This is a genomic window from Pseudomonas sp. RGB (genome assembly GCF_007713445.1).
In the GTDB taxonomy this organism is placed as follows: Bacteria; Pseudomonadota; Gammaproteobacteria; order Pseudomonadales; family Pseudomonadaceae; genus Aquipseudomonas.
The window spans coordinates 1-57,671 of sequence record NZ_VMSH01000011.1; the positions used below are offsets into that span (position 1 = coordinate 1).

Below are 57,671 nucleotides of genomic sequence, written 5' to 3' on the forward strand. Positions count from 1 at the left end.
GCATTCGCGGGCAAGCCCGCTCCCACATTGACCGTGTTCATCCAACGTAGCTTGCGGTGTAAACCCAATCTCTGTGGGAGCGGGCTTGCCCGCGATGGCGTTGGGTCAGTGCCGCATGTGCAATCCGACACACTGCATTCGCGGGCAAGCCCGCTCCCACATTTGGATCACCGACACATTCAAGTCAGCGCAAGGCCCGGCGCAGCACTTTGCCGACGGTGGTCTTGGGCAGCTCGGCAGTGCGGAACTCCACATACCGCGGCACTTTGTACCCCGTCAGGTATTCGCGGCAATGGGCGAGGATCTGCTCCTGCGTGAGGTTCGGGTCCTTGCGCACCACGATGATCTTCACCCTTTCTCCGGTGACGCCATCTTCCACGCCGACCGCCGCCACCTCACCCACGCCCGGGTGCATGGCCACCACGTCTTCGATTTCATTCGGGTACACATTGAAGCCCGATACCAGAATCATGTCTTTCTTGCGGTCCACCAGGCGGATGTAGCCGCGCTCGTCCATCACGCCGATATCACCGGTCGACAGCCAGCCCTCGGCATCCAGCACCTCGGCGGTTTCCTTGGGGCGCTTCCAGTAACCCTGCATCACCTGCGGCCCGCGCACTTGCAGTTCGCCTTGCTCACCGGTGTCGGCCAGTTCACCGTCCTCGCGGATAAAACGCACCCAGGTCGAGGGCAGCGGCACGCCAATGCTGCCGGTGAACTCCATCTCGCGCATGCGGGCGATATTGATCGGGCTGATGCTCACCACCGGCGAGCACTCGGTAAGGCCATAGCCCTCGATGATCGGCAGCCCGGTGACTTCTTTCCAACGCTTGGCCACCGCCGTGTGCGTGGCCATGCCGCCGGCGATCACCAGGCGCAGGGCGGAAAAGTCGCGCGCGCAGAACGCTTTGTTTTCGAGCAAGCCATTAAACAGCGTGTTGACCCCGGCAATGCCGTTGAAGCGCTCCTTGCGCAGGATCATCTGCACGCGTTTCACATCACGCGGGTTGGCGATCAGGATGTTGCGCCCGCCCAGGCACATGAACATCAGACAGTTCACCGTCAGCGAAAAGATGTGGTACAGCGGCAGCAAGGTGACGTTGGTTTCCTGCTGGTCCTGGTCCAGCTGGTCGCCGACCCAGGCCTTGGCCTGCAACAGGTTGGCGATGATATTGCGGTGGCTGAGCATCACACCCTTGGCGTCCCCGGTGGTGCCGCCGGTGTATTGCAAAAAGGCCAGGTCGTCGAGGTTCATGGCCACCGGGAAGTGATTCAGCGCCCGCCCCTGTTTCAGCACCCGATTGAAGCGCACCGCGCCGGGCAGGTTAAAAGCGGGCACCTGCTTTTGCACACGGCGCAGGATGAAATTCATCGCCGCGCCCTTGAAGGTGCCCAGCAAGTCGCCAATGGCCGCCACCACCACGCGCTTGACGCTGCTGCCGGCCACGACCTTTTCCAGGGTGTGGGCGAAGTTTTCGAAAATCACCACGGTTTCGGCGCCGCTGTCCTTGAGCAGATGCTTGAGCTCATGGGAGGTGTACAGCGGGTTGACGTTGACCACCACCGCGCCGGCCAGGATGGTGCCCAACAGGCAGATCGGGTACTGCAAGCAGTTGGGCATCATCAAGGCCACGCGGTCGCCCTTCTTTACGCCCTGACCCTGCAGCCACGCGGCAAACGCGATGCCTTGCACCCGCCAGTCGGCATAGGTCATTTCGGTGCCGATGCTGACGTAGGCGACGCGCTCGCGAAACTTCTCCAGGTGCTCAAGGAACACCTCGCGCAGCGACGGGTACTCCTCGATACCGGCCTCGATGTCCGCCGGCACGCCGGGCAGGTAAGCGTTCAACCAGATCCGTTCGGTACGTTCCAGGCTTACAGCGTTCATGGCAGTCTCCTTGTTGTTGTTTTTATCGCACTACTTTTCGACGATGGCCGTAACACCCAGCCCGCCCGCCGCGCAGATCGAAATCAAGCCGCGCCCGCCACCATTGTCATGGATGGTTTTGGCCAGTGCCGCCAACTGCCGGCCACCGGTCGCGGCGAACGGGTGGCCACAGCCAAGCGAACCACCGTTGACGTTCATTTTGCTGCGGTCGATGGCGCCCAGCGGTGCGTCCAGGCCCAGGCGCTCACGGCAGTAATCGGCGTCTTCCCAGGCCTTGAGCGTGCACAGCACCTGAGCGGCAAACGCTTCGTGGATCTCGAAGAAGTCAAAGTCGGCAAAGCTCAGGCCTTCACGCTTGAGCATGCGTGGAACGGCATAGGCCGGGGCCATCAACAGGCCTTCGGTGCCATCGACAAAATTCACCGCCGCTGTTTCGCCGGTACGCAGGTAGGCCAGCACCGGCAAGCCGTGTTCGGCAGCCCAGGCCTCACTGGCCAACAGCACCACCGAAGCGCCATCGGTCAGCGGCGTGGAGTTGCCCGCCGTGAGCGTACCGTTCTGACGGTCGTAGGCGGGGGATAGCCCGGCGAGTTTCGCAAGGCTGGTGTCAGCCCGCAGGTTGTTGTCGCGCGCAAGGCCGCGATAAGGGCTGATCAGATCGTCGAAAAAACCACGGGCGTAAGCGGCGTCCAGGCGCTGGTGGCTGGTCAGGGTCAACTCATCCTGGGCCAGCCGCTTGATCTGCCAGCGCTTGGCCATTTCTTCACAGTGCTCACCCATCGACAGGCCGGTGCGTGGCTCGCCATTGCGCGGCAGCAACGGCTTGAACAACATCGAGGGGCGCACCTTCAGCAACGCCTTGAGTTTATCGCCCACGCCCTTGGCGCGGTTGGCCGCGAGCAGGGTGTGGCGCAGGGATTCGTTGATGCCGATGGGCGCGTCCGAGGTGGTGTCGCTACCGCCGGCAATGCCGACGTCGATCTGGCCCAGGGCGATTTTATTCGCCACCAGCAACGCCGCTTCAAGGCCCGTGCCGCAGGCTTGTTGCACGTCGTACGCAGGGGTTTCGGGCGACAATGTGGTCGACAGCAGCGACTCGCGCGCCAGGTTGAAATCCCGCGAATGCTTGATCACCGCCCCTGCAGCAAACTCGCCCAGGCGCTGGCCGTGCAGGTTGTAGCGGTCAACCAGGCCTTGCAGGGCGGCAACCAGCAAGTCCTGATTGCTGTCGTGGGCATACACGCTGTTGGAGCGGGCAAACGGGATACGGTTGCCGCCGATAATCGCCACGCGGCGAGTCGGGGCCGGATTGAAGCTGTAGTCACTCATTGACGGTTCTCATTCCAGACAAAAAGCCCACGCATATGCGGTTTATCGCCCGCCGCATTGCGCACTTCGAACTCACGGCGCGGGCCGGTCACGGGGCGATTCCACAGGGTGACCTGGCCGGGCAGGAAGATCGGCAGTTTGAAGTCGCAATGCGCCTGGGCGTGTTCCAGGCCGCCCGGCGGTTGCTGAGCGGCGAGCGCGCGGCCCAGGGTCCACATGCCGTGGGCGATGGCGCGGCGAAAGCCAAAGATCCTGGCGCCGATCACCGAGGTGTGAATCGGGTTGAAGTCCCCCGACACCTTGGCAAAACGCCGGCCCAGGTCGGCCGGCACTGCCCAGCGCTGGCTGCGCAACAGCCCGTCTTCCTGCAACGTCAGCACGTCTTCCCACGGTTCGCCGACCGGGTCTTTCACGTCACGGCGCAGGTACAGGCTGTCGCTCTGCCACACCAGCGCGTCGGCGCCGTAGGCCCGCGTGGCGATAATCAGCGCCTGGCCTTTGGGGTGCGCCACCCAGCGCTCGCAACCTACTTCCAGGCGTAACGCCTGGCCTTCGTGCAAACGCTGGTGCTGATGAATCCGATTGGCCAGGTGCACCATGCCGCTGGCCGGATACGGAAAGCTCGGCCGTGTCAGCAGCATCAGGTGCAACGGGAACGCCAGCACGTGCGGATAGGACAGCGGCACGCCCTGCTCGCGCCGGAAACCACAGGCGTGGCCATACGCGGCGATAGCGCTGGCCGACAGCGCCGCCGCCGAACGCACCAGGCATTCCCTGGGCAGCAACGGCGCACCCTCAAGCTTGGGTTTGCGCAGCGCGCGCACGCCATCGAGCAACAACTGGGTGCGCGACGGTGGCGGGTCGATGATTTGCGTCACGTAGTCCATGGCTCAGGCTCCCAGCAGGCTTTGGCCGCACACGCGTACGACTTGGCCGTTGACCCCGCCGGATGCCGGGTGCGCCAGCCAGGCAATGGTCTCGGCCACATCAATTGGTTGCCCGCCTTGGGACATCGAGTTCATGCGCCGCCCCGCCTCGCGGATCATCAGTGGAATCCTGGCGGTCATCTGTGTCTCGATAAAACCGGGCGCAACGGCGTTGACCGTGACCTGCTGCGCTGCCGCCAACGGTGCCAGGCCGTGCACCAAGCCAATCACACCGGCCTTGGAGGTGGCGTAATTGCTCTGCCCCAGGTTGCCGGCAATGCCGGAGATCGACGACACGCACACAATCCGCCCGCCCGGGTTCAACCCCTGGTGGTGCAGCAACGCATTGCTCAACTGCAACGGTGCTTCCAGGTTGACTGCCAGCACACTGCGCCAGGCCGCCTCGGTCATTTTGGCAATGGTCTTGTCACGGGTGATCCCGGCGTTGTGCACCACCACATCAAAAGCACCGTACTGTTCGACATGTGCCTGCAACAACGCGGCCGAGTCGGCTGCGGTGATGTCCAGCGGCAAGGCCGAACCGTTGACACTGGCGGCGGCCTGCTGCAGCGCTGCATGGGCTTGGGGCACGTCCACACACACCACGTGGGCGCCGTCGCGGGCCAGCACTTGGGCGATGGCCAGACCAATCCCACGCGACGCGCCGGTGACCAATGCGCGGCGCCCAACAAACGGCTTATCCCAGTTGACGGCAACCTCGCCATCCACCGGTTTTTGCAGGCGCACGACCTGCCCGGACACATAGGCCGAACGGCGCGACAGAAAAAACCGCAGGCTGCTGTCCAGGGCGTCTTCGGCGCCCGGCGCGACGTAGATCAATTGCACGGTGATCGCCCGGCGCAGCTCCTTGGCCAGTGAGCGCACCAGGCCTTCGAGGGCGCGTTGGGCGATGGCCTGGGGCAAGTCCCGGCAATGCTCGGGCGCAGTGCCGAGCACCACCACGCGGCCATGCTGACTGAGGCGCTTGGCGTTGGCGTGGAAGAAGACATAGAGCTCGTCGAGCTGCTGCAAATCGAGCACCGCCGTGGCATCGAACACCGCGCCTTGCACCTTGACCGTGGACGGCGCCCGGAGCGTCGCCGGCGTAGCCGCGACGGTGTCGGTGGCGGCAAAAATCTGTTGTACCTGCGTGGATAACCGCCCTGCCCCGGCGACGATGACCGGGTTGACCAGGCCCTGCTGGCCGCTGCGATGGCGCTGCAACGGCAACGGCTGCGGCAGGCCGATGGCCCGGGCGAGGCGCCGGCCCCAGGCGGAGTTGACGAAGGAAAGGTAGCTGTCACTCATAGTAAGCATTCACTCACAACACACACTGGCTTTATAAACCCGATGCCGGTGGGAGCGGGCTTGCCTGGGCTGCAGACGACTCGGTCGTTCACAGGCACCGAGGCGCTGCCATCGCAGGCAAGCCCGCTCCCACCTTGATCGTGTTTCTCCTAGTTGACCGAGGCGTTTTCGCTTTGGGGTGTGCGACGTTTGGCGCTCGGCTCCAAGGCTTGTTTGCGCTGCTGCAACGCCTCGAGCAAACCAAAGTCCTGCGGGAAATCATCGACCTGGATGCCGTGGTCGGCGTATTCCACATAGCGGCCGAGCAAGGTGTCTTCCTCGTCGCTGATCAGGTCCAGCGCCCGCGCCTTGACGCGCCAGCCGCTGAACGCGGTGGCGGAAATCGGCATCGGTTCGATCAGGCCTTGCTTGACGGCCGACTTGAGGCGAGCGTCGATCAGCTCCACCTGCGGCAACAGGCGCAAGCCCAATTCGCCGTAGGCCAGCTTGTCGATTTCCGGGCGCGGGATGTAGGAATTGGCCAACAGGCGGTCGCGGGTTTCACCTGGCGTCTGCACCACCTCGGCGACTTGGGCCAGCAAGCGATCCGACGGTTTGCGCAGGGGAATACCGAACGGAAAACTCAAGCCACGCACCACTGCCGCAGCGGCGTTCGAGGGGTAGTTATCGAGCACTTCGGCCAGCGCTTCATGCGCACGTAACAGCGCATCCTGGGCGGCCCAGTGCACCAGCGGCAGGTCGGCCTGGGGCCGGCCGTCGTCCTCAAAGCGCTTGAGCACGCAGGACAGGATGTACAACTGCGACAGAATATCGCCCAGACGCCCGGTGATACTTTCCTTGCGCTTGAGTGCACCCCCGAGCACACCCATGGACACATCCGAGATCAACGCCAGCACCACCGACAGCCGATTGGCCTGGCGGTAGTAGGACGCCAGCGCAGGCTCGGTCTTGGCCGGTGCAGAAAGCAGCCACCCACCCGTCAGCGCATGCACCCCGGCGCGTACGGCATTGGCGACAACAAAGCTCACATGGCCGAACATCGCGCGGTCGAAGGCTTCCAGTGCCTGGCGCCGGTCCGGGTTACGCGCGGCTTCCATTTCGCGGAATACGTACGGATGGCAGCGAATCAGCCCCTGGCCAAAGATGATCAGGCAGCGGGTCATGATGTTCGCCCCCTCCACGGTGATCGCAATCGGGCTTTGCTGGTAAGCACGGGCCAGGAAATTGTTGGGGCCCATGCAGATGCCTTTGCCGGCGACGATGTCCATGCCGTCGTTGACGATGATCCGCGCGCGCTCGGTGACGTGGTACTTGGCAATGGCCGAGATCACCGAAGGTTTTTCGCCGGCATCCAGCGACGCCACCGAGACCTTGCGCACCGCGTCGCAGGCATACAAATGCCCGGCCATGCGCGCCAGCGGCGCCTGCACGCCTTCGAACTTGCCGATGGGCAGGCCGAACTGCTTGCGCATCGCCGCGTAGGCGCTGGTGCCGCGTACCGCGACTTTGCCCAGGCCGACGTTGGCCGAGGGCAGGGAAATCGCCCGCCCGGCTGCCAGGCATTCCATCAGCATGCGCCAGCCGTTACCGACCTGTTCGCGGCCGCCGATCACCCATTCCAGGGGAATGAACACATCCTTGCCGGTGGTGGGACCGTTCTGGAATACCGCGTTCAGAGGCCAGTGACGACGACCGCTGTTGACGCCTGGGTGAGACGTTGGGATCAACGCGCAGGTGATGCCCAGCGAGCCCGCCTTGCCCAGCAAACCCTCCGGGTCTTCGGCGCGAAACGCCAGGCCCAGCACCGTCGCGATGGGGCCAAGGGTGATGTAGCGCTTGTCCCAGGTCACTTTGAAACCCAGCACTTGCTCGCCCTCGTGCAGGCCTTTGCAGACGACGCCCACGTCCGGAATTGCGCCGGCATCAGAGCCCGCATACGGGCTGGTCAGGGCAAAGCACGGGATGTCTTCGCCCCGCGCCAGGCGCGGCAAGTAGTAATTGCGTTGGGCATCGGTGCCGTAATGCAGCAGCAATTCAGCCGGGCCCAGGGAATTGGGGACCATCACCGAAATCGCCGCCGCCGAGCAGCGTGTCGACAGCTTCATCACCACCTGGGAATGCGCGTAGTGGGAGAAGCCTTTGCCGCCATATTGCTTGGGAATAATCATGCCCAGGAACCCGGCGTCCTTGGTGTACTGCCAGCCTTCGGGGGACATGTCCTGCCAGATCTGGGTGGTTTCCCAGTCGTTGGCGATGTCGCAGAGGGTTTCGACCTCGTTGTCGAGGAAGGCTTGTTCTTCGGCGCTGAGGCTGGCCGGCGCAGCCTTGAGCAGGCGATCCCAGTTGGGTTTGCCGCTGAACAGCTCGGCGTCCCACCACACGGTGCCGGATTCGATGGCGGCGCGTTCGGTTTCGGACATGGCCGGCATGATCGTACGAAACAGACTCAAGGCCTTGCTGGTCAACAGCGTGCGACGCAAGGGTTTGATCGTCAGCAGCAACGCGGGCACCACCACCAGCAGCGCCGCAACGCTGGTGCCCACACCAGCGACCACGTTGAACAGGTAACCAAACGCCAGCCAGATCAAGCCAACGCCCAGCCACAGCGCAGCGGCGGCTTGTCGATACGCCAGGGCAATCGCTGCTGCGACACCCACTAATAACCAGATAACCATGGGGATACCTCTACCTAATCAGGGCATGGGCGATAAGCAGGCCGCTCGAAATGAGCGACGGCGTAAAGCCACACTACAAACTTAAAAAGACAAATTCAAATTTTGTTTTGAAATTTTTATTTAATGCCTTGGCAAAAAAAACCAGGCTGAGCACGTCAGCCTGTTGAATCAGAAAATGCGGTGCTGCACACGTCGCGAGGGCGAACCCCCGCTCTAGAGCCTTTGAACAAGGGCGCCAAGATGCGCTTGCCGCCCTTATCCTCAGTGCTGCGTGACGGACTTAAAAGGCATAGGTTGCCGAAACAGCCACTACGTCACCGGACGATTCGGCCTTACCGTCCAGGCTCGCGGCGCCCAATCGGTCCACGTTCTTGGTCTTGAGATTGACCTCCTGCACGAACTGATGGGAATACGCCAGATCCAGCGTCAAGCCTGGAATCGCCTTGACGTCGTAACCTGCGCCCAGCGACAGGAAGTACCGGTCACCGTCCGGAATCCGCGGGTCGCGTGTAGAGTTGCGGGTCGGCGTCTGGTCGGACGCCACACCGGCACGCAATGTCAGCTCATCGGTCGCTTTGAAATCGCCACCAATGGAGTACATCCAGGAGTCGCGGTAGTTGTAGGGGATGGAAACGATCGTGTTGCCGTCGGACTTGAGGGTCAGGTCCTTGAAGGATGACCATTGGGTCCACACCGCACTCACACCCATGGTCAGGCGGTCATTGAACTGGTGCACCCAGTCCAGGCCCGCCGTTGCCGGGATGTCCAGTTGAGTACTGGCATTGGCGCCGTCGGGCATCAATTTCAGCCCCGGATAGGCCACTTCCGGGATAGTCCCGGTACCGCCGAACGGGCTCGGGGCCGTCATCAGCTGATAGGAGAAGGCGTCGGCGCGAATATTGTACTTGCCCTCCATCTTGTTCTTGATTTTGGCGTGGTAATTGAGGCCGAGGCTGTCTTGCTCGGTGGGTTTCCAGACCACCCCCGTGAACCAACCCACCGACGTATTATCGACTTTGACCCGAATCAGCGACGTACCCAGGCCAGCCGGGAACGGAATGCCGCCCAATTCAGACTTGGAGTTGGCAGCGGCGGCGAGCAAATCGATATTCTGGCTGACGAAGCCTTTACTGTGCTGAACGATCATCCCGGCACCAATGGAAAGGTCATCGCGCACCTTGAACGACAAGGACCCGGTCAACCCTACGGTCTCAATCTTGGTGTCCACTGCAAAGTCACGAAACTTTGAGCCTTCATCCCAGGTGGTGCGCATGCCCTGCGGCACGACTTGGGCCAGACCGAATGAAAACCGATCACCCAGCGGCATCACCATAAACCCGGTGGGGAGCCATGCAGTGAACCCGCCCTGGCCGCCGTCATTGTTATTCAACACGGCCTGCGCGGGGTCGAAAGTACCATCGGGGTTAAACGGTGTATTGGATACCGGGTTGCCCTGGTAGTCATTGGCCTGGCCTTTGTACTTGATCTTGATCCGCGCGTAATCGACGGTCATTTGCGCAACGTTATGGTCAACAAAAGCCATTGCCGCCGGGTTGTTGAACGCCGAACTCGGGTCGTTCTTGAACAAGGAACCCCCGCCGAACGCTCGCCCCCAGCCCGGTGCGCCATACGTCGGCGTGGAAAAACCGCCGGCTTGCACAGGCACGGCTACCATCAGCCCGCCCATCAACGCCAACCCCAGTAAAGCCTGCACCTGTTGTTTTTTATTATTCATGAGGCACTCCTTATTGTTATCACTCTGAGCCGGCCCAGCCGTCTCGTCTTTCTGTTCGTTCGATCAGGGATCGTGTTCACGTTGTGCGCGCCCACGCGCTAAAGCGTTGATGTTTTCAAGGATTAATCGTGAGGGCAGGTGAAGGTTTGAAGTTGAAGGCCGTGACCCTGCAGGTGGCGTTCACCGTGTGTGGGCCGGCAATGCTGAACGTGCCGTCGGCGGCACTCCATTGTGTGGTCAGCACACTTGGCGTCAGGCAGCTGTCATACGGAAACTTTTCGGTAAAGCCAGAAAGCGTTGCGGTGGTGGCATTGGTCGGCACCAGTGTCCACGGCAAGTTCAACGGGCCGGAAATACCACACAGCGCATTACCGGTGAACGTGGCACCGGTGATCGATGCGCTTGAGCCGTCCGCCGCGACTTGGCCACTGAGTGTCATCGTGCATGGAACCGGGGTAAACACCAGCAGCTTTACCGCGGTGGCGATTGAGCCCGAGGCGGTAAATGCAGCACCCGCCGGGGCAAAGGTGGCTGCGCCTGCAGTGGACGAGACAGCGCCCAGGGTGAATAACATCGAACCCAGGAGGGCCGTTTTCTTAAGGCTTTGCATTGTCATGTTCCCCAGACAATAAGTACCGTACCCAACCGGCTCCGCCGGTGGTTTTCCCGCAGCCGGCGCCTCACGCGAGGCACCGGCCTTTCAACGGGTGATCAGCCCTTTACGCAGGTGCGCGCTTACGGGTTAACCGTCAGCGTTGGCGCCACAACACTCAGGGACACCACGGTGCAGTTGCCACTCAGCGATTGATTGCTGGCCGACAGGGTTTTGCTGGCCGCAGTCCACGCCACAGCGATAGGGGTAGGACCGCAGTTGGTGGAAGGCAGCGAGGTGATCTTGTAGCCAACGTTGGTCACGGTACCGGTGGTGCCGGTTGCCGCGGTCAGCACCCAAGGCAGGTTGGTCAGCGTCGGCAAGGCGCAGAGACCGCCGCCGGTCAGCGAAGCACCGTTGATGGACGCCACGCCACCGCTGACGTTGCCGGTAAAGGTGATGCCGCAGGTTACGGCCGCACCGAACGACGAGGGCGACTTCACAACGATGGTGCCGGGGTTGGTCGTGAACGGACCATCCGGGGTGATGGACGCCGCACTGGCCATCGAAGCGGCGCCAAAGCACAGAGCAAAAGAAGTTGCACAAACGAGGGTTTTCAAGCTTTTCATTGTTTTTCCTCACATGTTATGGCGAGTCATTTCGCCAGGGGTAATGGCCATGATCGAGAGGTCACGGTGAAACTGCAGAACTTCCCTTTCCAGCCAAATCTCAATTCAATTACCGCTGCATCTTTTTAATCGGTTTATTCGACCACTTTGAAGGTCGGCGGCATCGTGATCGACACCGTTTTGATCTTGCAGTCTTCGCCAATCGGAACATTGGTGGCTTCCAACTTTCGGGTGGCGTTGTCCCACGTGCCATCGGCCGTAGAAGGCCCGCACTTGCCGCCCAGGCCGAAGGCGTGAACATCGACGCTGATCTTCGACATGGAGCCGCTTTTGGTGTCTTTGGCAACTAACACCCAGGGCAAGTTGATTGCCTCGACGCGGCTGCATTTAAGCCCGCCGTCGAATTCAACTTTATCGACATTCACCGATGAACCATCGGCCGCGACCTTGCCGGCCACCTTGATGGTGCAATCGGCGCTGATCAGCGCACCCTTGGAAAAGCTGATCGGGCCCTGGGCAGTAAAGGCGCTGCCGGCCGGCTCGATGCGTGCGGCCTGGGCCTGGTGGTAAACAATCAGGCCCAGTGCGGCCAGTATGATATGTGCGGTGAACGTGGCAGGGCTGTGCATTATGTACGTCCTTCCCTTGAAGTTATTGTTGTAGGGTCAAACAACTTTCTTGCCATCAAACTGATAAACCTTGGGCGATAAAAACCTGCGCGATACACAGATCCCGAGTTCACCCACGGCTGTTTTACTTCACCTCAAAACGGCTTGGCGCTGTTGCTGTACTTCTCCAGGTACTTCAAACGTTGTGACGGTTGAAGATTGGTCAAGGTGATATCGCCGGCGTAATGATTCAACACGCGATGGTCCATGCGACGTCGCCACAAGTACGGCACATAGGCCCAGACAATCATGCTCGCGTAACCATAAGGAAGTTGCGGCGACTCATCAAAGTGGCGCAATGACTGATAACTACGGGTGGGGTTGGCATGGTGATCGGAATGCCGTTGCAGTTGAAACAAAAAGATATTGGTGACAATACGGTTACTGTTCCACGAGTGCCGCGGCGAGCAACGTTCATAGCGACCGTTGGGCAACTTCTGGCGTTTAAGCCCGTAGTGTTCGACGTAGTTCACCACTTCCAGCAACGAGAACCCGTAGATGCCCTGAATGATCAGGAAGGGAATCACGGCCGCGCCGAGCCAGGCAATCATCGCGCCCCACAACACCACGCTGTACATCCACGCGCCGAGTACGGCGTTCTTCCAGTGCAGTGCCGGCAGGCCGAGTTTGCGCAGACGTTCGCGTTCCAGGTTCCAGGCCGACACCGCGCTGAACCACACCGAGCGCGGCAGGAACGCCCAGAAACTCTCACCCAGACGTGAGCTGGCCGGGTCTTCCGGTGTGGCCACGCGTACGTGATGGCCACGGTTGTGTTCGGTGTAGAAGTGCCCGTAGAAGGTCGGCGCCAGGGTGACCTTGGCCAGGAACACTTCCAGCGGCTTGGGCTTGTGCCCCAGCTCATGCGCGGTGTTGATTGCAATGCCGGTGGCGGCGCCGGTGGACAGCGCCATGCCCAGGTAGGTGAACCAGGTGATCTCACCGTGCAACTCGGTGCGCGCGGTAATAAACGCTGCGGTCTTCGCCAGCCAGCTCGACGGATCAAGGCTTGCAGTGGCATTGAGCAGGCCGCCGTTGATGATCCAGTCGATGCCACCGGCGGCCAGCCAGCCGGTCACTACCACTGAGGTGATCACGAACAGCACGCCGGTGTAGACGATCCAGCGGTAGTAGCTTTGCGATTCAAGGTTGCTGACGGCGGATTCTGGCGGGTTGCTGACGTCTTCGCCGAGCAGGCCGTCGATCAGTGGGATCAAGCCGAAGATCACCAGCACGCCGACCCACCACAATTGCTGTACGCCTGTGGTGATGGCCAGGGCGCCGGAGAGCAATGGGGTCGCCAGGGGCATGATGCCCAGCCACCACAAATGACGTTTGCCGTCGGTCCAGACGGTGGAAGTGACCAGAGTCTGGTTCATGGCAGCCTCCGGACGAGACAGCTTGGAGATGCGATAAAAGGCGTTTTTTTCATTATTTTATTCGCTCTTAGGCACTTCAAAAATTGTTTCAAATTAGACATTGAAATAATTTTTTTAAATAAATAGCGCGGAATCGTTAGGTCGTCAACTAGTTTCTCGAAGGCTTTTTGACGTGACCGGCCAGTCTCTTTTTCAGCCGTTTGGTCAGGTGTCTAAAGCAGGCATCGACGCCGTTGTGCCGCGAGTCGGGTGACACCATTATTTGCTCGCCAAGGCAAATGGGGGGTGCAGCACAGCAGCGCTTTGCGGCGGGCGAACGCGCTTGGCCACCTGCTCCACCAGCGCAGCCACGCGCTCTGTGGCGGTAATTGGCAGCATATGGCCACGCCCCTCCACCACCTGCATCTTCAGCCCGGGCACTTTGCTTGCCAGGGCCTGGCCGTGCTTGTGAAAGTCCAGCACGTTGTCGCGCGCGCCATAGATCAGGCCGATTGGCAGGGTCAGTTGCGGGTAGCGCTTGACCATGTCGGGCAAATGGTCGTTAACCGTATTGATCTCGGTGGAGGCGGCGTAGAAGTTGTCCGGACGCATACCCAGCAGCCCGCCGCCACGCGTGGCGAAGTCTGACGGCGCGGCATCGGGGGCGAACACGCCCTTCACCACCGCGCCTCTGGTCAGCAGGCCGACGGGCACGGTCAGTGTGTGTGACATCCACCGTCGCAACCAGGCCGGGCGCACCGCCAGGGACAGGAACACCGGCGGCAACATACGCTGGGGATGCGTCAGCGGCGCCACCAGGATCAGCCCGGACACCGCGTGGGGATGGTCAAGCGCCAGCGCCAGCGAAATCGCCCCGCCGAGGGAATGCCCCAGCACCAGCGGTTTATCCAGGTCCAGGGTTTTGATGAAGGCCGCGATTTGCCGAGCCTGGGCCGGCAGGTCTGCCGCAGTACCCGTTTGCCGGGTGGAATAGCCCGAACCCGGACGGTCCAGCGTGATCACGCGAAAACGCTCACGCAGCTGGGCGGACAAGGCATAGGTCAGGTTGCGACTGCTGCCCATCAGCCCGTGAATCATCACCAGCGGCGGGCCTGCGCCTTCCTCGACATAATGAAAGCGCTCGCCATCGACCTCGACGAAGCGCCCGTTGATCGGAACAGTGGCTTCTATACGCCGCGTCATCCAGGCACTGAAGCCCCACAACAGCGCACTCGCCACTCCTAACACGCCCGCAGCGACAACCCATTCAACAGCCATAGCTCGGTCCTCTGCTTCCCTGCCGCTGGCGACCTGACCGGTATTGATCAAGGCCTCAGCCATCGTCCACACCCTGGACCTAAACTTCATGCATACCGTGCTCGTCCGTCGGACAAGTCGCACATGCGGAACAAGGTCCTAGCGTAGGCGAAATTTTCAGGTAGATTATTTAAAATCTTTTTTAAAATAATTAATTCAATTTTTCTTTGCAATGGTGTTCTATCTAAAAGACACAACAAAAACAGGAGCACATCGATGCCCACGAGGGACAAGCCATGAATGCCCACAGCGATTCAATCGACATCGCCATCATCGGTTCCGGTTTTGCCGGCCTGTGCATGGCGATCAAACTCAAGGAAGCCGGGATCACCGACTTCTTTATCGCCGAACAGGCCGAGACGCTCGGCGGCACCTGGCGCGACAACCATTACCCAGGCTGCGCCTGCGATGTGCAGTCGCATGTGTACTCGTTTTCGTTTGCGCCCAACCCCAACTGGACGCGGCAGTTCGCACCGCAGGCGGAGATCCGCGCCTACCTTGAACACTGCGCGCAGCGTTTCAAGCTGACGCCCTACCTGCGCTTCGGCATGGGCCTTGAACGTGCGGTGTTCGATGAACAGCAGCAACGCTGGCAACTGAGCTTCAGCGATGGCCGCCAGGTCAGCGCGCGGGTGCTGGTGTCGGGCATGGGCGGGTTGTCGCGCCCGGCGTTGCCGGATATCGCGGGGCTGGACAGCTTCAAGGGCAAGCGCTTCCATTCCCAGCAGTGGGACCACGAATATTCATTGAAGGGCAAGCGCGTGGCGGTGATCGGCACCGGCGCCAGTGCCATCCAGTTCGTCCCGCAGATCGCGCCGCAGGTGGCGCATCTGGACCTGTTCCAGCGCACGCCGCCGTGGATCATGCCCAAGCCCGACCGCGAAATTTCCCGCGTCGAGCGCTGGGCCTTCAAGCACCTGCCCTTCACCCAACGCCTGGTACGCGGCGCCTTCTACTGGGCGCTGGAAGGCCGCGTGGTGGGGTTTGCCCTGCACCCGCGGTTGATGAAAATGGTGCAGAAAATCGCCCTGCGCCACTTGCGCAAACAAGTGGCGCGCCCTTCCCTGCGCAAGACCCTCACCCCGGACTACACCATCGGCTGTAAGCGCGTGCTGATCTCCAATGACTACTACCCGGCGCTGTCGCGCAGCAATGTCGAGGTGGTCAGCGACACGGTGCTGCGCATCGAAGCGGACGGCGTGATCACGGCCGATGGCATCAAGCACCCGGCCGATTGCCTGATCTTCGGCACCGGTTTCCAGGCCACCGACCCGCTGCCCCGCGATTGCATCATCGGTCGCGATGGCATCGACCTGATGGACGCCTGGCACGACGGCGCCCACGCGTACAAGGGCACCACCGTGCCGGGTTATCCAAACCTGTTTTTGATCGTTGGGCCGAACACCGGCCTTGGGCATAACTCGATGATTCTGATGATCGAGGCCCAGGTCACCTACATCCTGGATGCCATTACGCAAATGCAGCGCCAGCGCATCGCCACGGTCGAGGTCAAACCCACCGTGGAGCTGGCCTATAACCAGCAGCTGCAAGCCCGGCTCAAGCGCACCATCTGGAACACCGGCGGCTGCCAGAGCTGGTACCTCGACCCGCGCACCGGCAAAAACACCACGTTGTGGCCCGGTTCAACCTGGCGGTTCAAACGTGACACGCGGCACTTCGCGCTCAAGGACTACGTCGCCGAGCCGTTGCCCGCCTCGACACCCCGCCCGGTTTCGGCGCCCCACTCCACCGCAGAAGGCAGCCTGTCATGAAGTCATTCAACGGCCGCGTGGCGGCAATCACTGGCGCGGCGTCCGGCATGGGTCGCGCATTGGCCCTGGCGCTGGCACGCGAAGGCTGCCACCTGGCGCTCGCGGACAAGAACAGCCAGGGCTTGGAACAGACCTTGGCGCTGATCAAGACCTCGACGCTGTCCCCGGTGACGATCACCACCCACGTGCTGGATGTGTCCGATCGCCAGGCCATGCACGACTGGGCCGCCCGCTGCGTGGCCGACCACGGCCAGGTCAACCTGATTTTCAACAATGCCGGCGTGGCGCTGTCGAGCACCGTCGAAGGCGTGGACTACGCAGACCTGGAGTGGATCATCGGCATCAACTTCTGGGGCGTGGTGCACGGCACCAAGGCATTTTTGCCGCACCTCAAGGCCAGCGGCGACGGACACGTGGTCAACACCTCCAGCGTGTTCGGCCTGTTTGCCCAGCCCGGCATGAGCGGCTACAACGCAAGCAAGTTTGCGGTGCGCGGCTTTACCGAATCGCTGCGCCAGGAACTCGATCTGCAACGCTGCGGGGTGTCCGCCACCTGTGTACACCCCGGGGGAATCCGTACGGATATCTGCCGCAGCAGCCGCATCGACGCGAACATGACCGGTTTTCTGATCCACAACGAGCAACAGGCCCGCGCCGACTTCGAAAAGCTCTTCATCACCGACGCCGACCAGGCCGCCAAGGTCATCCTGCAGGGCGTGCGCCACAACAAACGCCGCGTGCTGATCGGCCGCGACGCGTATTTCCTCGACCTCCTCGCCCGTTGCCTGCCCGCCGCTTATCAAGCTCTGGTGGTGTTTGCCAGCAAGCGCATGGCGCCCAAACAGCGCACGCAGGTGTTTGAAACCAACGACGAACCTCGTCTCTGAACAGGAGTACCCACGATGCTGCCCATCCGTCGCGATATCCGTTTTGCGTTGCCTGCCGAGCGCATCAAGAACTGGCACGAACAAGGCCCGTTCATCACGCACTTCTTCAACGCACTGTCGCTGTTGTTTCCCCAGGGCGAACTGTTTTTCATGGACAGCGTGCGCCACTACCGCCAGCGCATCGACGATCCGGAGTTGAAAAAGGAAATCCAGGGGTTCATCGGCCAGGAAGCCATGCACAGCCGCGAGCACGTGGCCTATAACGACCTGATGCAAGCTGCCGGCCTACCGGCGCACACCCTGGACCGGCGCCTCAAATTCATCCTCGACCTGCAAAAGAAATACCTGCCACCGTCGTTCAACCTGGCGGTGACCATCGCCCTCGAGCACTACACGGCAATGCTCGCGGAAATCCTGCTGAGCGACCCCACGCGCTTTGGCGAGTCACTCAAGGGCTACCAGCAAATGTGGTACTGGCACGCCCTCGAAGAAACCGAACACAAGGCCGTGGCGTTCGATGTGTGGAACACCGTGATCAAGCCCGGGCCCGGGCGCTACCTGCTGCGCACCGGCACCATGCTGACCACCACGGTGTTGTTCTGGCTGGTGGTGATGGATTTCCACCTGCGCCTGCTGATTGCCGACCGCAAAGCGGGTGGGCACGTGAAGGGCTTCTGGCGCATGCTCAAGTTTCTCTACGGGCCCAAGGGCGTGTTCCCGCGCATGCTGCGGCCATGGCTGCACTACTTCAAACCGAGTTTTCACCCCTGGGACCACGACAACCGCGCGCGGCTGGCGCAAATCGACAAGCTGGTCGAAGAAATCGAGCAGACGCAGCGTGAATTCGCCGCCACGCCAGCTTAATCCCGAGTGGCCGCACGCTCGCGCACAAAGCGCTCCAGCTGATCGCCGGGCAGCGCCTTGCTGAAATACCAGCCCTGAACAAACAGCTCAGTGCCGGTATTGAGGAAGGCCAATTGCTCGGCGGTCTCTACGCCTTCGACCACCACCCCCAGGTTCAGCGCCTCGCAAAAACGCAGCATGCCGGTCAGCACACGGGCGCCTTGGGGGTCGTGCTGAGCCACCACAAAGCTGCGGTCGATTTTGATGAAGTCCACCGGAAACTGGTGCAGATAGCTCAACGCGGAAAACCCGGTGCCGAAGTCGTCGATATAGACCTTGGCGCCAATCGCCTGCAATTTCTGGATCGTCTGGCGTGTGGCCGGGACATCGCGCACCAACGCATCTTCGGTGATCTCCACCGACACTTGCCCATGGGCCTGGGCAAGAATGCCCACCAGGCGCTCGCCATAGGCCGCATTCGTCAGGGTGGTACTGGAGATATTGATGGTCATCGGCAGGGCAAAGCCGATTTTCTTCCAATGCTGGTACTGGCGCACGGCCTGGGAGGCCACCCAGACATCCACGTCCGGCATCAACCGCGCCTGCGCCAGCCACTGCAGAAACTCCCATGGTGAGTGCACTGTGCCCTGGCTGTCGCGGGCGCGCATCAGTGCTTCGCAGCCGGTGCACAACCCGGTGCGCGTCGAGACCTGAGGCTGGAATTCGAGGTAGAACTCATAGTCGCTGATCTGCTGGATACGGCTCAGCTCGACGGCCTGGCGCGCCAGCACCTTGTGGGATGCCAGCACCGGGTCCAGTTCCAGCAGCCGGCCCTTCTCCTCCAGGCCGCGAAAGGTCATGTCCAGCGACTTGAGGTACACGGTGCTGCCGCCACTGGACTGGCGATGAATGGCGCGCACATAAGGCGCATACACCAGCGTGCCGATGCCCAGTAGCGCCACTTGCAGCACCACGGCCGCCAGGTCGCCGTGGGTACTGAGGTAGGCGTTGAGCAGCACCGGTGCAGTAAACGGCACGCTGGCCACCGCCGGTGACACCCAGCCCAGGTGTACCGCCGTCAGCGCCAGCATGGCATTGAACGCCGGCACCAGTAAAAACGGAATGAACAAGCGCGGATTGAGAATGATCGGCAAGCCGAACAGCAGCACCTCGCTGACATTGAATAACGACAACGGCAGACTGGCCATAGCCAGCAGACGCATGGACTGGCTCCTGGAAAACAGCAGGATCGCCAGCAACAGGCACAGTGCACCGCCCGACCCACCGATAAACGCGAAACACCCCAGCAGGCCGCTGTTGAGCGCGTATTTGATCGGCTCACCCGCCGCCAGCGCGGCGCCATTGAGCAGCACCGCCTGGTCCAGCACATCGAACAGCGGCTGCAGGGCATACGCGCCGTGAATGCCAAAAAACCACAGCAGAGAATTCATCAGGGTCACAAACAAACCGCTGCCGTAGGGCGATTGCAGCGCATCGAGCACCTGCGGCCCTTGCAGCTGCGCCACGGAAGGTATCTGCAACAGCAACGACAACATCGCCACCAGCGACAGCGCAGTGATAGTCCCCGGCACCACCATGTTGATGGTGCCCCGCAGGTTATGGCCCACCAGGTCTTCGTTGACCAGACGCGTCCAGCGAAAGCGATGCAGCCAGGCCACCGCCGGTACATTCAGCAACGGCGAGGCGATGGCGATAAACAGTACAAACGTCGCCGACGCCCGCGGGTAATCGCGCAAGACGAACGTGGCGACCACCACATGCGCCAGGCACAGGAACGCTACCGGCAATTGCGGCAGGCGATACTGGATCGCCAGCATGTAACCAATGGAGGCTGCCACCAACAGCGGGATCACCGAGCTGATCTGGTTATGCAGCCCAGACAAAAAGGCCACCACCTGCGGATCAAACCCCAGCGCCTTGGCGCACTCGGAAAGAATCAGGAAACCGGCCGACACCAGCAAACACGGCAAAATCCACAACAGGCCTTCACGGATGGCCCGTAACGATTCCGTGCTGGCCAAGGCCGCAAGGCGCTGGGTGAGGAAAAGTTTGAACAGCGTTTGCGCCATGACCCGTCCCCCTGCCCATCGCCCTCTGCCCGTGGTCGGCAGCCTCGAAATCCCCTGCAACGCTACACGGCCAGAGACCGGGAGCGAAAGGCTTTTGCCGTGACACGCGCAATTATTCAGAATTAATTTAAACCCCTGATCCTTGTTGGTCAGGGTGAGTTAGCCCATCCTTTGCAGCTTAATTCTCGAACGGACTCCAGCCCAGGCCTTGCTCCCCGTGCTTTATACGCCATCAAGGTGCCTGCCGATGCTACCAATCCTGCCGCTGACCTTTGTATTACCGGGTTTTTCAAGCGCCGCCGTCTACGCCAGCGTTACAGATTTTCCTGACGCCCAGGCCAGCGGTCCTGCTCGCCTCAAATGGATGGTCGGCGCCCCGCCGCCGCCGGACCGCACCGTGCGTTTTGACGATGGCAGCTATTTTCGCTTCCCCGCCATGCGCTGGAGCGTGGCGAACTGGAGCCGGCTGGGCAGTGAACAGGGCGCCTATTTCAGCGTGGACTCCATCGGCACACCGTTTGCCGGTGGCGGCTTGAACGCCGGGCTGCGGGACATGGCCCGTTTCGGTGAAATGCTGCGCAATGGCGGCCGCTTCAATGGCCAGCAGATCGTGCCTGAAAGCGTGGTCAAGGATATTCGCCAGGGCGGCGATAAAGAGGCTTTTGCCAAGGCAGGCTATAGTCAACTCAAGGGATGGAGTTATCGTGCCATGTGGTGGGTCACTCACAACCCCGATGGCGCCTATATGGCCCGCGGCGTCCACGGCCAGAGTATCTACATCGACCCCGCGGCCGAGATGGTGATTGTGCGCTTTGCCTCCCATCCGGTTGCGGCCAATGCCGCGAACGACGGTGTCACCTTGCCGGCCTATGCGGCCCTGGCACGCTACCTGCTCGAAAACCCGAGCACCTGAGCACCATCCATCATCGGGCAACATGATCTGCGCCAAGTCATGAGCCCCCCTCAAAATGTACTATCGGCGTGTTTTGGCTCCCGTAGGAAAAGGAGCCCGACATCAAGGAGAACTGTTCAAGATGCAATACAAGCTGTCCCACAACCTGCGTCCACTGATGTTCAACGCCCTGCTGTGGGTCGTGGGCGTCACCTTGCTGTTCATGGCCAGAAATGCCATCGAACACCTCACCGGGCCCGTCGAAGAAACCTGGCTGGACTTGGACCTGGCAGTGATGCTGGGTGCCTACCTGTTATTTTTCTTGCTTGAGCCGATACGAAATCGCATAAGCCGCCGCTTACGCAAATACCTGCGACGCTGAACACCTCACCACAGGCCCGCTACCGGCGCCCGAGCCCCAGGAGTTTTACCTTGTCCCAACCCGGCGATAACCACCAGCGCGCCCTGGACAGATTCTTGACCGAACATCCGGAGGTGGCCACGCAGCTGGACACCCTGAACCCGCTGGCTGCTCAGGCCAAGCGCGAAACCCTGGAGCAGTATCGCGCCGAACGCCTGCATGAAGCCTTCGAAGCTGAAGCTGAACGACAGAACCTGTTTGCCTGGGAGCTGACACTCAAGTTGACGGCCGATTCACCCGAGGCCTTCGAAGCCCAGCGTCTTGAAGTGCACAAGGAAGTCGCACAAATGGCCGGGTTGAGCTGGGCCGACTACTGCCAACTGCATGGCCTGGCCCATTGAGCCTTGGGTTACAGCCACCCGCGTCGAGGGTGGCTGGCTATCGCCTCGCGTAACTCGGCGACGCTCAGCACTCGGCGTTCAGGATCAACCGCCAGGGCCGAGCGCAAGGCGGGCCAGCAGCGCTTGGGCAGTTGCCGAGGCCGAACCAACGCTTGCATGGCATGACGCCCACCCAGGCGTTGCCCATGGGCCAGCTCGTACACGACGCAAGCCACGCCATACAGGTCGGCGGCGGTGCTCAGCGCCCCGCCGGCGAGTAATTCCGGGGCAACATACGCGGGTGTCCACGCGTTGAAACGGTCGCGATTCAAACTCGGCAACCCCACCGCCCCCGGTACTTGCTTATGGCCCAGGCCGAAATCGAACAACCGCACACCTTCTTCGCTGACCATGACATTGGCGGGTTTGATATCGCCGTGCAGGACGTTTTGCTGATGGGTGTAAACCAGTGCATCCAAAAGCTGTAGGACCATCGGTTGCAGTTCTCGCCAGGGCAACCCGGCGGGGCACTCGGGCAGCAGCCGGTCGAGCGTGATGCCGTGCATCAATTCCATCGTGAAAAACGCGGCCTGGCTGGTTGTATCAACCTCGAAGGAAAATGCCCGCACCACACCGTTGTGGCGCAGGCTGCGGGTCAGGGCAAACTCGCTGTAGAGCAGCACATGCGCGTCCAGGCACTGAGACAAAGTCTCGCCCAAAAGCTTGATTGCCACGCTGGAGCAGGACGCGCCAAATTGCTCGTGCAACAAGTCACGAGCGCGATAAACCACGCCCATCCCGCCCCTGCCCAATTCGCGTTCGAGCTGATAACGCCCGGCGAATAAGCCTGGCGCCATTGACGTGTCATTCATGGCTGTACCACCACGGCGGTCAAATCATCCCGCGCGGGCCTGCGCAATACCGTTGCAAATAAACGGTCGACCACCTGCTGCGGCGTGCCCACGCTCAACGCACGCCCCAGGTCGGCGTGACTGAGCGCCTGATACAACCCATCGCTGGCCAGCAGAAATACGTCCCCTGGCCGGGTGCTGAGTTCCAGCACCTCAAGCTGCAGCAGCGCTCGCGCACCGATGGCCCGGGTCAATGCCCTGGCCTCCGGATGGGCCCGAGCTTGCGCCACACTCAATTGGCGCTCATCCATGAGGCGCTGCTGCAGTGAATGATCGCGCGATAATTGGTAAAGCCTTTGCTCGCGCCACAGATAACATCGACTGTCCCCCGCCCACACACAGGCGGCACGCCCCTGCTCAAGCAGCAATGCCACCACCGTACTGCCCATCGTGACGTCGCCGCGCGCGTCAGACCTGATACCCGCCTTCGCCAACTGCTGGCTGACGTGTTGCAAGCGTTGCCGAGCCGCGTTGACGCGTTGATCAAGGTTACCTGTGGCAGACAATGAAGCGAGACTGCGAACCACCCACTGGCTGGCCACATCACCGCCCTGGTGACCGCCCATGCCATCCGCCACGGCCCAACAGCTTTGCCGCGGACCGTCCAGGAACGCATCCTCGTTACGCGACCGGGCCTGGCCCTGTTGTGTGCGCCCGGCACTGCGCCACTCAATAGGCCGACTGCTCACAGTTGCTCAGGCAGGCGGAAAGTGCGCCACGCCTCCATGTCAAACGGGCTGGGCGTACGCTGGCTGGTCAACAGGTAATTGGCCCGCAGCCCGGCAAGGTCGGCCTTGAATATCAGCGCGTTCCTGCCGCTCGCCGGCTCTCGCTGCATCAAGTCAAAAAACCTGAACAACGACCAGGCGCCGGTATCTTTCTCGATCCCCAAGGGGCGTTGCTCCGTGCCCCGCTCCAGTACCAGGCTGCTGCGACCGTTGTCGGCCTCCATCGGCCAATCAAACACCATGGGCACGATGGGTCCATGGCGATATTCCAGCTGTTTATCGCCAAAGCGCAGGGTCGCCCGACTGACCGACTGATCCAGGCTGTAGGGCGCCACGGTAAATCGAACCGACACCTCACCCTGCGGTTCAGTGAAAAACACCTGGCGGATAACCTCGGCTTTCGTCAGTTGATCCAGCACCGAACGCGAGACCGGCAAGCCACTGCCATCCAGACCACGCAACCTGTAACGGTTGCCGTCAACACTGACGAAAGGCCGCAGGTAGCTTTCATAAAAGCGCGCCATGACGCCCTGGGGTTTGAAGAACTCTTGAAAGTCATTGAGGGCGACATCGCTGCTCGCATGAGCATTGAACGGGTAACGCTGGCGGATCGCCTTGGCATACAGTCCATACACCTCACTGTGATAGCGCTGGTTGACGTGCGCATAGGCCCCGTCCAGCAGGTGACGCCAGCTGTTGTCAACCACCCCCTCAAACCAGCCTGCGAGCGGCAACGGCAACCGTGCAGCGGCGTCACGCAGAGTGCCGAGCACATCCTGCTGCCCCTCCATTCGCCGCTTTACCCGTTGAAAAGCCGCCTGCTCGGGCGAGCTTTCGCGGTTGAGCGAAGCCAGTTGCAGGTGCAGTTCGTCGAGCAAACGCAATGCCTGCGTCAACTCGACGCCAGGGTTGTGCTGCTCGTCGAGCAACTGGTGCAATGGCTCAAAGCGTCGTTGCAACGCTCGGCGGGCAGAGTCTGGAAGGACGACCTTCGCCCCTTCAGCCACAGCCGTCTGAGCGATCACCCCCAACGCTCCCGTCTGAGCGGGTACGTTGGCCAAAGGGTCATGACCGGGCAGCAAACGCGTGTTTTCACGCAACAGCAGCAATAATTGCATCAGCGGCGACTGGGCTGACGTCAAGCCCGCGAGCTGTTCGGCATCCTGCCTGAGGCTGTCGCTCTGTTGCAGGCTGACGCGGCCAAGGGCGGCACTCCAGGTATCGGCATACTCACTGAAATAGCGCTGCTGCAGCTCAATCATCAGCCGCCGCAAATCCATGACACTGAGGTCGGCACCCTCCCCCAATACCCAGTTGTCCTGCGCAATGGCATTCACCAGCCGCGGGCCCTGTGCCTCAAAGTACTGCCAATACCTTTTGGTGTAGAAACCGGGAATAGGTGGATCAATGGCCGCGAATACCTTGCCCTCGACAAGCCGCAAAGGCTCGAGGTTGCGTGACTGTTCGCGCAACGCCCGGTAAACCACATCCGCCAGGGACTCACCCCGCAGCGCTTCGCGAGCCTTGGCCACAAGGGCTTCATCGAGCGGCGCAATGAACGGTTGCTCAAGCAGCCGCGCCAAGTGTTCATTCAGGCGTTTGTGCACCGACGCGTCACCTGGATAACGCGCAGACCAATGGTCTGCCATATGCTGTGCCAGCCACCCGGTATCACGGCGCTCCCGCAGATTGAGCATCAGGTAGGCGCGCAGGTTTTCCAGCAGTCGTTCGCGATTGCCAAGGTTGGTGCGAACTTGCTCCTCGAGCAGCACTGTTAGGCGGTCCAGTAACAGCTGCTGCACGGCCAGCTGATACGCGTGGGTCAAGGGTGGGCGGCTCAAATCACCCTGAAAAAGGCCACCGCGCTCGATAAACCGTGCGTCTTCTGTTGCAGGGAAAACCTGCGTCGCCGCCCAGCGGGCATCCAACAGCGCCAGCAGTGTGAGGGTGTCGTCAGCATTCTGCGCAGCAGGTGCAGGTTGCACCGCCAGTGCAGCCACTTGCGCCAGGCGTTGCTGGTTGACGGTGTAGCTGTGCGTCCACAGCCACCCTGCGCCCCCGATAACCAGCACAACGGCCATGGCCAGTAACCCCTGGCGCAAATGGATGCGCCGTTGCTCCGGGGTCTGCAGACCGGCGAGGTCTGCCTCGGCAAAGATCACCCGACTGAACAGGCCCTGCACGAAATGACTGTGCCTGTCGCCGGCGCAGGTCAAATAGAAGCCCCGCAACCCGCTGATGCGCTGATAACGATGGGCGGAAAAAGCCGACTCCACGAACAGGCACAAACGCTCGCCGAGTTGCGCCGCCTGCTGGGGGAAGTCGAGCATAAGGCCACGGCGCTCGACATTACGCTCCTGATGCAATCGTGTAATCAGTTCACCGCTCAAACGCTGCAGCAGCTCGTCGAACGCGCGGCGCACCTGTGCGATGTCGACGCCGCCCTTGCCAACATCGAGTGGCTGGCCAAGCACGCTTTCTGCCTCCTCTCCCTGGGGCGCATCGAAGAATTCGGCAAACCCCGGCACGCGGTCAGCCTGGGTCAGCACCAGATACACGGGAACGTCCACGTGCAACGTTTGCTGGACCTCTTGCAGGCGCGAGTGCACCTGGCGAGCCTGCAGGTCCAGATCGTGCTCGTTACGGCCCAACAATGTTTCGACCGACAAAGCCACCACCACGCCATTAAGCGGGCGCACTCGGCGCCGCTGCCTGAGCAGACGCAACAGCATCGACCAGCCGGCGGCGTCCAGCGTGCTGTCAGGTTGTGTCAGGTAACGCCCGGGGGTATCGATAAGTACGCTTTCGCCAGCGAAATGCCATTGCGCATGAGCCGTGCCTCCCACTGGCATTGCTTCTACTCGGTCAAATGGCAGCTGTAAGCCCGCCGCCGCCAACAGCCGCGTTTTGCCGCTGGCTTGCTCGCCGATCAACAAGTACCAGGGCAAGTTATTACGCCATCGCTGGTTATGCCCTGCGTATCGCGGCGAGGTTTTCAAGCGCTGGAGGGCCTCTTTGAAGCGACCGCGTACCTGTCGCTGCTCGTCCTCAACCCATCCCAGTTGTTCATGGTGTGCCTGGCGTTCAGGTCTCTTGAGCTCAACTGCCCGGCGTACGCCGACGAGGACCATTGCCAGCCCCCACAGCAGAAACAACACGCTGATGGTGACCAGGCGCGCACTCGCGCCTTGCCAGAAGCGGTGATCATCCACGGCCAGCAGCGGCCCGAAACACCACACCAACGCCGCGCAGGAAAGCACCAGCAACAAGCTCCAGACCCAAATCGTGCCCAGCACGGTGCGCGCGTTCTTGAGGAATGCGTTCATTCATTGCTCCCAGCGTTTACAAGGGCGTCTGAGTCAGTTCCGACGCCGAAAATTGAAAGGGTTGCAGCGCCCTTGTGGCTTCTTCGCCCAGTCGCCAGGCAAATCCTGTGTACATCGCCAGCAAACAGGCCAGGGTAAAGACTGCGACCCAAGTCACCGGGATAACGGGGAGCCGTTTACGGCGCGCACGCCCTGCTCGCGTGGGCTGCAAAGGCGCCGACAGTGGCTCGCCTCGCACGTGCCTGATCTGTCGGTACAAGGCATCACGCACGGCTTCAAGTTGGCTGACACCTCGCTCCATGATTCGGTATTTGCCTTCGAATCCGAGGGAGAGGCACAGGTACATCAGTTCCAGCATTGCCAGGTGCTTGACCGGGTCGCGGGACAGCCGCTCCAACAGTTGGAAAACCTTCTCCCCACCGAAGGTTTCGTTGTGAAAGCGGCTCAACAGGCTCATCTTCGACCAGTCGCTGCGGCTGCCCCACGCCGTAGTGACTACAGCTTCATCGACGACGCTGCACAACACATAGCGGGCAGACATCACCTGGCTGCTCTCGACACCACTCTGCAAGGCGCGGGCTTCAAACTGAGTGACCGCCAATGCCATTTTGTCGTTGACCGTGCCCAAGCTTTCGCGGCCAGAGGCGCTTTTGAGCTGAACCACTTGCGACAACAACGCCCATGCGGCCTCAACGAGAGAGTTGAACCCCATCTTGAAGCGCGGGGTACCTTGCTCGTGGGCGGCGTAGATCATTCGATCTTCCAACTGCTCAAAGCGTGGCGGCGCAGGGAAGTCCGTGATCGGGCCGTGGCCCGGCCCACGGCCCTGATGGTCGAGCAAAACAGTCTTTTCATCCTGCAGGTATTCACTGTCCATTGTGTTCAGTTCCTGATGGCCCAGAAGTTGAGTTCGAGCGCTGTAAATTCACCGCCTACATGGAAGGCAAACCCACCCGACTGCTCCAGCTGCGTGATGTCGCGGGCACTCAGATCCAGCATGAAATAGGTTTTGCCTGCATGAAACGGAATCTGCCGTGGCGCCACAGGCAACGGTCTGACCTTGATTCCCGCCAGGTGCAAGTTGACCAGCTCGCGTATGCGCTCCACCGGCCCGACCTTCAAATGCGAAGGCAGGCGATGGCGCAATTCCTCCGAATCACACTGAGCAGTGGCCGCCAAAATAAACGTCGCAGTGCCGAGCAATTTCAGGTCGCTCACCGGGCATACCAACACCCCGTATTGGCGTTGCTGCAACGCCAACTCGATGGCGTGTTGCTCAAGCACCATTGACAGCACGCCACGCACGCCCTCCATCAACCCGCGAAAACTTTCACCTTGGTCTTCATGTCGATAACGCACATCCAGGTGAGCACGTTTGCTGTCGTTGGCGAACGTTGATAACTCACCGAACAGCGACAGTAATGCCCGGAACAAGGCTTGCGGGCGCACGTGGGTCTGGCTCAGGCAGTGACGCAATTCCAACTCGGTACGATTGATCAATTGCAGCATCAGAAAGTCGCCTATTTCCGTACCTGCGGCGGTGCCTTCACCCCGAATACGCGCTGCAATGGCATCCCCACGGCTGGAGAGCAAGCTGATCACCTCCTTGAGGCACGACGGCAAATAGCCGTGGCCCTGAAGAAAAATGAAGGATGGAATGAAGTCGGCATCCAGGCTCACGCCGCCTGCATCGGTCGACTCCAGCACTTGAGCAACCTTGAGCTTGACGAAACTCTGCTCGCTTGAGGGTCGCCCAGCAGCAGACGCAGGTCAGGACGCGCGCAACTGATGTGACAACGGGAGTCGACGCCGGCATTCGAATCCCCCACCTCAATGTCACACGCCAGATAGCGGGCCAGGACGTCGGTTTGCTGCTGGCGGCGAACTTCGTTCTGATTGCCGGTATCCAGCGGCAGCGCGAGATAAATCGGCTGTTTGCCGGCGTTGGCGGGCACCTGCAAGACCAGCGGCTCCATCGCCCCGCCCAACTCGAACAGACTACCGTCCGGCAATACGCCACTGGCCTGGTTGACCACCACCTTGCCGAAATTGAGGTATTGCAAATCGACTTCCAGCGTCAGAAACCCCCACGCATCAGCCCCCAGCAAGCGCGTCCGATTGAGCTGCTGGTGGTAATAGCGATCGTTGTGCTGCAGATGCTGCGGCCGTAACAGCATGCCTTCCTGCCAGATGACTTTATGAACCTGCATATCACTCGGACTCCTGGCCATGCATGGACGAAGAAGCGCGAATACCGGCCTGGTCCAGCACAAGATCGGCACGGGTTAACTGCTGCGGGGTAATGGGCACGACCCACCGCCATTGAACATGGGGCAGATCTCGATAGGCTGCCAACACGCCCAAGAAACGCGTGCCGGGCTCGAGCCCGAGCTTGAGCGCCAGCCGCTCACCCGGTCGCAGTTCAAGTTCCTCACTGCCCAGCCAGTCCTTGGGCAGCGACTGCTCGGCATTGCTGTACAGACTGAAGAAGTCCGCATTCTCAAACGCCACGGCGTGACGCAATTCAATCAAGTGCACCACCACCGGAGACGGCCTGCCGTGCAGGTCGGGGTTGACTTGCTCGCTGGCGGCCAGCGCCATGTCCAACTTGGTCAAGGTAGAAAACGGCGATAGGCTGCTGCAGCCGGCCAACAGGCCGAGCAAAAGCAGCGTTGTTGCAAGCGCGGCTCGAAACATAATGTTCATCCTGGATAATCGACGTGCAGGGTTGAGATCAAGCGCACCTGCTCTTCGTAAGCCTTGGCGAAGTCACTGCCCGGCAGGCGATCGGTGAACTGCTCATCCTCGAGCAAACGCTGGTAGTGACGCTGATAAGCCCGCCAATACCCACCGTCGGTAAAAAATCGGCGCCGTTGCCCCTGGTATTCGAAGCATGTCAGCAGATGACCCGGAGCAAAGGCGCTGCGCGTAGCGCGCAGTGCATTGCGGCAGGCCGCCAGTAACGCAACCTGATGGACTTGCATATCCCGGTGGGCCTGGATGATGGCGTGTTCGGCCGGCAACTGGCCAAGATCCTCGGTGCCCAGCAGCACCGCCATTGCGGCATCGGTTTCGACGCTGTCTCTCAAAGGGCTCCGGCGCCTTTGCAGCGTCTCGAAAAGCGGCAGATTCAGCTCGCTTTTGAGCTCTTCGCAAATCCGCAGGCTTTGTTGCAGACCTTCTACCTCCATACGCAGCAGGCGCGCTGCTCTGATCGCCAACGCCTCGCGACCCGTCGTATCGAGAGCTTCCAGGCTAATACCCAGTGCTGTCGCAAACCGCCCCCAAAAAACGTCGCTGCCCGCTGCTGGCATCGCATCGGAGCGAACCGGGACGGCTTCCTGAGCGGGTTCGGCGCGTCGGGGTAACGTCAGATGGTCCCTATTGGTCACCCGATCGTCGGCCCACGGACCCGACGTGCCGCTCCCATCTGCCAATGCCTCCAGGTCCTGCGACGTGGTCTGACGCTGCTGCTCGACGTCGAGCGCTTGAATTGGGTCCAGCGCCAGGTAGGCATCATCGGGAATCAGCCCTGTGTTGGCGTCCCATTGCTCACCGCAAGACTGCGTCAACGCCACCAGTTTTGCCCGAATCGACAAGGTTCCCAGTTGAAAAATGTCGCCATCACTGATCAATCGCGCCTGCCCCTTGCGCAGACGTTCGGCGCTGCCGGCTACACCGATTCCGTTGCTGCTGATATCCGTCAACAGGTACTGGCCCTCACGATAGGCGACCAAACCATGGTGGCTGGAGAGCAGACGGCTGGCGTCCGGAATCACCCAGTCACACCCGGCACCACGACCGATCACGCCGCCTGCGGCGCAAAATAGCTTGCGCGCCGTGGGTGCGCGGCTTCCGTCCTCGGTACCCAAAAGCTCAAACACAAGTTGCATGGTCAGCCTCTCCCCTTTCACTGGCCACGATTGATCGACTTGGGCTCACCCAGCGGGCGGTAATCAGCGTCGTCAAACACGTAATTGGCGCTGCAGCCACTCAGCAGACACAACACAAGCACAACGGCTTGCCACGGACGATCAGGCATCAGGTTTCTCCCACAGAAATAAGGTTGCCCAGCTCGATACGGCACAGGCGTCGGTCATGCATGGCAATGCACAAAAGCACACTTCAGCCCTCGCCTCTGGCATCGTCGAAAGGAATGTTCAGGCGCGCGAGACGATAGAGCAGCGTGCGCCGAGCAACCCCCAGTTCACGGGCAGTGCGGGTTCGATTGCCACGGTTCTTGTGCAAGCAATCAATCAGAAATACGCGTTCCACTCGCTCCATACGCTGGCGTAGCGTCACATCAACGGCATCGGTCGCATCCGGGGCCAGCGGCAACGACAAATGCGCCGGCAGAATCACACCGTCGTCACACAGCAGCACTGCGCGTTCCACCAGACACTTGAGCTCGCGGACATTGCCAGGGAAGCCATGGCTCGACAGTTGATCAAGGGCGGTATTGGACCAATCGACAGGCGCTCGACCCAGCGCAGCGCACGCCTTGTCGGCGAAGTGCCGCGCCAGCTGCAACACATCGCCATCGCGTTCACGCAAGGCAGGCAATTGAATCGGGAACTGTGCGAGCCGGTAATAAAGGTCTTCACGAAAACTGCCTTGCGCCACCATTGCAGCGAGGTCGCGGTGGGTCGCGGCAATGATGCGCACGTCAACCTTATGCGCGACGCTGGCGCCCAACGGGCGGATCTCACCCTCCTGCAAGACCCGCAGCAACTTGGCCTGCAATGACAGCGGCATGTCGCCGATTTCATCCAGCAGCAACGTACCGCCATGCGCGGCGTCGAACAGCCCCGCGTAGTTGCGCTCAGCACCGGTGAATGCCCCTTTGCGGTAGCCAAACAGTTCGCTCTCGAGCAAACCTTCTGGAAACGCAGCGCAATTTTGCACCACGAATGCCTGGGCACTGCGTGGCCCGGCCGTGTGAATCGCCCGCGCCACGACCTCTTTGCCGGTGCCGGTCTCACCACGCAACAGCACCGTATAAGGGGTCTGCAGGACTTTGCCGATCAGGTGGCAGGTTTCTTCCATCGCAGCGCTGTTGCCGATCAAGCCATAGGCCCCTGCAGTCGACCCACCGCGCGGTGAACGGGCAATGGCTGGCGCCGGTTGCATGCGACGCAGCATAAGCAGTTGGTTCACGGCGAAACTGCCGAATTGACCCAGCGATGGCGCGTAACCCAGCAGTGGCGTCACACGCCAGCTCGCACACAGGAGTACGCCTGTGACCGCATTGGTGCGGTTGAACAGCGGAACACACAATAGCGCACGCCAGGGCGCCCGCGCCGCCGGCAAAAAGCCGCTGTCATAGAGGCTGCTTCCGACGTCATCGAGGCCCAGGCAACAACGCGTTCTCAGGACGTAGTGCAACAGCTGTTGGTTTTGCGCTGCCGGACGTGAAGTCGGTTCGCCGCCCGGCAGCGCCTCAGACAAATGTTGAGCAATAAGCTCGAATTGGCCAGTCACCTCATCCACCAGGTACAGCTGAGTGAGCTCGCACTGGCTCAGGTGCGCAGCGCTCACAGCACATAGGCCTGGCAACGTCGTCGGGTCACTTTCCTGGCTCACGCGCGCGAAGCCGTCCAGCAAGGCGGCGGCGTACACCAGCGGTTCGGCCACTTGGGTCAACATAGCGTTCGTCATTGGCCGAACTCACAGCTGGGCAGGCCATTGCCATCCAACCCTGCATGCACCCACGACAAGGATTCATCCGTGGCCATGGCACTCAGAACGCGATCGACCATTTGCGGCAGCAAGTAGCGCTCGATCCATTGATCGATGTACCGCGCACCACTGTCACGGTCCGCGCAGCGCTCGGCCATGTGCGCGATCAGCTCAGGGGAACACGTCAGGGCCAACTTGCGCCGATGCAACCGCTCACCGAGGCTTGCCAGTTTGAGCCTTACCACCTCATGCAGGACTGGACCGGCAATCGGGTAATACGGCACGACACGCATCCGGGCCAGCAGGGCCGATTTGAAGTGGCTACGCAACACGGGCTGTATAGCGTCCTGCAGCACCTGGGCCTCAGGCCGCCGACCGTTTTCACACATTTCGTTGATGCAGTCGCTGCCAAGGTTGGAAGTCATCAGGATCAGCGTGTTGCGAAAATCTATTTCTCTGCCTTCACCATCGTTGGCGCGGCCCTTGTCAAAGACCTGGTAAAACAGGTTCAACACCTCGGGGTCGGCTTTCTCGACCTCGTCGAGCAGTACCACTGAATAAGGCCGTTTGCGCACAGCCTCGGTCAGGACTCCACCTTCGCCATAACCGACGTAGCCCGGTGGCGCACCGATCAAACGGGACAGCGCGTGCTTCTCCTGGTATTCCGACATATTGATGGTGGTCACGAACCGCTCACCGCCATACAGAAGCTGCGCCAATGCCAGCGCTGTTTCGGTTTTGCCAACACCACTGGGGCCCACCAGCAGAAACACACCCACCGGCGCATCCGCTTTGTTGAGGCCCGCGGCAACCGCCCGCAAGGCACGATCAAGCACCTGCACGGCATGCTCTTGTCCCAGAATGCGCGTGCGCAGGGCAGCAGCAAGGCTCAATACCTTTTCGTTGGGCTCCAGCGCCAGCTGCTCAACCGGAATGCCGGTCCAGGCACTGACCACCTCGGCGATCAAACGCGGGCACACCTCAAGTTTGTCCGATGACTGCCCAGCCTGTTGAATCCGCTGCTGCTCCACTACCTGACGTTCCTGCTCGATGGCGTCCAAGCGTCGGCCCAGCGCTTGCAATGCTTGAGCATCCACCGGCAGCCCCGCCTCGGCGTCCCGGCTTAACGCCTCATGTTGCCGCGTGCCTTCAGCCCGTTCCGCGTGCAGGTTTTGCAGCGCCTCAGGGGGCATTGCCTGACGCGTGCGCACTCGTGCGCAGGCGGTGTCCAGCACATCCACGGCCTTGTCCGGCAACTGGCGGCCCGCCAGATAACGAGCGCTCAGGTGTGCCGCCGCTACGACGGCATCATCGCGGACGTAGACACCATGGCTTGCCTCATACACCGGAACCAGACCGCGCAGGATCGACACGGCTTCCTCGACACTTGGCTCACCGACCAGCACTGGCTGGAAACGACGCGCCAATGCCGGGTCTTTCTCAATGTATTGCTTGTATTCCGACCAGGTGGTGGCCGCAATGGTGCGCAGAGCGCCTCGAGCCAACGCAGGCTTAAGCAGATTGGCCGCGTCGGAACCGCCTGCCGGGCCTCCTGCGCCGACCAGCGTATGGGCTTCATCGATAAACAGGATCACGGCCTGCGGCGAGGCGTTGACTTCATCAATCACGCCTTTGAGCCGCCGCTCGAACTCGCCCTTGAGGCTGGCACCCGCTTGCAGGAGCCCCATGTCCAGGGTCAGTACGCGAACAGCCTTGAGGGCATCGGGCACCTGCGAAGCGACAATTTTCAGCGCAAGGCCTTCGACAATCGCTGTTTTGCCTACCCCGGCCTCCCCGACCAGGATCGGGTTGTTCTTGCGGCGTCGCACAAGAATGTCAATCAGTTGCCGAATTTCACCGTCGCGACACAGCACCGGATCAATCAGACCTTTACGCGCCTGGCCTGTGAGGTCATGCGTAAAACGCTGCAACAACGATTCTGTCGCCAACGGTTCGGCCTCAGCTGCCTGGCTCGCGAGAAAATCCCGTACACGCTCTGCATCCAGGCGGCCCAGCACGGCCTGATAGCCAGCACCGGCGTACTCCAGCGGATGACGCAACAGCGCCAGCAACAGGGCGCCCTCATCCACAAAGCGTTGCCCAAGCTCGAGATGGGCAACCATCAACGCTTGTTGCAACCAATGCACCAGCGCCTGAGAGAAGACCGGATTACGGGTTGCACTCTGCTCACTTCTTGGCTGCAACGTTGCTTGCAATTCGCTCATCGGCACATCAGCGTCGACCAGGGCCTTGGCCAGCAGGCCGCCGGGCTGCTCAAGCAAGGCAAGCAGCAGGTCTTCGACGAGTACTTCTCGGCCACCGCGGTTTACACAACGTTCCGAGGAACGCTCCAGGTCGCGACGTACCTGGGTTGTCAGCGTGCGTATAAGCTGTTGCAGGTCCACATTGATCATAATCACCCGTCCCTAATGAAAGTTGCCAGCAAACGTGACCACACCGTCGGCTTGCTCATGGTCCAACCAACTGGTCCAGCCCAGGCGACAGACATTGCGCGCGCCAATATGCAGGGCTCTGATCTCACCGGCGGCAAGCACCAGGCGCAGGTCGTATTCCAACGGGTCTCGCGTGGTTAACCGCACCAGTGAACACAAGGGCTGGTAGCCCTTCCCCGTGGGCAGGAACGCGTGAAACTGCTGCCAGCTCAGCGCCAGGACATGCACCCTGAACTTCCCGCTGCGGTCGCTGACCTGATGCCCCAGCACCAGGTCCTCACCGAGTTCGCAGCGAGTGATACCGAGGCTATTGCGCTGAAAATGGGCAACCTCCACGCGGCGCTCAACCCATTGTTCGATGAACACAGGGGCATGCTTGAAGTAGTACCGCAGCACGGCTTCGATCAAGGCGGCCGAATGCACGCGCAAACTCAACAGCCCCAGGTAAGGCAACAGGCGTTTGCAGTCCAATTGCGTGGTACCTCGTATCGCGTTGCCACCCAGGCCGATCAGCGCAAACATCTGCTCCGAGAACGCATCGCTCGCGCCAGTCTGGAAACACGCTCGATAGCGATATTTACGCCAGATCGGCCACACCAGCCGATGCAGTCGGTGGTGGAATAGGTCGAGGAAGTCGCGAGTGGGGTTACCGCCGGAAAGCTCGCCAAACGCCTGCCCTGCATAGAACGCTGGCAGCGGTGACCCGGCCCCGACCAAACCCAATATGTTGAGCCGCAGGCGAGCGCGTAATTGCCCGCGCTCCATAAAGAACGCCACGCGATCGATATCGTGTCCGGCAAACCCCAGACCTGGATTGGCCTGAAATTCCAACAGGTCGTACAGCGCGTCTTCATCCATCAGCGGATGAGCTTCGCGCAATCGCTCAATCACCTGCTCAATTGCCTGGAACAGTGTGTACTCACGAATGCCGCAACAGAGCGCATTCAAAGCAGGGGCTGTTGCCCCATGCGGGATGGCCATAGGTACACGTCTCCTTGTGTGCTGATGACTCGTAACTCGTGATAAGAGTTGAGGCTGGCGTAGAGCGCAAAGAACTCATTGAGGACCGAGGCGAACACAAACAGATCGCCCTGACCGAGAAACCCCTGGGGGTCGACTGTCAATTCCACACGTAGGCCGCGAATGGGTAACCCACGGTGCAGTCGGTCAACCGGCTCATGGCGAATGGACTGCAGCGCACCGAGCCTTGTCTGACTGACCTTTTGCGCCTGCCGATCGTGATAGCGCGGCAGGTCATAGGTTTCGAGAATCACTTTCAAGGCATTGATATCGGTCAACGACAAATAGTTGAGCGACATATTGCTGATCAGCTTCCACAGGAAATCCTGGTCCAGCGGCGGCGCGAAGCTCGCCGTTGGTGCGGTGATGTTGCGAAACGTCAGTGATTCCGGTGCCTGCTCGCAGGGTTGGTTGATGTCGCCTGGCTGCAACTGCCGAGGCAGGTTGCAGTTGGTGCAAGTCATTTCGATCGACAACGTTTCCTGGCCTTTACCTTCGCGACTGCCAAACCCCATCCAGGTGTCGAGCCCCCCATGCTGCTGCGACGAGCGCTGGCGAATGCTGTAGCTGGCCGGCGCTGTAGCTCGGTCAACCCCCCAGTCATGCTCAAAGGATTCGAACGGCACATAGGCCTGGTAACCCAACCCGCCAGGGCGCCAGCCAGTGACACTGTCGACGGAAAACACGGCGGCATTGCCCGGGGTATATTCCCCCGGCACCAGAAGGTACTCATCCTCTTTTCCATTCAGGCGAATGGGGACCGCATCATGTTTGAACAAGTTGGCAATGGGCGTGCAATACAACTTCACGTTGTCCAGCGTGGGCTGTTGCAGTGCGTGCCCGTGGGTGCGCAGTTCAAAGCGCAGCACCATGCCGCGGACCTGGCCGAGCCGTTCAGGGGCAAGTGTGTGCAGCACACCCAGCCCCTCGATATCGACAAACAGGTACTTTTCGGCAAAGGCGAAGTACTCCTGCAGATGGCGGTAACCGCGAAACGTATTCTGTGGATACGGTATCAACGCCTCGTCTTGCGAAAACCCCACCGGCTTGACCTGGGCAGCGCCCAGCCGCACCGTCATTGGTTGCCCATCGTTGCCCTTGACCGGCCCCCCTTCGCCATCCAGTAACAGCAAGTGAATGCCATCCAGATGTCGCAGCAAACTGAGGTAGAGCCCCTGGCTGATGTAGCGGTCGCCCGACAGGTGCAGTCGCAGTGAGTCAAAGGTTAACTGGCTGAAGTTACCCTCGACACTCATGTCCAGGTGCAAATCCAACCATGCCCCGTCACCCTGGCACTTGAAGTCCAGACCTGTGAGTTGCAGTGGCATGACATCAGTGGTGTAGCACGTCCTGAAGCGACACCGCTCACCCTGGATAAGAACACTTTCTACCGCCGTATCACGGGCAACCCGAACGGCGGGACCTGCACGTTTCAATGGGTCAAATTGCAGGATGCTGAAGGCGGGTATTGGCCGCATGTAATTGGGCCACAGCAAATGCATCAAGGAATGCGTCAGCTCCGGCAGCTCGTCGTCCAACTTCTGGCGCAGGCGACCGGTCAGAAACGCAAACCCCTCCAGCAATCGCTCAACATCCGGGTCCTGGCCGCTTTCAGCCAGAAACGGCGCCAGTGCGGGATTACGCTCGGCGAAACGCCGCCCGAGGTGCCGCAGGGCGCTGAGCTCGCTTTGGAAGTAACGGTTAAAGCCCATCGGCGCAGACCTCAACCCGCCCGCCATCCACCAGGCGCGCCTGGAACACAACGGGCCGTGTGACACCGTCAACGATCAGCGCGGCTTCGATCGCAAAGGCTAACGCCAGAGGTTCAGTAGCATTCGGCAGCACCTTGACCTGTACATTTGCCAGTCGCGGTTCGTAGGCACGGATGAATCGCTCGATCAAGGCGCGTGAGCGGATCAAGGACTCGTGCAGGCTAAGCCGCATGTCATTGAGATCGGGCAAACCATAGTCGGGCAGTGTCTGAACACTGCCTGCCCGGGTGCTGAGCATTTTCCCCAGGTGTGCGGCGACGGACGCCACACTGCACCGCTGGGTTGATGCATCGCCTTCGAGGCGTTCGAAAAGGCTCACGTTATGGGGCATCCGCCGGCTTCTGCTCATTCTTTATCGAGCTTGCCGACCAGGGACAACGTGAAGTCAGCCCCCATGTACTTGAAATGAGGGCGCACACTCAGGTTGACCCGATACCAGCCTGGCTCTCCGTCGACATCACTGACGACAATGCGTGCTGCCCGCAATGGCCGGCGACCGCGCACTTCAGCACTGGGGTTTTCCTGATCGGCCACGTATTGGCGAATCCACTTGTTGAGCTCCAGCTCCAGGTCCGTGCGTTCTTTCCAGGAGCCCAGTTGCTCGCGCTGCAAGACCTTGAGGTAGTGCGCCAGACGGTTGACCACCATCATGTAGGGCAATTGGGTGCCTAGCCGGTAATTGAGTTCGGCTGCCTTGCCCTCTTCACTGATGCCGAAGGTTTTGGGTTTCTGGACCGAGCTGGCCGAAAAGAACGCCGCATTGTCACTGCCCTTGCGCATGGTCAGGGCAATAAACCCCTCTTGCGCCAGTTCGTACTCGCGCCGGTCCGAAACCAGTACCTCTGTAGGAATCTTGGTTTCGATCTCGCCCATGCTCTGAAAATGATGCAATGGCAAGTCTTCTACCGCGCCGCCACTTTGCGGTCCGATAATGTTCGGGCACCAGCGAAAGCGCGCAAAACTCTCAGTCAGGCGCGTGGCAAAGGCGTAGGCAGTATTGCCCCAGAGGTAGTGCTCGTGGCTGTTCACCACGTTCTCCTGGTAGGCAAAGGTTTTAACTGGGCAATCAATCGGATCGTAAGGGGTTCGCAGTAGAAAGCGCGGCACAGTGAGGCCGATATAGCGGGCATCTTCGCTCTGACGAAAACTTTGCCATTTGGCAAACTGCGGGCCTTCGAAATGATCCCTGAGATCCTTGAGGTCAGGTAATCCAGTAAAGCTTTCCAATCCGAAAAAAGCCGGCCCCGCAGCAGCGATAAAGGGCGCGTGGGCCATGCAGGCAACGCTTGAAGCGTATTGCATCAACTTCACATCAGGCGCACTGGGTGAAAGGAAGTAATTGGCGATGATCGCGCCCACCGGCTGGCCACCAAATTGTCCGTACTCAGCGCTGTAGATATGCTTGTACAGCCCGGACTGGGTAATTTCCGGCGAGTCTTCAAAGTCATCCAGCAGGTCTTGACGCGAGACATTGAGCAGCTCGATCTTGATGTTTTCTCGAAAATTGGTGCGGTCGATCAGCAACTGCAGGCCTCTCCAGGAAGCCTCCAGCGCCTGGAAATCCGGATGATGAAGAATCTCGTCCATTTGCTGGCTGAGCTTGGTATCAATCTCGGCGATCATCCGGTCAACCAGGCGTTTCTTCACTGGCTCAGCGCTGTTATGGGGTTTGAGCAACTCTTCGATGAAGGCCGACACACCGCGCTTGGCAATGCCGTAGGCCTCGTCATCGGCGCTTAATAATGTCTGGGCGATGATAGTGTCGAGGATGCTGTACTCGCCGCCAGCCTGGGCCGGCTGCTGGTTCTGTTGAGTGGTCGTCATGGTGTCAGTGTCCTTTTACTGAAGGGTTCAGGTGGTCGGGCCGCTCAGCCCCAGCTCGGCGAGTACGCGCGCACGAGACTCGTCATCGGCCAGCGCCTGCTCAATGGCTTTGCGAAAGCTTGGCGTGTTACCCAGCGGCCCCTTGAGTGCCATCAACGCCTCACGCAACGCCATCAACTTTTGCAATTCGGGTATTTGTTCAACCAGGTTTGCGGGGTTGAAGTCCTTCATCGCGTTAATCCGAACCTCGACGGACAGCTCCTCGATGCCACCCTCCTCCTGCAATCGATTCGGAACGCTCAATGTCAAGCTCAGCGCTTGTTTGGCCAACACCTCGTCAAGGGTGTTTTTGTCGATAGCAATGGGCTTTCGATCCTCAAGCTTGCGCAGATCTCCGCGCTGGCTGAAATCGCCCAGCACCAGTAACTTCAGTGGCAGTTCGACTTCCTCCTGCACACCGCCAATGGCAGGTTTGAAGGTGATATTGATACGTTCCTTGGGTGCTACCGAACCGTCTTTGAGCATGGGTGTTTCTCCTTTTTCGGTAGGCTCGCGAGCCTAATCAAGCACCGCTTCAAGATCGAAGTGGCACAACCTGCGATGGGTGACTTCCTTGCGCTCGCGCACGGCATGGTCTTGTGGCAAAAGGTCATAACAGCGATACAGGAGCCGGGAGACTTGAAAGGCCAGTTCTGGCTCCCAGCGCTCCAGGCCCGCCTGTTGTAATTCAAGGTCCAGTTGTTCGAGCTGGATCCTGCCCAGTTCGTGTTTGCCTGCTCGTATGCATAATCTGGCCAGCGCCAATCGCCAATGAAAGCGGGTCCGGTCGCCGCGGGCGGCGTGCAGTCCTTCTTTGAGCGTGGCAATCGCCGCCTTCAGGCCCTCTTTGCGCAGCCTGGACATAACGGCCTGCAAGGCCGTCTCCCAGGGCTCGTTTCCGGCATCGATAACGGCGGTTGAAGGCTCGGCTTTATGTACGTGGCGAAGGACGTGGAGCGTGATCCAATCGCACGTCGCGGGGTCGGCAAATGGGGTGCCGTCGTCAAACCTGAACTCCGGCAGACTCGGCAGGCGCTGCAACAACAACGCAAAATTCATTTCCAGCTCGGTCATGGCCCACTCTGCCTGCAGGGCTTCGAGGCACTCCCAGGCCATACGCAACCCGTCAAACCAGAACAACGCACCGGCCAGGCTCGCTTCAAGCTCAAGCAAAAGGTCGGCGTGATGACCTTGGGTCAGACGGTTCTGGTAGCGTTTGAGTTTGTCGTGAGGAAGCCCGCGCAAAGCGGTTACTCGCTCACTGTTGGCGTCGGGATAGTTGGTAAGCGCCAGCCAGGCCAGGGTGCGGCTCAGGCGCAAGGCACGCAGATCAGTGGCACTCTGGCGCAGCCACCAGGCGCACAGTGGCCGAGCCTGCTCCTGCAATGCCCGCAAAAGTTTTTGCGCGTCTTTTTCGTTGTTGACCGGCTGTTCAGGCCTCAGCAGCTGCGTTGCCACCTGCTTGACCTGAGCGATGGCACCCGCAACACCACGTGGCTCGGAACCGCCCTGCAGGGCAAGCGCCAAACGCTCCGACAGTTGCCTGCGGATCGGTAACAACAAGGGCGCGTCGTCCCCCAGATGTTCACGCCACAGCTCGTCGAGACTTTCCAGGTGTTCCAAAAGCGCCTGAAACAATGGCACTTGATCGGTAAGTGAAAGATGCTTCGTGAACAGGGGGTCAAGCCGCAACACCAGCCAACCAAACGCAGCCATACGCGTACGTGATTTAGCAGGGTAGACAATCGCCCAGTGATGCTTGCACAGATGAAGCAGTACGCCGAGGCCTGCCAGAAGCCCGGGGAATGAATCGCGCTGGTGCAACGCCCAAGTCAACCAGACGGCGACGCGCAGATCCTTGGAGTGCTCACGCAAAACCCGCTCGCCGAGCTCGCTGACGCGCTGCCAATCCGGCACGCCTGCACCATGTATCGAATGTGCCTTGCCGAGTTCGGACTCCAGGGCTTCATACTCACTCGAAAAACGCATATCACAGCCGGCAAAGCCCCCTGACGAACAGGGTAAGCGCGCAAGTTCAAGGTGATAAGCGTAGAGCGTGTCTGAATAAACCATTCCGGTCCGCACATAACTGTTCAAGGCAAGGGCGACAAACTAACCGCAATCCACATACGCATTAGAAGGCCAATTAATCTTCGTTCAGCACGTGACGAAGTAGGCGAACCTTAGCCATACATCAATCAATCATCAAGCGGTCAGCCCGCACTTAAGTATTTTCCTACAAAGCCAATAAAAACGGGCCTGCGCAGCTATTTGCGCACTTCAAGCGCATTGATAAAATCGAATACCTTGCGCACCCGTGTATTCATTTAATAAAACAACATGAGCAACTAACTGCGCACACTCGCGCAAACATAAACACGAAAATAAGCGCCTATCGACGACAACTTTCATATATTTAAACCAACAACCCTCCCAACCCCTTTATTTCATTGGCTCTCATTATTTCAGGCACGCTTTTTGTTATAGGCAATTGCCCGTTGGCAAACACGCCGTCGGGATTACCTACTCAATCAGGCAAGGAAACCAGTCATGCCAACACCCGCGTACCTCACTATCACCGGTGTCAAGCAAGGCTTGATCACGGCAGGCACATTTACTCAGGACTCGGTAGGCAATATTTATCAGGAAGGTCATGAGGATCAGATCCTCGTGCAGGCGTTTGCCCACCAGGTGATCATTCCCCGCGACCCACAATCGGGCCAGCCGACCGGCCAAAGGGTTCATAAGCCGCTGATGGTCAGCAAGGTCTTCGACAAGTCCTCACCGCTGCTCTTCAGCGCGCTGACCACGGGTGAAGAAGTGTCATGTCGACTGGAATGGTTCCGTACCTCCTCGGCTGGCACCCAGGAGCATTACTTCACCACCGAACTGGAAGGCGCAACCATCGTGGACATTCAATCGCGGATGCCCAACTGCCAGGACCCGGACAACGCTCATTTCACCCATTTGGAGGATGTGTATTTCACTTACCGCAAGATCGTCTGGACCCACGAAGTCGCCGGTACTTCAGGCTCGGACGACTGGCGTAGTCCGGTAGCCGGCTAACATCGGGTCAGGCAGAAGCGGCCGCCAGGGACGGCGCCGCGCCTGCTTGGTTGGCTAGACCATTGCCAGCGGATGCTTGCGCTTGGGTGCGCCGAACACGCGGTCGATCGCGTCCAGATCGTGCTCATCGAGCTTGAGGTTCGCGGCACCGGCGTTGAGCCGCACATGCTCGGGCGTAACAGCCTTGGGAATTGCGATCACGCCGTCCTGACGCAACACCCAGGCAAGGGATACTTGAGCGGGCGTGACCTCATGGCGACGGGCGATCTGCTTGAGCGTCGGGCTGGACAACAACTCACCCCCCTGGGCGATCGGGCAGTAAGCCATCAGCGGCAAATGGTGCTGTTGCCACCATGGCAGCAAGTCGAACTCGATACCGCGCTCTTCAATGTTGTAGAGCACTTGGTTGGTTGCACACGCCGGGGACGCAAGTTCCTGCAGATCTGCCACGTCAAAATTGGAGACGCCCCAACGGCCGATCTTGCCGGCCTGACGTAATGTTTCGAAGGCTTCGACGGTTTCTTCGAGGGGATACTGGCCCCGCCAGTGCAACAGATACAGGTCGATGTAATCGGTACCCAGGCGCTGCAGGCTGGCTTCGCAGGCACGGGGCACGCCCTTGCGACTGGCATTGTGCGGATAGACCTTGCTGACGAGGAACACCTGATCACGCTTACCGCGAATGGCTTCGCCGACCACTTCCTCGGCTCCGCCTTCGCCATACATTTCGGCGGTATCGATCAGGGTCATGCCCTCGTCGATACCCAACTGCAACGCGGCAACCTCGGCGCTGCGCCGGTCCGGGTTTTCGCCCATGCGCCAGGTCCCCTGGCCGATGACAGGGACGGGAACGCCGGCCAGATCGATGGTGCGCATGACAACCTCCTGATGAGTTCGCGGATTAACAATGTGGCATTGGGCGGACAAAAGGGTTCAATCGAAGTATGGTTGCCCTCTGAAAAGTCGCCAGGAAGGACCTGCAATGCTGTTTGTCGTGATGCTCGGGGGCAAGCACCCGCGGGCCAGAATTGAAGTTCACGATGTGGTGTTCGCTGTAGCGAACACACTGCAAGACACCTACCCGCAATTGCGCGATGGTTGGTTTGGCAGCCCCAAGGGTGTGCACATCGACTCTTGGATGGCAGTGGATGGCGTTGATGGCTGGAAAGTTGAACTTAGCCACCTGGCCCCGCCTGCCGGCGCGCACCATCTGTACTTCATCAACCTGGGCGGCTACGAAGCCAACGCTTTTGGCGAAGCCCATCACTATTTGCTGGTGGTCGCCCGCGACAAAAAGGAAGCGAAGAGCAAGGGGAAACAGCAGATGCTGCGCCATTGGTCCCAGGCCCATACCGACGGCGTGATGGATATTGACGACTGCCTGCCCATCGACCTGGTCGACGGTCGCTACCTGCACCTGGTGCAAGGTTCGCACAGGCCAATCGTGCAACAGAACGACTACATCGTGCTGCCCTGAGTTATCCCTACCCGAACGGGGTATGGCGCCCACCCTCCACCTGCCTGACAGTGCAATCAGTCCCCGAACCTGATAACACGCACAACTCAAGGTGGGTCCGCCATGCATAAAACCTTTATCGCCCTGTTCAGCGCCGTATTGCCGGGCGCGCCGCTGATCGTGGCACACCACAGTTTCCCGCAGGCAGCGCAGGAAAAAGCCCGCTGGTTGAAACGCTACGCCGCGTTTGCCGTGGACTGCGGCGTGCCCGCGGCGGATGCCGAGCGGGCGATAATGGCGTTCAGCGCACAATTGCCGGTGCTGTCTCCCGAGGAGGACGCTGCCTTGATCAGCCGAGCTGGCTTCGAAGGCGTGGAGCTGTTCTATGCCGGCTTCAGTTTCAAGGGCTGGGTGGGCTACAAGCCGCGCTAACGGCTTACCAACTGCCCGACGCACCACCGCCGCCACTGGAACCGCCGCCACCGGACGAGCTGCTGCTGGAGCTGGAACCGGAGCTGCCGGAGCTCGAACCAGACCCTCCGCCCGACCCCGAGCCGCCATCGGAAATGCTCTGGATAAAGACAATGAACGCCACGACCGAGGCCGCCGGTATCGCCAGTATCCAGCCCTGGTAGCCGTGCCCCAGCATAAAACCGACCGCCACATAAACCGCCGCGACGGCCAACGCACGCACGAGAAAAAAGCGTGGTTTGGTCTTCCAGGACTCGCGGATGACGAAGAACAGCCCCACGTACAACGCCAGCACCAAGGCGCCGCCAAACGGCAACACCAGCCAGTGTACGAAGTTGACCGCCACAAAGTGGTCCACCACCAGCAACCCGACGATATACGCCAGCGCGCCCACCACGCAGTAAAACACCGCGCGCGCCAGCCACAGGGCGCCGAACGTGGCGCCGCCGATCAGCAGGGTCAGCGCAAGTACCAGCAGGTATAGCGGCCACTCATGGCCACCGGCATAAATCGTCAGCAACACCGTCACCACGACGGTGGCGATCAGCGCACGGCGCCAGTGCAGCTTGCCGGCAGCGATCAGCACACCGCCGATGGCGCCCGCGATAAATGCCAGCAGTACTGCGATGATCTGCGGGTTAACCTGCGGCGCGGCCTGCTCTGGCAGATCGCCGCCGTCCACCAGCACAGTCAAGTCATTGACCGCTTGTTGCACGCCGCCCGCGTAGTCGCCCTGGCGAAACGCCGGCGTGATGTGTTCTTCGATGATGCGATGGGCCAACAGATCGGTGACCGTGCCTTCCAGGCCATAGCCCACCTCGATGCGTACCGTATGGTCGTCTTTCGCCACCACCAGCAGGATGCCGTCGTTGACGTCCTTGCGCCCCAGCTTCCAGGCGCGGAACAGTTGATTGGCGTAATCCTCGATACTCGCGCCGCCGGTAGTGGGCACCAGCAGTACCGCGACTTGCGCGCCTTTGCGCTGTTCAAGGGCGGCGAGTTGGTCTTTGAGGCGCGTGGTGATGCTGGCGTCGAGGGTATTGGTGAGGTCGATCACCCGCTGGTCGAGGGCGACGCCGATGGGCGACGTCTGCGCCTGGGCAGTGCTCAGCAGGCCGATGAACATCAGCGCCAGTAGACTCAACACGGATTGCCGCAGCATCGCCATCATGTTTGATACCTGAAGTTTCATCCTGAAGGCGCCGACTTTACCTTATTGACACGTTCACACGTAGGCCGTGCCCTGCATGATCGGCTGCACGCTGCCGGTCAATACCACACCGCCCTGCCCGTCCCACTGCACCGTGACCGTGCCGCCGTCGCACTGCACCTGCACCGTGTCATCCAGCAGGCCGCGCCGGATCCCGTTGACCACCGCGGCGCAGCAACACGAACCGGAACCCAGCGGCACACCGCCGCCGCGCTCCCAGATACGCAGACGAACATGCGCGCGGTCCAGCACCTGCACGAAATGCACATTGGTCCTGGCCGGGAACAGCGCATGGGTTTCCAGCGCCGGACCTACGGCTGCCACGTCGATAGCGGCGAGGTCATCGACAAAAAACGTACAGTGCGGGTTACCCATGCTACACGCCGCCGGGTCGCCCTTGATCGGCAAGAGAAGGGTCTGCATGGCGGCGGCCAGCGGTACTGACGACCACTCCAGCGACGGCGCGCCCATGTCCACCGACACCCGCTGGCCCGCCGCGCGTACGCACGTCAGTAGGCCACGGTCGGTGCGCAGCACAATCGAATCGGTGCCGGCTTCGTACATCAAGCGGTCGGCGACACCTCGCGTGGCACTGCCGCAGGTTTGCAGCGGCGTGCCGTTGGGGTTCCAGAATTTGATACGCGCGGCGGCGTCAACGCCGTCGAGGATCACCGCCAGCTGATTGAAACCGATGCCGGTGTGGCGGTCGCCCAAACGGCGGGCGACCTGCGCGGTGATCGGGTCGTCCTGGCCACGGCGGTCGATGATGATGAAATCATCGCCATGGGCATGCATCTTCACAAAGGGCAATGTCATGGGTTGTCCGGTGGGTGAGTGCGATGGGAGGGTGAGCATACGGCAGTTTCATCCAGACCGATTCGACCGCATGTTAGCGTGTGTGCGTTTTGATCCGGCAGAGCCCGCCATGAAAAAAAACCTCTTCGCTTTGACCGCACTGCTGCTCGCGTTTTCCCACGCGACCCTGGCGGCCACCCAGCCTCCCAGCCCGTGCCAGCCGAGTGCCTCGAAGTCGACGGCCAAGGCGCTGCTGGCCGCCGCAGAACGGCACCTGGCTGACCGTCCCAACCCCCTGGCCCATGTGCACACTGAAGGCACACTGCCCCACCACGGCATTCGCGAGCAAAGCATTGCCGCCGAAAAGGACTGGCCGGTGATGCGCCAGGCCGCGCTGGCGTGGCGGTTGAGCGGCGACCCGCGTTACCTCAGGCAAGTCGACGACTACCTTGGCGCCTGGGCCGATGTGTACCAACCGGACTTCAACCCAATTGACGAAACCAACCTCGACCAGCTGATCAATGCCTATGCGCTGACTGCCGATAACCTGCGCCTGGAAACCCGCGCAGCCAGCCGCCGCTTGATCAGTGATCTGGGTAACGGCTACCTCGCGCGTATCCAGCAGTTCCACGGCCAGAACAAAGGTACGCAAACCAACAACTGGCAAAGCCATCGCGTCAAGTTGATCACGGTGGCCGCCGCTGCACTGGGCGACCGAACGATGCTCGAGCAGGCCCACCAGGTGTTCAAACAGCAGATCGCCGACAATGTGTTGCCCGATGGCTCGGTCACCGATTTTCACGACCGCGATGCCCTGCACTACGTGGTCTACGACCTTGAACCTCTGGTGCAAGCTGCCCTGGCAGCCAAGCCCTACGGCGGTGACTGGCTGAACCTCAAGGCCAATGGCGCGTCCCTGGCGGCCGCCCTCGATTGGCTGGTGCCCTATGCCAATGGCCAGCGCAGCCACCAGGAGTTCGTGCACACCCACGTGCAATTCGACAAGGACCGCGCCGGGGTGGGCGATGCCGGCTACAGCGGCACCTGGGAGCCCAAAAGCAGCGCCACGCTGTTCTGGCTGGCGGCGCAACTGGACAAGCGCTACCTGCCTGTGGCGACGCAATTGGCCGCCCACCCGGCCGATTGGATCAGTGCCTGCTATTTGCCGTAAGCGCGGCTAGACTGGCCGGGTTGCTCTTTCAAGGGATTGACCATGCTTGTTGTATTCAGCGGCCTGCCCGGCACCGGCAAGACCACGATTGCCAGCCAACTGGCGCGCCAGACCGGTGCCGCCTACTTGCGCATCGATGTGATCGAACAGGCGCTTCGGGACGCGGGCGTGTTAGCGCAAGGTGTAGGTGCCAGCGGCTACGGCGTGGCCAATGCGCTGGCGTTGAGCAATTTGCGCTTGGGGCACACCGTCGTCGCAGACGGTGTGAACCCGGTCAGGGAAAGCCGCGAGGCGTGGAAAGCGGTGGCGATTCAAGCAGGCGCCGCGTGGGTTGATATCCAGGTGATTTGCTCTGATGAGCGAGAACATCAACGCCGTGTTGAACAGCGTGCGGGGGATATTCCCGGCCTGACTCCGCCCGACTGGCGGTCCGTATCGGCGCACGAATATGAGGCCTGGGATCAAAAGCCACTGACGGTCGATACCGCCCATGTGACAGCAGATCAGGCGGTGGCGTTGATCCTGGCGCACCTCAAACCCGAGGCGAATGCGCTGGCGCCCGGTGGGGCGTTAAAGGTGTGACGGCCGCGCAGTCCAACCAGGTCAAGCGCCCTCGCCCTGCTTAGGTGGCATTTTTTAAAGCACTGCTCCCATCGCCTTCATCAACACTGGATCGCGCCCATAAATATCCGGCGCGTAGACCAGGCCGCCCTGGCGATCGACTTCGACTGTCCAGTACCCCAGCAACACCGGCACCGGCGTAGCGAGCCTGAACTCATGGGTCACGCCGGTTGCCAGCAGTTCATCGGTGCGAGCGCGTTCGGCCGGGCTCACCAGCAGATCACGCAGCAGCAACGGCTGTTCCACCCTCACACACCCCGAACTGAACGCCCGCGGGCCTTTGGTGAACAACGGTTGGCTGGGTGTGTCGTGCAGGTACACCGAGTACGGGTTGGGAAAGCGCATCACGATCTTGCCCAATGGGTTGCGCGGGCCGGCCTCCTGGCGCAGGAGAATGTTGCCGGGGCGCGACCAGTCGACTTGATCGGGCGCCAGGGGGTGACCCTGGGCGTCAAGCACTTGCAGGTTTTGCTGGCGCAGGTATTCGGGGTTCAGACGGATAGCCGGGAGCTTGTCCTCGCGCATGATGGTGGGCGGGATGGTCCAGGTGGGGTTCAGCGTCAGCCGGGTGATGCGCGACTTGAGCAGCGGCGTCTGACGCTCCGCGCGCCCGACTTGCAGGCGGGTTTGCCACACCGGAATGCCGCTCTGGTAAACGCTCAGTTGCGCGGCGGCGACGTTGACCAGCACGCCTTCAGGCTCAAGGTCCTGGGCGAGCCAGCGAAAACGCTCCAGGTTTATACGCAGTTGGTCGCGGCGCATCGCCGGGCTGATGTTGAGTTCGGCTACGGTGCCGGCGCCGATCACGCCGTCGGCCTGTAACGAGTGGCTGGCCTGAAAGGCCTTGACTGCCTTGACCAGCTCGTCGCGGTATTGCTTGCCAGTGCCGCTGGGCACTTTGGCCAAGTAGCCACCGCTGTGCAGGCGCCGCGCCAGTTCCGGCACGCGCGGGTCTTCCATGCCGGGACGCAAGAGTGGCCCGCTGGCGACCGGGTCCCAATGCGGCAACGGTTGCAGGCGCACGGCGGCATAGGCATTGCGCAGGCTGCGGTACAGATCGGCGCTGGGCCGCGCCTGGTCAAAGGCTTGCGCCATGTCTTGCAGGCCGGCGACGGCGAAGGCCAGCACGTCGGTATTCGGGTCGCGGGCGGGTGGCTGGGAATGCCACAACGGTTCGAAGCGCGATTGCTGCAGGCGCCCGTAATGCAAATCCTGCAGGGCTTGCAGGTACTGGCGGCTGGTGTCGATGTCGCTGCACAGCACGTTGGCCGTGGCATCCGCCGTGGGCAGACTATAGTGGCTGGGGTCCAGGCCGTCGTCGGCCAGCGTCAGCAACTGGGTGTGCAAGGCTTGGCGGCGTTCTTCGCCAGACCACAGCGGCCCATCACCCTGCTGCTGATAGAACGCCTGCAGGCGCGCCAGGGCTGCGGCGTCGATCTGCGGGGCGAGGCTGGGGCACACACTGGGCAACTGCGCGAGGGCCTGTTGCACCGGGCTTGCGGAAATTACCGGCACGGCGCCCATCGGCAGCTCATCAGCCGTCGCGACCAGTGGTGCAACGAGCAGGCAAATGCTCAAGTAACATGCGTGTTTTTTGAACAATTGACTTGGCTCCAATCCACAGCGGGGGACGCTTTGTAGATGCTGACTTTTATGTGTCGCTTCGGTTTGATCACCGTCACGCTGGCAACGTTGAGCAATTTTGCGCTCGCCGCCAATGGGAATCCTCCTAACTTGTATAGCAGCCTGGCGCGCTCGGCTCCAGAACTCAATCCCGCCGTACTGAAAAGCGCCCTGAGCGCGGTGCAGTGCGCGGTCAATAACGGCGAGGAACGGTCAGAGCGCCTAGCGGTTATTGACTACTCCCAACCCTCGACCGCCCGTCGGTTATGGATTTTCGATTTGCGCAAAAAGACCCTCGTGTTGCGCGACCTGGTGGCCCACGGTGCCAAGTCCGGGGAAAACTTCGCCACGCAATTTTCCAATCTCGAAGGCAGCCATCAGTCCAGCCTGGGCTTGTTCCGCACCCAGGAAAGTTACCTCGGCGCCCACGGCTACTCGTTGCGCATGGACGGCCTGGAGCCCGGTTTCAATGACCAGGCGCGCGACCGTGCGCTGGTGATTCATGCCGCCGACTACGTCAACCCGGCGTGGAGCAAGCGCGAAGGCCGCATCGGCCGCAGCCAGGGTTGCCCGGCGGTGCGCCCGCAAGTGGCGCGCCAGGTGGTGGATAAACTCAAGGATGGGCAGTTCATGTTTTCCTGGTACCCGGACCAGCGCTGGTTGAAGTCATCGACGTATCTGAACTGCAAGCCCCAACAAGTGGCGAGTAGTCGTACAATCCGTGGTGGTTAGCCTGTCCCCACAGATAAAAGAGAGCGCCGCATGCTTCTACATACCTCCACCTGGATCGAGATCGGGCAGTTTCTGGAACGCAGCCGCACGGTGGTGATTCCCATCGGTTCCAACGAACAACACGGCCCCACCGGCCTGCTGGGCACCGACTGGATGTGCCCGGAGATCATCGCCCACGAGGCGCAGAAGAACGCCGACATCCTGATCGGCCCGACCTTCAATATCGGCATGGCCCAGCACCACCTGGGTTTTCCCGGCACCATTTCGCTGCGCCCTTCCACCTTTATCGCCGCCATTGGCGACTGGGTGCGCTCGCTGGCCGGGCACGGTTTCGAGAAGATCCTGTTCCTGAATGGCCACGGCGGCAATATCGCCACCATTGAAGCGGCGTTTTCCGAGCTGTACGCCGAAGCCAGTTTTGCCCGCCGCCCCGCCGGTTTCGCGCTCAAGCTGGTGAACTGGTGGGACCTGGAAGGCGTGCACGATTTGGCTCAACGCCAATTCCCGGTGGGCCACGGCAGCCATGCCACGCCGTCAGAAATTGCGGTGACGCAGTGGGCGTACCCGCAATCGATCAAGTCCGCCGAGTATTCTCCGCAAATCGCCAATACCGGGCCGATCCGCGAAGCGCTGGACTTCCGCGCCCGCTTCCCCGACGGGCGAATGGGTTCGGACCCGGCGCTGGCGACGGTGGAAAAAGGCGGTGAGTTGGTGGCGTTGGCCGCCAAGGGGCTGGTCAAGACCGTGAACACCTTCAGCAGCGAAGCAAAACCCTAGGCCCGCTCCCACACATTCAAGCCCTCAGGCGTGCCTGGATTATTTGCAGTCCTGCGCCGCCAGCTCCAGCCGCGACGGTTTGATTGCCGAGGCCAGTGGCTTGCGCTCATACAGGAACACCTTGGTGCCGTCCTGGGACTTGTAGGCCTCCAGCACATCATCGGCTGCAATCTTGCTGGTCAACACCACCTTGGCGTGGCGCGAGTTCTGCGTCACCGTCGAGGTGATGCCGCGTTTTTCAAGCTTGGGCACTACGCACTGCACATAGCCTTCAGGGGTTTTGTCGGTTTGCAGGGTCAAGCTTGGAGCGTTGGGAGCAGTGATACAACCGGTCAGCAACAACGAAGCAAAAGCCAGGGCCGGGACGAAAAAAGAGCGCATAAACATTCCTGAAAATAACCAAATAGGGTTCACAACGATCCGCGCGTCATCCCGCGCGGACCAGGGCCTTTAGCGACGCATCAAACTGCTTCAAGGCATCGAGCTGTACATCACGCTGTTGTTCAATCTGCGCGGCAATGTCCGGGGCCGCCTTGTCATGCACCCATACCGACGGCACCTGTTTGTGCACCGAGCCTTCAGCCTTGGCGATGTATTGCAGGTCGGCGTCATAGAACCGCGCCACAAAACGCGCCTCGACCTGATCGTTACGCTGGGTCAGCAATTGGTTATGGGTATCGAGCATCACCACCACATCCGGGTGAGCCTGCACCAGCTCATCCAGGCTGCTGTAGACCGTGACGATGCGAAACGTGCCCTGCAATGAACTCATCAGCCAATCAATCGCCAGTTCCGGGTCGGAGCTGTTGACGAACGCCTCGCGGATACGCCCGTCAAGGGCATCCTTGGCGCCGTTCATGGCCATGGCGTGGTAGCGTTCAAGGTAACTGAGGTTGTCGCGGGTGTTTTCGCTGTACAACACACCCACCGACTGCGCGCGCTGCAGGGAGTCTACGCTACCGACGAGTGGCAGCAAATGGCCCGTAGGCAGATCATCAGCAAATGCCGGGCTGGTCAGAACCACACTGCCGAACATCAGCATCATTAAACCCAGTTGGATAATCGTCCTCATCGCGCATTTCCTTGATCAGCGTCTCGATGCGCTGATTCTGCGCTTTTGGCATAAAAACAGAACTTGCGATGCTTGATGGTGACTATCATTTGAACCGATAGTGTCGCGTCTCCCGACCTCTATAAAACTATAAGGACCACGCCATGAAGCCCCACCAGAAAACCTTCGACCGCATCCGCGAAGCCGTACTGCCGGAGTTTCGCGAGCGGGTCGCCGATTACCTGGTCGATTATGAAGACGTGCTGCAGGACGAGGCCGCCGACGCCGACCAGCGTTACGCCAGCGCCCAGCAATTGCGCGGCTACCTGCGGGGCTTGAACACCACCCGAGTGCTGGGCATGGCGGACTGGGAAGACCTCGACCGGCGCGTGTCCCAGGAATGGATGTAAACCCTTAGAGCGCTGGGCGTTGCAGGTTGACCCATGCCTGCACTGACGGCCGCTGCCATTGGCGCTGCGCGTAGTCCACCCATTCGGCCGGCACACTGTCACCGTTGAGGATCAGACGATTGAGCATCACCGCCAGGTCAAGGTCGGCAATCGACCACTCGCCGAACAGGTACGGAGGGTTGCCGGCCAACAGCGCCTGCGTCGCACTGAACAACTTGCGTACGGCCGCTTCGGCGGCGGGCGACAACGGCGGCATTTTCTGCCCGTAAAACACCACCAGCGTCGAGCGCTCCTGACGGATCGCCAGCAAATCACTGCGCAACCACGCCTGAACCTGCCGCGCCCTCGCCCGCTGCTGTGGGTCAGCCGGGTACACCGGCGTTTCGGGATAGACCTGTTCCAGGTATTCAGTGATAGCGCAAGATTCCGACAGGGCAAACTCGCCTTCCACCAACGTCGGCACACGCTGGGTCAGCGACAGTTGGGTAAAGTCCGCCGTCTGGTTTTGCGCGGTGTCCAGGTCCAGGGTGAGCATGTCGAACGCCAGGCCTTTTTCGCGCAGGGTGACAAACACCGACATCGCGTAGGGGCTGGTGAACTGGGAATCCACATAGAGGCGTAACGGGCGTGGGTGCATGGCAGGTCTCCTTGGGTGAGCACCCACGCTACGAGAGGCGGGGCAATAAAGACAATGGCGGTTTTTTATGGGGGCATTCCTGGCGGGAATAGCCTCGATAGTGGCAATATCACATCGATTCGCCAGTTTGCGAAAACGCCCCGCCACTCGAAGCTTTCAAGGAACGATCAGCTTATGAAACAAGCAGTTGTCGTCATACACGGCATCGGCGAGCAACGCCCGATGGACACCCTGCATGGCTTTGTGGATGCCATGATTCCCGCCGACACGCCCGACGGCACGCCCTTCTACTGGAGCAAGCCGGATCGGCTGTCACGCAATTTCGACCTGCGCGTCTTGAAGTCGTCCGGCCGCACCAGCACGGATTTCTACGAGTACTACTGGGCCCACAAGATGCAGGGCACCAAAGTCGGCCACCTGCTCAGTTGGCTCTGGGACATCTTCAAGCGCCCACGCCGCGATATTCCCGACGCCATCGTGCCGATCTGGCGCACCACGCGCTGGACGGTGATGCTGCTGTTGCTGCTGATCGCCAGCGGCACCCTCGCCACGGCCTGGGGCCAGTTCGATCACAGCGACAACCCGTTCGCGCTGGTGCCGTTGCTGCTCGGCGCTATCGGCCTGGCACTGCGTTACTCGGCCCTGTCCTACCTGGGCGACGCCGCCCGTTACCTGAGCCCCAACCCGCAGAACGTGGTGGTGCGCGAGCAGATTCGCGCCGACGGCGTGGCATTGCTGCGGGCCCTTCACAATAAAGGCGATTACGACCGCATCATCGTGGTCGGCCACAGTTTGGGCAGCGTGATCGCCTACGACATCGTCGGTTATCTGTGGCACGAACATCACGATCAGCTGACCAAAGTCATTCCCAGCAACCGCGAACTCGCCAGCCGTTATGCCAATCACGAAGCGCTACAACCGGTCATCAAGGACACGCTGCCCAACGCCGGCGCCGCGCTTGACGGCAGCCTGGGCAGCATTTTGAAATTTCGCGAGCAGCAGACCGAAGCCTTTATCGAGCAGCGCGGCCTGGGCAACCCGTGGCGCATTACCGATCTGGTAACCGTCGGCAGCCCGATGGCCCACGCGAGCCTGTTGCTGGGGCGCAGCGTCAGTGACTTCCAAAAACGCATGGAGCGCCGCGAAGCCCCCGCCTGCCCGCCCACTCAGGACGAAAAGGGCTACGGCTACAACGCCCGTCATCCGGTGATGCTCGGCCAGAAACCCTTCACGCCCCAGTATTTGCACCACGCGGCGGCATTTGCAGTGACGCGCTGGACCAACCTCTACTTTCCCGCGCCCTTTGGCCTGTTTGGCGACATCGTCGCGGGCCCGGTCAGCCCGGTGATGGGCGCAGGCGTGCTGGATTTGCCGGTGACCGTGGGCTCGCGCAAAGGCTGGCTCGCCCGCTCATGGCTCAGCCACACCCACTACTGGAGTGAGCGCGGCGGTGCCCAAGGTTACCTCGGTGCGCTCTCCACGGATGAGCACGCAATCACCCAGGGGCCGCGTCCGTCAGCCACTGAAGCGTTGCGCTGGGCCGTTGACCTCAAGGGCCTGCGGCGCTTGCGCCCGGCGCGCGCCAAGGAAAGCCTGACGCAGGCTTAGCCGGCAAAACCGCCTTTATCGAGAAACTCACGCTCTTGCGCCGTGGTGCCCCTGGCCAACACTTCATTACGGTGTGGAAAGCGCCCAAACCGCTCGATGATCGCGGCATGCTCCTTGGCCCAATGGTAGGTGCTGGCATCCAGCTGCTGGTTCAGCACCAACGAGCGCTGCTGATCGGCGGGGTCTTCCGAATGCTCGAATGGCAAGTAACAGAACGCCCGCAGCTCGGGCTCGATCAATTGGTCCAGGCCAGCATCGACCATCCGCCGCGCGTACAAACGCGCCAGCGGGTCGGTGGCAAACATGTGCGCGGTGCCACGAAAGGCATTGCGCGGGTATTGATCCAGCAGGATCAACAAGGCCAGCGCGCCGTGTGCCGAATCCAGCCAGCCCTCCAGTTCGCGCCGGGCCGCTTGCATATGCGTGGCATGGAAGGTGTCGCGAAAGGCCGCGTCAAACGCGTCGTCCTTGGCGAACCAGCGCTTGGGGCCCGCCTGTTTCCAGAACTCGATCACCGCCTCGGCCGGTTGCCCGTTGATGCTCGACATCATTACCTCCCATTGACTTGCAGATTTCATCATTGACGCCGGCAGAATCCATTAAGTTTCCGCTCTGGAGCCGCTCCTGCTTCGCAGCGGTCGTGCCATCGCACATAGGGTTTACCGGATGATTCACCGTCTTGCCCAGGTTTTCAGTGATTCCAATGGCCACGTGCGCACCAAGCTGTTTGGCATCTACGGCATTTTGGTCGCCATTAACGTCGGCGCCTGGCTCTGGGCGCTGGCGGCGTTTCATCAGCACCCCGTGTTACTGGGCACTGCTCTGCTCGCCTACAGTTTCGGCCTGCGCCACGCGGTGGACGCCGACCATATCGCCGCCATCGACAACGCCACCCGCAAGCTGATGCAAGAGCAGAAACGCCCGGTGGCGGTGGGGTTCTTTTTCTCTCTGGGGCATTCGTCGGTGGTGGTGCTGGCCTCGATTGGCGTGGCCCTTACCGCCGCCCATGTCGAGGCGTTCAAGGCGGTTGGCGGTGTGATCGGCATGTCCGTGTCGGCGGTCTTTTTGCTGGTGATCGCGCTGATGAACCTGGTCATCCTGCGTTCGATCTACAGGGCCTGGCGCCAGGTGCGCGAGGGCGGCGCTTACGTCGATGAGGATGTTGACCTGCTGCTGGCCGACCGCGGTTTCATGGCGCGAATCTTCCGCCCGCTGTTTCGCCTGATCAGCCGCAGTTGGCACCTGTACCCGCTGGGTTTTCTGTTTGGCCTGGGGTTTGACACCGCCACCGAAATCGCCCTGCTGGGCATCTCCGCCACGCAGGCGGCGCAGGGCTTATCGCCGTGGTCGATCATGGTGTTCCCGCTGCTGTTCAGCGCCGGCATGTCGCTGGTGGACACGCTGGACGGCCACTTGATGCTCGGCGCCTACGGCTGGGCGTACATGAAGCCGCTGCGCAAGCTCTACTACAACATGAGCATTACCTTGGTCTCGGTGGTCGTGGCGGTGATCATCGGCAGCATCGAGGCGCTGGGGCTGATGGCCGACCAGTTGGAGCTCAAGGGTGATTTCTGGGGCTTTATCGGCAACCTGAACGACAGCTTCGGGATGCTCGGCTACATCATCATCGGGATTTTCGTCGCCAGCTGGGCGGCGTCGGTGTTGCTGTACCGCTTGAAGGGCTTCGACCGGCTCGCCTGAAGTCGAGAAGCAGGTCAGCCACATTCGGGACTGACACACTGCAATCGCGGGCAAGCCCCTCCCACATGTTTAAACCGCGTTACGCCAGCTCAGCGCGCAGTTGACGCGCCGCGGTAACCATATGAACCAACGCCGCTTCTGTCTCCGGCCAGCCGCGGGTTTTCAAACCGCAATCCGGGTTGACCCACAGGCGCTCGGCCGGAATCCGCTGGGCGGCCTTGCGCAGCAAGTTGGCCATTTCCGACGCATCCGGCACGCGCGGCGAGTGGATGTCGTAGACGCCCGGGCCGATGTCATTGGGGTACGCGAACGCTTCGAACGCGTCCAGCAACTCCATGTCCGAGCGCGACGTCTCGATGGTGATCACGTCGGCGTCCATCGCCGCGATGGACTCGATCACATCGTTGAACTCGCTGTAGCACATGTGCGTGTGGATCTGGGTTTCGTCACGCACGCCGCAGGCGCACAGGCGGAACGCTTCAGTGGCCCAGTCCAGGTAGTGTTGCCACTGCGCCCGGCGCAACGGCAAGCCTTCACGGAACGCCGCTTCGTCGATCTGCACGATTTTGATGCCGGCCGCCTCCAGGTCAACCACTTCGTCACGAATCGCCAGCGCCAGTTGACGCGCCTGCACTTCGCGGCTCACGTCTTCGCGCGCAAACGACCACATCAGCATGGTCACCGGGCCGGTCAGCATGCCCTTCATCACCTTGCTGGTCAGGCCTTGGGCGTAGCGGATCCACTCCACGGTCATGGCTTTGGGGCGGCTCAGGTCGCCGAAGATTACCGCCGGTTTCACGCAGCGCGAACCGTAGCTCTGCACCCAACCGAAGCGGGTGAACACATAGCCGTCCAGTTGTTCGGCGAAGTACTCGACCATGTCGTTTCGTTCGGCTTCGCCATGCACCAATACGTCCAGGCCGAGGTTTTCCTGTACTTCGAC

At 61.0% G+C, this 57,671-nt stretch carries 52 protein-coding genes and 1 pseudogene (1 of these 53 running past the window's edge); 16 read left to right on the plus strand and 37 right to left on the minus strand.

Annotated features, from left to right (window positions below; all coding sequences use genetic code 11):
• Positions 1-184 precede the first annotated feature (184 nt).
• From FPT15_RS21390 to FPT15_RS21440, 11 genes are all read right to left on the minus strand, one after another.
• Entirely contained in the window at positions 185-1,888 is a 1,704-nt protein-coding gene (locus FPT15_RS21390) for an AMP-binding protein (RefSeq protein WP_145164408.1), read from the minus strand.
• A gap of 30 nt (positions 1,889-1,918) precedes the next feature.
• A complete protein-coding gene (locus FPT15_RS21395; protein WP_145164410.1) occupies positions 1,919-3,217 on the minus strand; it encodes an acetyl-CoA C-acetyltransferase in 1,299 nt (432 codons plus the stop codon).
• Positions 3,214-4,104: a MaoC/PaaZ C-terminal domain-containing protein gene (locus FPT15_RS21400; RefSeq protein ID WP_145164412.1), complete on the minus strand. Its 891-nt coding sequence runs from the start codon at positions 4,102-4,104 to the stop codon at positions 3,214-3,216. The genes FPT15_RS21395 and FPT15_RS21400 overlap by 4 nt, the downstream gene beginning before the upstream one ends.
• Positions 4,105-4,107: 3 nt before the next feature.
• Positions 4,108-5,451, minus strand: a complete 1,344-nt coding sequence (locus FPT15_RS21405; protein ID WP_145164414.1) for a 3-oxoacyl-ACP reductase — start codon at positions 5,449-5,451, stop codon at positions 4,108-4,110.
• Positions 5,452-5,600: 149 nt separating this feature from the next.
• Positions 5,601-8,126 (minus strand): acyl-CoA dehydrogenase, encoded by a 2,526-nt coding sequence (locus tag FPT15_RS21410; RefSeq protein WP_145164416.1) that lies wholly within the window; start codon positions 8,124-8,126, stop codon positions 5,601-5,603.
• Positions 8,127-8,406: 280 nt separating this feature from the next.
• The gene (locus FPT15_RS21415; protein ID WP_145164418.1) at positions 8,407-9,861 is read right to left on the minus strand and encodes an outer membrane protein transport protein; all 1,455 of its coding nucleotides are present in this window, start codon (positions 9,859-9,861) and stop codon (positions 8,407-8,409) included.
• A gap of 115 nt (positions 9,862-9,976) precedes the next feature.
• Entirely contained in the window at positions 9,977-10,471 is a 495-nt protein-coding gene (locus FPT15_RS21420; RefSeq protein WP_145164420.1) for a hypothetical protein, read from the minus strand.
• A 125-nt stretch (positions 10,472-10,596) separates the two neighbouring features.
• Positions 10,597-11,082 (minus strand): alkane oxidation protein activator PraB, encoded by a 486-nt coding sequence (gene praB / locus FPT15_RS21425; protein WP_145164422.1) that lies wholly within the window; start codon positions 11,080-11,082, stop codon positions 10,597-10,599.
• A gap of 134 nt (positions 11,083-11,216) precedes the next feature.
• Entirely contained in the window at positions 11,217-11,711 is a 495-nt protein-coding gene (gene praA, locus FPT15_RS21430) for an alkane oxidation protein activator PraA (RefSeq protein ID WP_145164424.1), read from the minus strand.
• A gap of 134 nt (positions 11,712-11,845) precedes the next feature.
• Entirely contained in the window at positions 11,846-13,126 is a 1,281-nt protein-coding gene (locus FPT15_RS21435; RefSeq protein WP_145164426.1) for an alkane 1-monooxygenase, read from the minus strand.
• A 258-nt stretch (positions 13,127-13,384) separates the two neighbouring features.
• On the minus strand, positions 13,385-14,383 hold the full coding sequence (locus FPT15_RS21440; protein WP_145164428.1) for an alpha/beta fold hydrolase: 999 nt from the start codon (positions 14,381-14,383) through the stop codon (positions 13,385-13,387).
• Positions 14,384-14,658: 275 nt separating this feature from the next.
• Between FPT15_RS21440 and FPT15_RS21445 the strand changes: the two genes are divergently transcribed.
• From FPT15_RS21445 to FPT15_RS21455, 3 genes are read left to right on the plus strand one after another with little or no spacing between them, the layout of a single operon-like run.
• Complete coding sequence (locus tag FPT15_RS21445; protein WP_145164430.1) at positions 14,659-16,194, plus strand: NAD(P)/FAD-dependent oxidoreductase; 1,536 nt, start codon at positions 14,659-14,661, stop codon at positions 16,192-16,194.
• Positions 16,191-17,081, plus strand: coding sequence for an SDR family oxidoreductase (locus tag FPT15_RS21450; protein ID WP_145164432.1), 891 nt, complete (start codon positions 16,191-16,193; stop codon positions 17,079-17,081). Before FPT15_RS21445 ends, FPT15_RS21450 begins: the two co-directional genes overlap by 4 nt.
• Before the next feature lie 15 nt (positions 17,082-17,096).
• Positions 17,097-17,945 (plus strand): metal-dependent hydrolase, encoded by an 849-nt coding sequence (locus tag FPT15_RS21455; RefSeq protein WP_145164434.1) that lies wholly within the window; start codon positions 17,097-17,099, stop codon positions 17,943-17,945.
• Here the strand turns inward: FPT15_RS21455 and FPT15_RS21460 are convergent.
• Positions 17,942-20,014 (minus strand): PTS sugar transporter subunit IIC/EAL domain-containing protein, encoded by a 2,073-nt coding sequence (locus tag FPT15_RS21460; RefSeq protein WP_145164435.1) that lies wholly within the window; start codon positions 20,012-20,014, stop codon positions 17,942-17,944. The two genes, FPT15_RS21455 and FPT15_RS21460, sit on opposite strands and share 4 nt — an antisense overlap.
• A gap of 247 nt (positions 20,015-20,261) precedes the next feature.
• Here FPT15_RS21460 and FPT15_RS21465 point away from each other — a divergent pair, with 247 nt between their 5' ends.
• The 3 genes from FPT15_RS21465 (at position 20,262) to FPT15_RS21475 (ending at position 21,668) form a co-directional block, all read left to right on the plus strand.
• Positions 20,262-20,927 carry a serine hydrolase gene (locus FPT15_RS21465; RefSeq protein ID WP_145164437.1) on the plus strand — a complete coding sequence of 222 codons (666 nt, stop codon included), beginning with the start codon at positions 20,262-20,264 and terminating at the stop codon, positions 20,925-20,927.
• 121 nt (positions 20,928-21,048) lie between these two features.
• Entirely contained in the window at positions 21,049-21,288 is a 240-nt protein-coding gene (locus FPT15_RS21470) for a hypothetical protein (protein ID WP_145164439.1), read from the plus strand.
• Positions 21,289-21,338: 50 nt separating this feature from the next.
• Complete coding sequence (locus FPT15_RS21475; RefSeq protein WP_106577839.1) at positions 21,339-21,668, plus strand: DUF6388 family protein; 330 nt, start codon at positions 21,339-21,341, stop codon at positions 21,666-21,668.
• Positions 21,669-21,676: 8 nt separating this feature from the next.
• On the opposite strand, the gene FPT15_RS21480 is transcribed toward FPT15_RS21475, so the two are convergent.
• From FPT15_RS21480 to tssA, 16 genes and pseudogenes are all read right to left on the minus strand, one after another.
• The gene (locus FPT15_RS21480; protein ID WP_145164441.1) at positions 21,677-22,519 is read right to left on the minus strand and encodes a serine/threonine-protein kinase; all 843 of its coding nucleotides are present in this window, start codon (positions 22,517-22,519) and stop codon (positions 21,677-21,679) included.
• Complete coding sequence (locus FPT15_RS21485) at positions 22,516-23,247, minus strand: PP2C family serine/threonine-protein phosphatase (protein ID WP_145164443.1); 732 nt, start codon at positions 23,245-23,247, stop codon at positions 22,516-22,518. The genes FPT15_RS21480 and FPT15_RS21485 overlap by 4 nt, the downstream gene beginning before the upstream one ends.
• Positions 23,244-26,612, minus strand: a complete 3,369-nt coding sequence (gene tssM / locus FPT15_RS21490; protein WP_145164445.1) for a type VI secretion system membrane subunit TssM — start codon at positions 26,610-26,612, stop codon at positions 23,244-23,246. The genes FPT15_RS21485 and tssM overlap by 4 nt, the downstream gene beginning before the upstream one ends.
• Positions 26,613-26,628: 16 nt before the next feature.
• Positions 26,629-27,489, minus strand: a complete 861-nt coding sequence (gene icmH, locus FPT15_RS21495) for a type IVB secretion system protein IcmH/DotU (protein WP_145164447.1) — start codon at positions 27,487-27,489, stop codon at positions 26,629-26,631.
• A gap of 5 nt (positions 27,490-27,494) precedes the next feature.
• Positions 27,495-28,822, minus strand: a pseudogene (gene tssK / locus FPT15_RS21500) (type VI secretion system baseplate subunit TssK).
• Position 28,823: 1 nt separating this feature from the next.
• Entirely contained in the window at positions 28,824-29,309 is a 486-nt protein-coding gene (gene tssJ / locus FPT15_RS21505; protein WP_145164448.1) for a type VI secretion system lipoprotein TssJ, read from the minus strand.
• Positions 29,310-29,314: 5 nt separating this feature from the next.
• A complete protein-coding gene (gene tagH, locus FPT15_RS21510) occupies positions 29,315-30,505 on the minus strand; it encodes a type VI secretion system-associated FHA domain protein TagH (protein ID WP_145164450.1) in 1,191 nt (396 codons plus the stop codon).
• A 17-nt stretch (positions 30,506-30,522) separates the two neighbouring features.
• Positions 30,523-30,654, minus strand: coding sequence for a type VI secretion protein (locus FPT15_RS21515; protein ID WP_145164452.1), 132 nt, complete (start codon positions 30,652-30,654; stop codon positions 30,523-30,525).
• 83 nt (positions 30,655-30,737) lie between these two features.
• On the minus strand, positions 30,738-32,270 hold the full coding sequence (locus tag FPT15_RS21520; RefSeq protein ID WP_145164454.1) for a sigma-54-dependent Fis family transcriptional regulator: 1,533 nt from the start codon (positions 32,268-32,270) through the stop codon (positions 30,738-30,740).
• Positions 32,267-34,705, minus strand: a complete 2,439-nt coding sequence (locus tag FPT15_RS21525) for an AAA family ATPase (RefSeq protein ID WP_145164456.1) — start codon at positions 34,703-34,705, stop codon at positions 32,267-32,269. Before FPT15_RS21525 ends, FPT15_RS21520 begins: the two co-directional genes overlap by 4 nt.
• 12 nt (positions 34,706-34,717) lie before the next feature.
• On the minus strand, positions 34,718-35,725 hold the full coding sequence (tssG, locus tag FPT15_RS21530; protein WP_145164458.1) for a type VI secretion system baseplate subunit TssG: 1,008 nt from the start codon (positions 35,723-35,725) through the stop codon (positions 34,718-34,720).
• A complete protein-coding gene (tssF, locus tag FPT15_RS21535) occupies positions 35,689-37,476 on the minus strand; it encodes a type VI secretion system baseplate subunit TssF (RefSeq protein ID WP_145164460.1) in 1,788 nt (595 codons plus the stop codon). The genes tssG and tssF overlap by 37 nt, the downstream gene beginning before the upstream one ends.
• Positions 37,466-37,867 (minus strand): type VI secretion system baseplate subunit TssE, encoded by a 402-nt coding sequence (gene tssE / locus FPT15_RS21540; protein ID WP_145164462.1) that lies wholly within the window; start codon positions 37,865-37,867, stop codon positions 37,466-37,468. The genes tssF and tssE overlap by 11 nt, the downstream gene beginning before the upstream one ends.
• A gap of 14 nt (positions 37,868-37,881) precedes the next feature.
• Positions 37,882-39,360: a type VI secretion system contractile sheath large subunit gene (gene tssC / locus FPT15_RS21545; protein ID WP_145164464.1), complete on the minus strand. Its 1,479-nt coding sequence runs from the start codon at positions 39,358-39,360 to the stop codon at positions 37,882-37,884.
• A gap of 27 nt (positions 39,361-39,387) precedes the next feature.
• Entirely contained in the window at positions 39,388-39,885 is a 498-nt protein-coding gene (tssB, locus tag FPT15_RS21550; RefSeq protein ID WP_145164466.1) for a type VI secretion system contractile sheath small subunit, read from the minus strand.
• Positions 39,886-39,918: 33 nt separating this feature from the next.
• On the minus strand, positions 39,919-41,472 hold the full coding sequence (tssA, locus tag FPT15_RS21555) for a type VI secretion system protein TssA (RefSeq protein WP_145164468.1): 1,554 nt from the start codon (positions 41,470-41,472) through the stop codon (positions 39,919-39,921).
• A 477-nt stretch (positions 41,473-41,949) separates the two neighbouring features.
• Between tssA and FPT15_RS21560 the strand changes: the two genes are divergently transcribed.
• Entirely contained in the window at positions 41,950-42,465 is a 516-nt protein-coding gene (locus FPT15_RS21560) for an Hcp family type VI secretion system effector (RefSeq protein WP_106577823.1), read from the plus strand.
• 54 nt (positions 42,466-42,519) lie between these two features.
• Here FPT15_RS21560 and FPT15_RS21565 read toward each other — a convergent pair whose 3' ends face one another.
• A complete protein-coding gene (locus FPT15_RS21565) occupies positions 42,520-43,341 on the minus strand; it encodes an aldo/keto reductase (RefSeq protein WP_145164470.1) in 822 nt (273 codons plus the stop codon).
• Positions 43,342-43,447: 106 nt separating this feature from the next.
• Between FPT15_RS21565 and FPT15_RS21570 the strand changes: the two genes are divergently transcribed.
• Together FPT15_RS21570 and FPT15_RS21575 are read left to right on the plus strand one after the other, a co-directional pair.
• Positions 43,448-43,942 (plus strand): DUF1543 domain-containing protein, encoded by a 495-nt coding sequence (locus FPT15_RS21570; RefSeq protein WP_145164472.1) that lies wholly within the window; start codon positions 43,448-43,450, stop codon positions 43,940-43,942.
• Between the two features lie 102 nt (positions 43,943-44,044).
• Complete coding sequence (locus tag FPT15_RS21575; RefSeq protein ID WP_256676505.1) at positions 44,045-44,353, plus strand: hypothetical protein; 309 nt, start codon at positions 44,045-44,047, stop codon at positions 44,351-44,353.
• Between the two features lie 4 nt (positions 44,354-44,357).
• On the opposite strand, the gene FPT15_RS21580 is transcribed toward FPT15_RS21575, so the two are convergent.
• Together FPT15_RS21580 and dapF are read right to left on the minus strand one after the other, a co-directional pair.
• Positions 44,358-45,563: a YgcG family protein gene (locus FPT15_RS21580; RefSeq protein WP_145164474.1), complete on the minus strand. Its 1,206-nt coding sequence runs from the start codon at positions 45,561-45,563 to the stop codon at positions 44,358-44,360.
• 54 nt (positions 45,564-45,617) lie between these two features.
• The gene (dapF, locus tag FPT15_RS21585; RefSeq protein WP_145164476.1) at positions 45,618-46,418 is read right to left on the minus strand and encodes a diaminopimelate epimerase; all 801 of its coding nucleotides are present in this window, start codon (positions 46,416-46,418) and stop codon (positions 45,618-45,620) included.
• A 109-nt stretch (positions 46,419-46,527) separates the two neighbouring features.
• Between dapF and FPT15_RS21590 the strand changes: the two genes are divergently transcribed.
• Positions 46,528-47,568: an alginate lyase family protein gene (locus FPT15_RS21590; protein WP_145164478.1), complete on the plus strand. Its 1,041-nt coding sequence runs from the start codon at positions 46,528-46,530 to the stop codon at positions 47,566-47,568.
• A 42-nt stretch (positions 47,569-47,610) separates the two neighbouring features.
• Positions 47,611-48,150 carry an AAA family ATPase gene (locus tag FPT15_RS21595; RefSeq protein ID WP_145164479.1) on the plus strand — a complete coding sequence of 180 codons (540 nt, stop codon included), beginning with the start codon at positions 47,611-47,613 and terminating at the stop codon, positions 48,148-48,150.
• A 54-nt stretch (positions 48,151-48,204) separates the two neighbouring features.
• Here FPT15_RS21595 and FPT15_RS21600 read toward each other — a convergent pair whose 3' ends face one another.
• Positions 48,205-49,791, minus strand: coding sequence for a murein L,D-transpeptidase (locus FPT15_RS21600; RefSeq protein ID WP_145164482.1), 1,587 nt, complete (start codon positions 49,789-49,791; stop codon positions 48,205-48,207).
• A 39-nt stretch (positions 49,792-49,830) separates the two neighbouring features.
• Between FPT15_RS21600 and FPT15_RS21605 the strand changes: the two genes are divergently transcribed.
• The gene (locus FPT15_RS21605) at positions 49,831-50,544 is read left to right on the plus strand and encodes a murein L,D-transpeptidase catalytic domain family protein (RefSeq protein WP_145164484.1); all 714 of its coding nucleotides are present in this window, start codon (positions 49,831-49,833) and stop codon (positions 50,542-50,544) included.
• Between the two features lie 30 nt (positions 50,545-50,574).
• Entirely contained in the window at positions 50,575-51,321 is a 747-nt protein-coding gene (locus FPT15_RS21610; RefSeq protein ID WP_119741790.1) for a creatininase family protein, read from the plus strand.
• Positions 51,322-51,360: 39 nt separating this feature from the next.
• Here FPT15_RS21610 and FPT15_RS21615 read toward each other — a convergent pair whose 3' ends face one another.
• On the minus strand, positions 51,361-51,702 hold the full coding sequence (locus FPT15_RS21615; protein WP_145164486.1) for a hypothetical protein: 342 nt from the start codon (positions 51,700-51,702) through the stop codon (positions 51,361-51,363).
• A gap of 46 nt (positions 51,703-51,748) precedes the next feature.
• The gene (locus FPT15_RS21620) at positions 51,749-52,393 is read right to left on the minus strand and encodes an ATPase (protein WP_145164487.1); all 645 of its coding nucleotides are present in this window, start codon (positions 52,391-52,393) and stop codon (positions 51,749-51,751) included.
• Positions 52,394-52,536: 143 nt separating this feature from the next.
• On the opposite strand from FPT15_RS21620, the gene FPT15_RS21625 reads away from it, so the two are divergent.
• Positions 52,537-52,782 (plus strand): hypothetical protein, encoded by a 246-nt coding sequence (locus tag FPT15_RS21625; RefSeq protein WP_145164489.1) that lies wholly within the window; start codon positions 52,537-52,539, stop codon positions 52,780-52,782.
• 4 nt (positions 52,783-52,786) lie between these two features.
• Here the strand turns inward: FPT15_RS21625 and yfcF are convergent, their stop codons facing one another.
• Positions 52,787-53,419 carry a glutathione transferase gene (yfcF, locus tag FPT15_RS21630; RefSeq protein ID WP_145164491.1) on the minus strand — a complete coding sequence of 211 codons (633 nt, stop codon included), beginning with the start codon at positions 53,417-53,419 and terminating at the stop codon, positions 52,787-52,789.
• A gap of 174 nt (positions 53,420-53,593) precedes the next feature.
• On the opposite strand from yfcF, the gene FPT15_RS21635 reads away from it, so the two are divergent.
• Positions 53,594-55,027 carry a lipase family protein gene (locus FPT15_RS21635; protein ID WP_145164493.1) on the plus strand — a complete coding sequence of 478 codons (1,434 nt, stop codon included), beginning with the start codon at positions 53,594-53,596 and terminating at the stop codon, positions 55,025-55,027.
• On the opposite strand, the gene FPT15_RS21640 is transcribed toward FPT15_RS21635, so the two are convergent.
• Positions 55,024-55,575 (minus strand): DUF924 family protein, encoded by a 552-nt coding sequence (locus tag FPT15_RS21640; RefSeq protein WP_145164495.1) that lies wholly within the window; start codon positions 55,573-55,575, stop codon positions 55,024-55,026. The two genes, FPT15_RS21635 and FPT15_RS21640, sit on opposite strands and share 4 nt — an antisense overlap.
• A 118-nt stretch (positions 55,576-55,693) precedes the next feature.
• On the opposite strand from FPT15_RS21640, the gene FPT15_RS21645 reads away from it, so the two are divergent.
• Positions 55,694-56,728 (plus strand): HoxN/HupN/NixA family nickel/cobalt transporter, encoded by a 1,035-nt coding sequence (locus FPT15_RS21645; protein WP_145164497.1) that lies wholly within the window; start codon positions 55,694-55,696, stop codon positions 56,726-56,728.
• Between the two features lie 79 nt (positions 56,729-56,807).
• Here the strand turns inward: FPT15_RS21645 and metE are convergent, their stop codons facing one another.
• Positions 56,808-57,671 carry the final stretch of a 5-methyltetrahydropteroyltriglutamate--homocysteine S-methyltransferase gene (metE, locus tag FPT15_RS21650; RefSeq protein ID WP_145164499.1) on the minus strand. It continues 1,425 nt past the right edge of the window, so the window shows 864 of its 2,289 coding nt (coding positions 1,426-2,289); its start codon lies beyond the right edge, outside the window — the gene reads right to left on this strand; it ends in the stop codon at positions 56,808-56,810.

Coding starts and splice junctions, on each gene's coding strand:
- FPT15_RS21465 (WP_145164437.1), top strand. CDS start 20,262: ATGCTACCAATCCTGCCGCTGACCTTTGTATTACCGGGTTTTTCAAGC.
- FPT15_RS21480 (WP_145164441.1), bottom strand. CDS start 22,519: ATGAATGACACGTCAATGGCGCCAGGCTTATTCGCCGGGCGTTATCAG.
- tssG (WP_145164458.1), bottom strand. CDS start 35,725: ATGGCCATCCCGCATGGGGCAACAGCCCCTGCTTTGAATGCGCTCTGT.
- FPT15_RS21520 (WP_145164454.1), bottom strand. CDS start 32,270: ATGACGAACGCTATGTTGACCCAAGTGGCCGAACCGCTGGTGTACGCC.
- FPT15_RS21435 (WP_145164426.1), bottom strand. CDS start 13,126: ATGAACCAGACTCTGGTCACTTCCACCGTCTGGACCGACGGCAAACGT.
- FPT15_RS21625 (WP_145164489.1), top strand. CDS start 52,537: ATGAAGCCCCACCAGAAAACCTTCGACCGCATCCGCGAAGCCGTACTG.
- FPT15_RS21610 (WP_119741790.1), top strand. CDS start 50,575: ATGCTTCTACATACCTCCACCTGGATCGAGATCGGGCAGTTTCTGGAA.
- FPT15_RS21605 (WP_145164484.1), top strand. CDS start 49,831: ATGCTGACTTTTATGTGTCGCTTCGGTTTGATCACCGTCACGCTGGCA.
- tagH (WP_145164450.1), bottom strand. CDS start 30,505: ATGCAACTTGTGTTTGAGCTTTTGGGTACCGAGGACGGAAGCCGCGCA.
- icmH (WP_145164447.1), bottom strand. CDS start 27,489: ATGGACAGTGAATACCTGCAGGATGAAAAGACTGTTTTGCTCGACCAT.
- FPT15_RS21565 (WP_145164470.1), bottom strand. CDS start 43,341: ATGCGCACCATCGATCTGGCCGGCGTTCCCGTCCCTGTCATCGGCCAG.
- tssM (WP_145164445.1), bottom strand. CDS start 26,612: ATGAACGCATTCCTCAAGAACGCGCGCACCGTGCTGGGCACGATTTGG.
- FPT15_RS21580 (WP_145164474.1), bottom strand. CDS start 45,563: ATGATGGCGATGCTGCGGCAATCCGTGTTGAGTCTACTGGCGCTGATG.
- FPT15_RS21515 (WP_145164452.1), bottom strand. CDS start 30,654: ATGCCTGATCGTCCGTGGCAAGCCGTTGTGCTTGTGTTGTGTCTGCTG.
- FPT15_RS21570 (WP_145164472.1), top strand. CDS start 43,448: ATGCTGTTTGTCGTGATGCTCGGGGGCAAGCACCCGCGGGCCAGAATT.
- FPT15_RS21525 (WP_145164456.1), bottom strand. CDS start 34,705: ATGATCAATGTGGACCTGCAACAGCTTATACGCACGCTGACAACCCAG.
- FPT15_RS21595 (WP_145164479.1), top strand. CDS start 47,611: ATGCTTGTTGTATTCAGCGGCCTGCCCGGCACCGGCAAGACCACGATT.
- tssC (WP_145164464.1), bottom strand. CDS start 39,360: ATGACGACCACTCAACAGAACCAGCAGCCGGCCCAGGCTGGCGGCGAG.
- praA (WP_145164424.1), bottom strand. CDS start 11,711: ATGCACAGCCCTGCCACGTTCACCGCACATATCATACTGGCCGCACTG.
- FPT15_RS21405 (WP_145164414.1), bottom strand. CDS start 5,451: ATGAGTGACAGCTACCTTTCCTTCGTCAACTCCGCCTGGGGCCGGCGC.
- FPT15_RS21415 (WP_145164418.1), bottom strand. CDS start 9,861: ATGAATAATAAAAAACAACAGGTGCAGGCTTTACTGGGGTTGGCGTTG.
- FPT15_RS21645 (WP_145164497.1), top strand. CDS start 55,694: ATGATTCACCGTCTTGCCCAGGTTTTCAGTGATTCCAATGGCCACGTG.
- FPT15_RS21615 (WP_145164486.1), bottom strand. CDS start 51,702: ATGCGCTCTTTTTTCGTCCCGGCCCTGGCTTTTGCTTCGTTGTTGCTG.
- FPT15_RS21455 (WP_145164434.1), top strand. CDS start 17,097: ATGCTGCCCATCCGTCGCGATATCCGTTTTGCGTTGCCTGCCGAGCGC.
- FPT15_RS21620 (WP_145164487.1), bottom strand. CDS start 52,393: ATGAGGACGATTATCCAACTGGGTTTAATGATGCTGATGTTCGGCAGT.
- tssF (WP_145164460.1), bottom strand. CDS start 37,476: ATGGGCTTTAACCGTTACTTCCAAAGCGAGCTCAGCGCCCTGCGGCAC.
- FPT15_RS21460 (WP_145164435.1), bottom strand. CDS start 20,014: ATGGCGCAAACGCTGTTCAAACTTTTCCTCACCCAGCGCCTTGCGGCC.
- dapF (WP_145164476.1), bottom strand. CDS start 46,418: ATGACATTGCCCTTTGTGAAGATGCATGCCCATGGCGATGATTTCATC.
- yfcF (WP_145164491.1), bottom strand. CDS start 53,419: ATGCACCCACGCCCGTTACGCCTCTATGTGGATTCCCAGTTCACCAGC.
- FPT15_RS21590 (WP_145164478.1), top strand. CDS start 46,528: ATGAAAAAAAACCTCTTCGCTTTGACCGCACTGCTGCTCGCGTTTTCC.
- FPT15_RS21635 (WP_145164493.1), top strand. CDS start 53,594: ATGAAACAAGCAGTTGTCGTCATACACGGCATCGGCGAGCAACGCCCG.
- FPT15_RS21445 (WP_145164430.1), top strand. CDS start 14,659: ATGAATGCCCACAGCGATTCAATCGACATCGCCATCATCGGTTCCGGT.
- FPT15_RS21400 (WP_145164412.1), bottom strand. CDS start 4,104: ATGGACTACGTGACGCAAATCATCGACCCGCCACCGTCGCGCACCCAG.
- FPT15_RS21390 (WP_145164408.1), bottom strand. CDS start 1,888: ATGAACGCTGTAAGCCTGGAACGTACCGAACGGATCTGGTTGAACGCT.
- FPT15_RS21395 (WP_145164410.1), bottom strand. CDS start 3,217: ATGAGTGACTACAGCTTCAATCCGGCCCCGACTCGCCGCGTGGCGATT.
- FPT15_RS21440 (WP_145164428.1), bottom strand. CDS start 14,383: ATGGCTGTTGAATGGGTTGTCGCTGCGGGCGTGTTAGGAGTGGCGAGT.
- FPT15_RS21420 (WP_145164420.1), bottom strand. CDS start 10,471: ATGCAAAGCCTTAAGAAAACGGCCCTCCTGGGTTCGATGTTATTCACC.
- tssE (WP_145164462.1), bottom strand. CDS start 37,867: ATGCCCCATAACGTGAGCCTTTTCGAACGCCTCGAAGGCGATGCATCA.
- FPT15_RS21410 (WP_145164416.1), bottom strand. CDS start 8,126: ATGGTTATCTGGTTATTAGTGGGTGTCGCAGCAGCGATTGCCCTGGCG.
- FPT15_RS21575 (WP_256676505.1), top strand. CDS start 44,045: ATGCATAAAACCTTTATCGCCCTGTTCAGCGCCGTATTGCCGGGCGCG.
- FPT15_RS21450 (WP_145164432.1), top strand. CDS start 16,191: ATGAAGTCATTCAACGGCCGCGTGGCGGCAATCACTGGCGCGGCGTCC.
- tssJ (WP_145164448.1), bottom strand. CDS start 29,309: ATGTTTCGAGCCGCGCTTGCAACAACGCTGCTTTTGCTCGGCCTGTTG.
- FPT15_RS21470 (WP_145164439.1), top strand. CDS start 21,049: ATGCAATACAAGCTGTCCCACAACCTGCGTCCACTGATGTTCAACGCC.
- FPT15_RS21640 (WP_145164495.1), bottom strand. CDS start 55,575: ATGTCGAGCATCAACGGGCAACCGGCCGAGGCGGTGATCGAGTTCTGG.
- tssB (WP_145164466.1), bottom strand. CDS start 39,885: ATGCTCAAAGACGGTTCGGTAGCACCCAAGGAACGTATCAATATCACC.
- tssA (WP_145164468.1), bottom strand. CDS start 41,472: ATGGTTTATTCAGACACGCTCTACGCTTATCACCTTGAACTTGCGCGC.
- FPT15_RS21560 (WP_106577823.1), top strand. CDS start 41,950: ATGCCAACACCCGCGTACCTCACTATCACCGGTGTCAAGCAAGGCTTG.
- praB (WP_145164422.1), bottom strand. CDS start 11,082: ATGAAAAGCTTGAAAACCCTCGTTTGTGCAACTTCTTTTGCTCTGTGC.